General features: G+C 27.1%; 54 protein-coding genes, 1 tRNA gene, 1 pseudogene and 1 other annotated feature (1 of these 57 cut by a window edge). Of the genes and pseudogenes, 1 reads left to right on the forward strand and 55 read right to left on the reverse strand.

Going from position 1 to position 51,777, the window contains the following annotated elements; translation table 11 throughout:
• From IBJ83_RS01435 to dnaJ, 37 genes are all read right to left on the reverse strand, one after another.
• Positions 1-1,702, reverse strand: the 5' portion of a protein-coding gene (locus IBJ83_RS01435; RefSeq protein ID WP_201275056.1) for an ABC transporter ATP-binding protein. It extends 35 nt beyond the left edge of the window; 1,702 of the gene's 1,737 nt are visible here — the first part of the coding sequence; the start codon lies at positions 1,700-1,702; the stop codon falls past the left edge of the window.
• Between the two features lie 307 nt (positions 1,703-2,009).
• Entirely contained in the window at positions 2,010-2,327 is a 318-nt protein-coding gene (locus tag IBJ83_RS01440) for a hypothetical protein (protein WP_201275057.1), read from the reverse strand.
• Positions 2,328-2,362: 35 nt separating this feature from the next.
• Positions 2,363-4,177, reverse strand: coding sequence for a molecular chaperone DnaK (gene dnaK / locus IBJ83_RS01445; protein ID WP_068471868.1), 1,815 nt, complete (start codon positions 4,175-4,177; stop codon positions 2,363-2,365).
• Positions 4,178-4,193: 16 nt separating this feature from the next.
• Positions 4,194-4,721, reverse strand: coding sequence for a nucleotide exchange factor GrpE (gene grpE, locus IBJ83_RS01450; protein WP_201275058.1), 528 nt, complete (start codon positions 4,719-4,721; stop codon positions 4,194-4,196).
• Between the two features lie 15 nt (positions 4,722-4,736).
• Positions 4,737-5,771 carry a heat-inducible transcriptional repressor HrcA gene (gene hrcA / locus IBJ83_RS01455; RefSeq protein ID WP_333473011.1) on the reverse strand — a complete coding sequence of 345 codons (1,035 nt, stop codon included), beginning with the start codon at positions 5,769-5,771 and terminating at the stop codon, positions 4,737-4,739.
• Positions 5,772-5,960: 189 nt separating this feature from the next.
• Entirely contained in the window at positions 5,961-6,389 is a 429-nt protein-coding gene (locus IBJ83_RS01460; protein WP_068471872.1) for a flavodoxin, read from the reverse strand.
• 210 nt (positions 6,390-6,599) lie between these two features.
• Positions 6,600-7,325 (reverse strand): HAD family hydrolase, encoded by a 726-nt coding sequence (locus IBJ83_RS01465; protein WP_201275059.1) that lies wholly within the window; start codon positions 7,323-7,325, stop codon positions 6,600-6,602.
• 8 nt (positions 7,326-7,333) lie between these two features.
• Positions 7,334-7,630, reverse strand: a complete 297-nt coding sequence (locus IBJ83_RS01470) for a hypothetical protein (protein ID WP_068471875.1) — start codon at positions 7,628-7,630, stop codon at positions 7,334-7,336.
• A 1-nt stretch (position 7,631) separates the two neighbouring features.
• Positions 7,632-8,177: a class IV adenylate cyclase gene (locus tag IBJ83_RS01475; RefSeq protein ID WP_201275060.1), complete on the reverse strand. Its 546-nt coding sequence runs from the start codon at positions 8,175-8,177 to the stop codon at positions 7,632-7,634.
• 1 nt (position 8,178) lies between these two features.
• A complete protein-coding gene (locus IBJ83_RS01480) occupies positions 8,179-8,868 on the reverse strand; it encodes a metallophosphoesterase (protein ID WP_068471879.1) in 690 nt (229 codons plus the stop codon).
• 8 nt (positions 8,869-8,876) lie between these two features.
• On the reverse strand, positions 8,877-9,701 hold the full coding sequence (locus IBJ83_RS01485; RefSeq protein ID WP_201275061.1) for a patatin family protein: 825 nt from the start codon (positions 9,699-9,701) through the stop codon (positions 8,877-8,879).
• Between the two features lie 159 nt (positions 9,702-9,860).
• Entirely contained in the window at positions 9,861-12,272 is a 2,412-nt protein-coding gene (gene leuS / locus IBJ83_RS01490; protein WP_201275062.1) for a leucine--tRNA ligase, read from the reverse strand.
• Between the two features lie 40 nt (positions 12,273-12,312).
• Positions 12,313-12,500: a binding site (T-box leader), on the reverse strand.
• Positions 12,501-12,550: 50 nt separating this feature from the next.
• Complete coding sequence (locus IBJ83_RS01495; RefSeq protein ID WP_201275063.1) at positions 12,551-13,903, reverse strand: MATE family efflux transporter; 1,353 nt, start codon at positions 13,901-13,903, stop codon at positions 12,551-12,553.
• A 9-nt stretch (positions 13,904-13,912) separates the two neighbouring features.
• On the reverse strand, positions 13,913-14,797 hold the full coding sequence (locus IBJ83_RS01500) for an Hsp33 family molecular chaperone HslO (protein ID WP_201275064.1): 885 nt from the start codon (positions 14,795-14,797) through the stop codon (positions 13,913-13,915).
• Between the two features lie 215 nt (positions 14,798-15,012).
• The gene (locus tag IBJ83_RS01505; protein ID WP_068471890.1) at positions 15,013-15,213 is read right to left on the reverse strand and encodes a cold-shock protein; all 201 of its coding nucleotides are present in this window, start codon (positions 15,211-15,213) and stop codon (positions 15,013-15,015) included.
• 109 nt (positions 15,214-15,322) lie between these two features.
• Positions 15,323-15,934, reverse strand: coding sequence for a thymidine kinase (locus IBJ83_RS01510; RefSeq protein ID WP_201275065.1), 612 nt, complete (start codon positions 15,932-15,934; stop codon positions 15,323-15,325).
• 2 nt (positions 15,935-15,936) lie between these two features.
• Positions 15,937-16,533, reverse strand: a complete 597-nt coding sequence (locus IBJ83_RS01515; protein WP_201275066.1) for a peptidylprolyl isomerase — start codon at positions 16,531-16,533, stop codon at positions 15,937-15,939.
• 1 nt (position 16,534) lies between these two features.
• The gene (locus IBJ83_RS01520) at positions 16,535-17,050 is read right to left on the reverse strand and encodes a GNAT family N-acetyltransferase (protein ID WP_201275067.1); all 516 of its coding nucleotides are present in this window, start codon (positions 17,048-17,050) and stop codon (positions 16,535-16,537) included.
• Complete coding sequence (locus IBJ83_RS01525; protein ID WP_201275068.1) at positions 17,032-17,964, reverse strand: RluA family pseudouridine synthase; 933 nt, start codon at positions 17,962-17,964, stop codon at positions 17,032-17,034. Before IBJ83_RS01525 ends, IBJ83_RS01520 begins: the two co-directional genes overlap by 19 nt.
• Positions 17,965-17,967: 3 nt before the next feature.
• Positions 17,968-18,636, reverse strand: coding sequence for a uracil-DNA glycosylase (locus tag IBJ83_RS01530; protein WP_201275069.1), 669 nt, complete (start codon positions 18,634-18,636; stop codon positions 17,968-17,970).
• Position 18,637: 1 nt separating this feature from the next.
• Positions 18,638-19,090, reverse strand: coding sequence for a signal peptidase II (gene lspA, locus IBJ83_RS01535; RefSeq protein WP_201275070.1), 453 nt, complete (start codon positions 19,088-19,090; stop codon positions 18,638-18,640).
• Positions 19,087-19,866, reverse strand: coding sequence for a YlmH/Sll1252 family protein (locus IBJ83_RS01540; protein WP_201275071.1), 780 nt, complete (start codon positions 19,864-19,866; stop codon positions 19,087-19,089). Before IBJ83_RS01540 ends, lspA begins: the two co-directional genes overlap by 4 nt.
• Positions 19,867-19,870: 4 nt before the next feature.
• The gene (locus IBJ83_RS01545) at positions 19,871-20,341 is read right to left on the reverse strand and encodes a cell division protein SepF (RefSeq protein ID WP_068471906.1); all 471 of its coding nucleotides are present in this window, start codon (positions 20,339-20,341) and stop codon (positions 19,871-19,873) included.
• 87 nt (positions 20,342-20,428) lie between these two features.
• Positions 20,429-21,121, reverse strand: a complete 693-nt coding sequence (locus IBJ83_RS01550) for a YggS family pyridoxal phosphate-dependent enzyme (protein ID WP_201275072.1) — start codon at positions 21,119-21,121, stop codon at positions 20,429-20,431.
• On the reverse strand, positions 21,121-22,257 hold the full coding sequence (locus IBJ83_RS01555) for an HlyD family efflux transporter periplasmic adaptor subunit (RefSeq protein WP_201275073.1): 1,137 nt from the start codon (positions 22,255-22,257) through the stop codon (positions 21,121-21,123). The genes IBJ83_RS01550 and IBJ83_RS01555 overlap by 1 nt, the downstream gene beginning before the upstream one ends.
• Positions 22,258-22,301: 44 nt before the next feature.
• Positions 22,302-23,579 (reverse strand): adenylosuccinate synthase, encoded by a 1,278-nt coding sequence (locus tag IBJ83_RS01560; protein ID WP_068471912.1) that lies wholly within the window; start codon positions 23,577-23,579, stop codon positions 22,302-22,304.
• A gap of 21 nt (positions 23,580-23,600) precedes the next feature.
• Complete coding sequence (locus tag IBJ83_RS01565) at positions 23,601-24,212, reverse strand: phosphatase PAP2 family protein (protein WP_201275074.1); 612 nt, start codon at positions 24,210-24,212, stop codon at positions 23,601-23,603.
• Positions 24,212-24,847 (reverse strand): phosphatase PAP2 family protein, encoded by a 636-nt coding sequence (locus IBJ83_RS01570; RefSeq protein WP_201275075.1) that lies wholly within the window; start codon positions 24,845-24,847, stop codon positions 24,212-24,214. The genes IBJ83_RS01565 and IBJ83_RS01570 overlap by 1 nt, the downstream gene beginning before the upstream one ends.
• A gap of 219 nt (positions 24,848-25,066) precedes the next feature.
• Positions 25,067-25,297 carry a glutaredoxin family protein gene (locus tag IBJ83_RS01575; protein ID WP_068471918.1) on the reverse strand — a complete coding sequence of 77 codons (231 nt, stop codon included), beginning with the start codon at positions 25,295-25,297 and terminating at the stop codon, positions 25,067-25,069.
• An 83-nt stretch (positions 25,298-25,380) separates the two neighbouring features.
• Complete coding sequence (gene rsmA, locus IBJ83_RS01580) at positions 25,381-26,223, reverse strand: 16S rRNA (adenine(1518)-N(6)/adenine(1519)-N(6))-dimethyltransferase RsmA (protein ID WP_201275076.1); 843 nt, start codon at positions 26,221-26,223, stop codon at positions 25,381-25,383.
• A 1-nt stretch (position 26,224) separates the two neighbouring features.
• Positions 26,225-26,776, reverse strand: coding sequence for a ribonuclease M5 (gene rnmV / locus IBJ83_RS01585; RefSeq protein WP_068471922.1), 552 nt, complete (start codon positions 26,774-26,776; stop codon positions 26,225-26,227).
• A gap of 1 nt (position 26,777) precedes the next feature.
• Positions 26,778-27,548, reverse strand: a complete 771-nt coding sequence (locus tag IBJ83_RS01590; RefSeq protein ID WP_201275077.1) for a TatD family hydrolase — start codon at positions 27,546-27,548, stop codon at positions 26,778-26,780.
• Positions 27,548-29,503 carry a methionine--tRNA ligase gene (gene metG / locus IBJ83_RS01595; RefSeq protein WP_201275099.1) on the reverse strand — a complete coding sequence of 652 codons (1,956 nt, stop codon included), beginning with the start codon at positions 29,501-29,503 and terminating at the stop codon, positions 27,548-27,550. Before metG ends, IBJ83_RS01590 begins: the two co-directional genes overlap by 1 nt.
• Before the next feature lie 7 nt (positions 29,504-29,510).
• Entirely contained in the window at positions 29,511-30,821 is a 1,311-nt protein-coding gene (gene mtaB / locus IBJ83_RS01600) for a tRNA (N(6)-L-threonylcarbamoyladenosine(37)-C(2))-methylthiotransferase MtaB (protein ID WP_201275078.1), read from the reverse strand.
• A gap of 7 nt (positions 30,822-30,828) precedes the next feature.
• The gene (locus IBJ83_RS01605) at positions 30,829-31,557 is read right to left on the reverse strand and encodes an RsmE family RNA methyltransferase (protein ID WP_068471932.1); all 729 of its coding nucleotides are present in this window, start codon (positions 31,555-31,557) and stop codon (positions 30,829-30,831) included.
• Positions 31,550-32,488, reverse strand: coding sequence for a 50S ribosomal protein L11 methyltransferase (prmA, locus tag IBJ83_RS01610; protein WP_201275079.1), 939 nt, complete (start codon positions 32,486-32,488; stop codon positions 31,550-31,552). Before prmA ends, IBJ83_RS01605 begins: the two co-directional genes overlap by 8 nt.
• Positions 32,488-33,618, reverse strand: coding sequence for a molecular chaperone DnaJ (dnaJ, locus tag IBJ83_RS01615; protein WP_201275080.1), 1,131 nt, complete (start codon positions 33,616-33,618; stop codon positions 32,488-32,490). The genes prmA and dnaJ overlap by 1 nt, the downstream gene beginning before the upstream one ends.
• Positions 33,619-33,833: 215 nt before the next feature.
• Between dnaJ and IBJ83_RS08600 the strand changes: the two are divergent.
• Positions 33,834-33,993, forward strand: a pseudogene (locus IBJ83_RS08600) (helix-turn-helix domain-containing protein); the annotation flags it as partial.
• Positions 33,994-34,858: 865 nt separating this feature from the next.
• Here IBJ83_RS08600 and IBJ83_RS01625 read toward each other — a convergent pair.
• The 18 genes from IBJ83_RS01625 to IBJ83_RS01710 form a co-directional block, all read right to left on the reverse strand.
• On the reverse strand, positions 34,859-35,611 hold the full coding sequence (locus IBJ83_RS01625; protein ID WP_201275081.1) for an antibiotic ABC transporter permease: 753 nt from the start codon (positions 35,609-35,611) through the stop codon (positions 34,859-34,861).
• The gene (locus IBJ83_RS01630; protein ID WP_201275082.1) at positions 35,604-36,500 is read right to left on the reverse strand and encodes an ABC transporter ATP-binding protein; all 897 of its coding nucleotides are present in this window, start codon (positions 36,498-36,500) and stop codon (positions 35,604-35,606) included. The genes IBJ83_RS01625 and IBJ83_RS01630 overlap by 8 nt, the downstream gene beginning before the upstream one ends.
• Positions 36,497-36,766, reverse strand: coding sequence for a hypothetical protein (locus IBJ83_RS01635; protein WP_201275083.1), 270 nt, complete (start codon positions 36,764-36,766; stop codon positions 36,497-36,499). The genes IBJ83_RS01630 and IBJ83_RS01635 overlap by 4 nt, the downstream gene beginning before the upstream one ends.
• Complete coding sequence (locus tag IBJ83_RS01640; RefSeq protein ID WP_201275084.1) at positions 36,754-37,845, reverse strand: radical SAM/SPASM domain-containing protein; 1,092 nt, start codon at positions 37,843-37,845, stop codon at positions 36,754-36,756. The genes IBJ83_RS01635 and IBJ83_RS01640 overlap by 13 nt, the downstream gene beginning before the upstream one ends.
• A complete protein-coding gene (locus IBJ83_RS01645; protein WP_201275085.1) occupies positions 37,832-38,917 on the reverse strand; it encodes a radical SAM/SPASM domain-containing protein in 1,086 nt (361 codons plus the stop codon). Before IBJ83_RS01645 ends, IBJ83_RS01640 begins: the two co-directional genes overlap by 14 nt.
• Before the next feature lie 425 nt (positions 38,918-39,342).
• A complete protein-coding gene (locus IBJ83_RS01650) occupies positions 39,343-40,314 on the reverse strand; it encodes a gluconeogenesis factor YvcK family protein (protein ID WP_201275086.1) in 972 nt (323 codons plus the stop codon).
• Positions 40,308-41,159 (reverse strand): RNase adapter RapZ, encoded by an 852-nt coding sequence (rapZ, locus tag IBJ83_RS01655; protein WP_068471941.1) that lies wholly within the window; start codon positions 41,157-41,159, stop codon positions 40,308-40,310. The genes IBJ83_RS01650 and rapZ overlap by 7 nt, the downstream gene beginning before the upstream one ends.
• Positions 41,160-41,162: 3 nt before the next feature.
• A complete protein-coding gene (murB, locus tag IBJ83_RS01660; RefSeq protein WP_068471942.1) occupies positions 41,163-42,050 on the reverse strand; it encodes a UDP-N-acetylmuramate dehydrogenase in 888 nt (295 codons plus the stop codon).
• Positions 42,051-42,060: 10 nt separating this feature from the next.
• Positions 42,061-42,993 carry an HPr(Ser) kinase/phosphatase gene (gene hprK / locus IBJ83_RS01665; RefSeq protein ID WP_201275087.1) on the reverse strand — a complete coding sequence of 311 codons (933 nt, stop codon included), beginning with the start codon at positions 42,991-42,993 and terminating at the stop codon, positions 42,061-42,063.
• A 1-nt stretch (position 42,994) separates the two neighbouring features.
• Positions 42,995-44,857 (reverse strand): excinuclease ABC subunit UvrC, encoded by a 1,863-nt coding sequence (gene uvrC / locus IBJ83_RS01670; RefSeq protein WP_201275088.1) that lies wholly within the window; start codon positions 44,855-44,857, stop codon positions 42,995-42,997.
• Entirely contained in the window at positions 44,842-46,617 is a 1,776-nt protein-coding gene (locus tag IBJ83_RS01675; RefSeq protein ID WP_201275089.1) for an aminopeptidase P family protein, read from the reverse strand. Before IBJ83_RS01675 ends, uvrC begins: the two co-directional genes overlap by 16 nt.
• Before the next feature lie 155 nt (positions 46,618-46,772).
• Positions 46,773-47,087, reverse strand: coding sequence for a YerC/YecD family TrpR-related protein (locus tag IBJ83_RS01680; protein ID WP_201275090.1), 315 nt, complete (start codon positions 47,085-47,087; stop codon positions 46,773-46,775).
• An 89-nt stretch (positions 47,088-47,176) separates the two neighbouring features.
• Positions 47,177-47,273: transfer RNA gene (locus tag IBJ83_RS01685), tRNA-Sec, on the reverse strand.
• 116 nt (positions 47,274-47,389) lie between these two features.
• A complete protein-coding gene (locus IBJ83_RS01690; protein ID WP_201275091.1) occupies positions 47,390-47,875 on the reverse strand; it encodes a threonine/serine exporter family protein in 486 nt (161 codons plus the stop codon).
• 8 nt (positions 47,876-47,883) lie between these two features.
• A complete protein-coding gene (locus tag IBJ83_RS01695; RefSeq protein ID WP_201275100.1) occupies positions 47,884-48,669 on the reverse strand; it encodes a threonine/serine exporter family protein in 786 nt (261 codons plus the stop codon).
• Positions 48,650-49,432, reverse strand: coding sequence for a hypothetical protein (locus tag IBJ83_RS01700; RefSeq protein ID WP_201275092.1), 783 nt, complete (start codon positions 49,430-49,432; stop codon positions 48,650-48,652). The genes IBJ83_RS01695 and IBJ83_RS01700 overlap by 20 nt, the downstream gene beginning before the upstream one ends.
• An 86-nt stretch (positions 49,433-49,518) precedes the next feature.
• Positions 49,519-50,850, reverse strand: coding sequence for an APC family permease (locus tag IBJ83_RS01705; protein WP_201275093.1), 1,332 nt, complete (start codon positions 50,848-50,850; stop codon positions 49,519-49,521).
• Positions 50,851-50,864: 14 nt separating this feature from the next.
• Positions 50,865-51,599, reverse strand: coding sequence for a gamma-glutamyl-gamma-aminobutyrate hydrolase family protein (locus IBJ83_RS01710; protein ID WP_201275094.1), 735 nt, complete (start codon positions 51,597-51,599; stop codon positions 50,865-50,867).
• Positions 51,600-51,777: the final 178 nt, after the last annotated feature.

The raw sequence follows: 51,777 nt of genomic DNA on the forward strand, positions 1-51,777 counted from the left end.
CTTGTAAAAATTTATATCTTCCACCAATTTCCATAAGCTCTTTATCAGTTCCTCTTTCAATGATTTTTCCATTATCTACAACTAAAATCTCATCTACATTTCTTATTGAACTTAATCTATGAGCAATCATAATTACTGTTTTATCCTTCATTAAATTAGAAAAAGCTAATTGTATTTCATGTTCGTTTTCAGGGTCAGATGCAGCCGATGCCTCATCTAAAATTATAATCTTAGCATCTTTTAAAATCGCTCTGGCAATGGCAATTCTTTGAGTTTCCCCACCGGATAAATATACACCTTTTGAGCCTATAACTGTATTTTCACGAGTTTCAAACTTATCTAAAATTTCTTCACATCTGGCAAGCTTTAAAGCATTCATAACCTCTTCGTAACTTGCATTTTCATTTCCAATTTTTACATTTTCAAAAATTGTAGTTTTGAAAAGTTTTGAATTTTGAAAAACAAAAGAAATATTATTCATAATCGCACCTCTTGAATATGAAGAAATATTTTTACCACCTATCAAAATTTCTCCGTCTTCAATATTATAAAAACCGGAAATCAATTTTGCGATAGTTGATTTTCCACCACCTGATGAACCTACAAGCGCATAAGTTTTATTTTCTTCAAGTTTAAAACTTAAATTTTCTAAAATATTTTTTGTGTCATATTTAAAAGTTACATTTTTGAATTCTATATTAAAATTAGAAAATTCTTCTTCGTTCCCATGATTAATATTATTTTTTCCCATTTCCACAAAAATATTTTCCAACTTATCTACTGCTTGAGTCGCCATAAATTGATGCATTCCAACATACATAATTCTCATAAAGCAACCAAATAATGTTCCTACAAAACAAGTAAAGAAAATTAATTTAATCATTATTTCTATATTAGATTGTCCACCGTTTGAGAACATAATCGCAAAAGGAATTACATACGCAGACGCTCCAAGCAAAAGAATTTGAAATATAACATAAGGATTTTTACAAGTTTTACTATAATCATAAGCACATTTAGAATAATCCATAATGGCATCATAAAAAGATTTAAAAGAAAAAATTGACGCTTTAAATATTTTTAAAACTTGCATTCCTCTAACATATTCAACTGCCTCACTATTAACTCTTTCCAATGCCTTATTATACTTATCCATAAATTCAACTTCACCAAACATAAGTTTTGTAAAAATTCCAGCTAAAATTGACAAAATAACAGTAGCAATTCCAAGATATAAATCTACTGCAAACATAATTCCAAATAAAAATATTGGAGTTATAACAGCAATTGTTATATCCGGAATTAAATGCGCAACAATCATATGTGTATCACTCGCATTATTATCTATAATTTTTCTAATTCTCCCTGACTCATTAACATCAAAAAATGCAAATGATGCACTCATCAAATGCTTTATCCCTGCCTTTCTAAGATTTGTTTCCAATCTAAATGCAAATAAATGAGTAAAGCCTAGTGAAACAAAATAAACAAAAGATTGCAAAAGCATAACAACAAAAATGGTAATTGCATAATATTTTGCCTGTGTAAAATCTTTTTTCAACAAAAATTCATTTAAAAACTTATACAAAAACCAATAAGGCAACATTGAAAGTGCAGATGAAATAATACTCGTTATAATAGCAATATAAACAAGATATTTTTTGTCAGGCACATACTTAAATAATTTTTTGTAAATATTCATTTAACCCTCCTAAATTTTTTTATTTGGTATAAAATACCATACAGCAAAAATATTTTTAACTACTCCCATAAAAATATTTTACCTAACGACGTTGTCGTCATTTTAATTTATTATAACACTTTCAATATTGCTTTTCAATATATTTAATATTGATTTTTATTTTTATTTTTAATTTTAAAATATTTTTTAATAATAATGATTTAAAAAAATATAAATAAACAACAAAAAAGACAACCTAATATTTTAAGGTTGCCTTAAAAATTTTAACATATTCTTGGACGCTATTTTACAAAAATTAATTGTCAATTTATTCTTTTATAGAATTTTTTATCTTTTCCCAAAGTTTTAAACGATTAAGAATATTCTCTGATAAGAACTTTTTATTATTTTCATCTAATAAAAATTTATAAATATCTTCTGGAGAAACTTTTTTTATTTTATTTTCACTAACATTTTCTAAATTTTCAAGCTTTCCTTCTGTTGTAAATAAAAACACTTTTCCATCTAAATTTTCATATAGTTTAGCATCAATATCTATATCCCCCTGTTCTACTTGAGTAAAAGCTTTCTCTCCATTTTCATTAATCAAAACATATTCATAAAGCTGAGTTGATTTTAAACACAAAAAAGGTAGCACCTAAGCACTACCTTGATTTTTATCTATTTATTTTCTTCTTCATCTACTACTTCGTAATCAGCGTCAACTACATCATCTTTCTTTTGTTCTGCTCCTTGTGGGTTAGCATTTTGATATAATTTTTCTGAGATTTTGTAGAATTCTTGAGTTAAAGCATCATTTTTAGCTTTAATATCTTCTGTATTATCAGTTGTTAAAGCTGTTTTTAATTCTTCAAGTTTTGAAGTAACTGCTGATTTTTCTTCTTCTGAAATCTTACCTTCTAAGTCTTTTAAAGTCTTTTCAGTTTGATATACTAGAGATTCAGCGTTATTTTTAACTTCTACTGCTTCTTTTTTCTTCTTGTCTTCTTGAGCAAATTGTTCAGCTTCTCTAACCTTTTTGTTGATTTCTTCTTCTGATAATTTTGTTGATGCAGTAATTGTAATCTTTTGTTCATTACCTGAACCTAAGTCTTTTGCATGAACATTTACAATTCCGTTTGCATCTATATCAAAAGTAACTTCGATTTGTGGAACTCCTCTTGGTGCTGCAGGAATACCTGTTAATTGGAATCTTCCTAATGTAGTATTGTCGTGAGCAAATTCTCTTTCACCTTGTAAAACGTGAATATCTACTGCGGTTTGTCCATCAGCTGCTGTTGAAAATATTTGACTCTTCTTAGCTGGAATAGTTGTATTTCTTTCGATTAATCTAGTCATTACTCCACCCATTGTTTCAATACCTAATGACAATGGAGTTACGTCTAATAATAATAAGTCTTTAACTTCTCCAGTTAAAACTCCACCTTGAATCGCTGCACCGATAGCAACACATTCATCTGGGTTAATATCTTTTTGTGGTTCTTTTCCAATTAATTTCTTAACAGCCTCTTGTACTGCAGGAATTCTTGTTGAACCACCTACTAAAAGAACTTTATCAATTTCTGATGCAGTAAGTCCGGCGTCATTTAATGCCTCTCTAACCGGAACTAATGTCTTATCAACTAATGATGAAGTTAATTCTTCAAATTTAGCTCTCTTAATATCCATATTTAAATGAACAGGCGCTCCGTCAACAGCAGTAATGAATGGTAAATTTACATTTGAAGTCATTGTAGTTGAAAGTTCTTTTTTAGCTTTTTCAGCAGCATCTTTTAATCTTTGCATTGCTGTTACATCTTTACTTAAATCTATTCCATTTTCTTTTTTGAATTCTGAAACAAGATAGTTCATTAAAACTTCGTCGAAATCATCTCCACCAAGTCTATTATTTCCTCTAGTAGATAAAACTTCAAAAACTCCATCTCCTATTTCTAATATAGAAACGTCAAATGTACCACCACCAAGGTCAAATACCATTATTTTATGTTGTTCAGTGTCTTTGTCCATTCCATAAGCAAGTGCAGCTGCAGTTGGTTCGTTAATAATTCTCTTAACATTTAAACCTGCAATCTTTCCTGCATCTTTTGTAGCTTGTCTTTGGCTGTCTGTAAAGTAAGCCGGAACTGTAATTACTGCCTCTGAAACAGTTTCTCCTAAATAGCTTTCAACATCTGATTTAATTTTTTGTAAAATCATTGCTGAAATTTCTTCAGGGCTATAATCTTTACCATCAATTTTTACCTTGTAATCTGTTCCCATTTCTCTTTTAATTGAAATGATTGTTCTTCCTGCATTTGTAATAGCTTGTCTTTTTGCAGTTTCCCCTACTAATCTTTCTCCGTTTTTTGTAAAAGCAACTACTGAAGGAGTCGTTCTATTTCCTTCAACATTTGCAATAATTGTTGGTTCTCCACCTTCCATAACAGCTACTGCTGAGTTTGTTGTACCTAAATCAATACCTATAATCTTTGACATAATATTTTCCTCCTAATTATTCACTAACTTTAACCATACTCGGTCTAATTACTTTATCTTTAATTTTATATCCTTTTTCAAAAGTTTCTAATATGACACCACTTTCAACTCCGTCTTTACTTTCAGTCATAACTGCATTATGTAAATTCGGGTCAAAAACAGCACCATCGCTTTCAATTTCTTCCAACATTTCAGTTTTTAAAATTGATTCAAACTGCTCTTTAATCATAATAAAGCCTTTAACTACATCATCATCAACATTAAGATGAATAAATGCTCTATTAAAATTATCTAAAACAGGTAATAACTTCAAAATTAAGCCTTCATTTGCAAGTATAATAGAATTTGACTTTTCTCTTTCAGTTCTATTTCTATAATTTACAAAATCAGCTTGAAGTCTTAAAAGTTGATTTTTTAATTCTTCAATTTCTGAATTTAATTTTTCCTCAACTTCATTAGAAGAATTTTCTTCTAAATTTTCATTAGATACTGTTTCAGTATCTTCTTTAATTTCATCTTCTAAAATTTCTTTATTTTCTTCCAACTATTTCGCCTCCCGTCATTTTAAAATATCATTCATTCTATCATTTAAACTTAACATAGTTGATATTATCTTTTCATAATCCATTCTAGTTGGACCAATAACAGCTATCTTTCCTTTACTACCATTTCCTAAATCATAAGAAGTAGCAACAATGGTATTATCATTTAAAAAGTCTTTATTATTTTCACTTCCGATACTAATATAAATTTCATTTCCATTATAACTTAAAAACAAATCTTCCAATTCATTTTTATCTTCTAAGAAATGAATAAGTTCTTTAGCCTTATTCATATCCCTATACTCCGGAAAATTAAATATATTTGAAATACCTTCAAGCTCAATATCAGACTTTTCAGTTTTTGAAACCTCTTTTTCTATCAAGTCGGAAACTTCTGTAATAAATGGAATTTTTGAAACAAAAGTAAGTTTTAAAAACTCTAATCTTTCATTCAAATCAGATACTTTAACATTTATCAAATATTTCTTTAAATAAAATATCAGTTCTTGTAAAATTTCTTCATTAATACTGTTTTTAACATCAAAAACGGTATTAACAACTTTTCCTGTGTCAAAAACTAAAACCAAAACATAATAATCTCCACTTATATTTATAACATCAATACTCTTTACAGAACAATCCATATAATCTGTAATCATAGTTGCCGTTATACATTCTGTAACCTCAGAAATTATCTTCGCAGATTCTTTAAAAATCTTATTTTTTTCATTAATATGCTTTGCCAGAACGTCAATTCCATACATATTTTTTGAAATTTCGTCAAAATGTGAAGATAATAAATAATTAACATAATGTCTATAAGCCTTATCCGACGGAATCCTACCGGAAGATGAATAGGCCTTGTTTAAAAAACCAAGCTCTTCCAAATCACTCATTTCATTCCTAACAGTAGCTGAACTTATTCCCATATCATATTGTTTGGAAATTGTCCTTGACCCAATAGGCTCAGAAGTACTGATATAACTATCTATTATGGCATATAAAATTTTCAATTTTCTATCATCAAGCATTTTATCACCTCTTTTTAGCACTCAACCTCTTAGACTGCTAACAATATTATATTACTATTATTCCCCTATGTCAAGTTTTAAAACAAATTTATTTAAAATTTATTTAAAATTTATTTAAAATTTATTTAAAATTTATTTAAAATTTATTTAAAATTTATTTTCATGCACAAAAAAAGTAGCCCTAAGGCTACCTTTAAATACCTATTTAACTTATGCTTTAGCGATTTTTTCTCCAAATGCTACACAGTCATCTTCGTCTTCTGGTGTTGGACAATCATATACGCAAAGAGGTTCAGCTACGATTTTAGCTCCAACTCCTTCACATCTAACTTTCCAGTCTTTCATCCATTTTTGTCCTTCGTTCCATTCATAAGAACCGAATAAAGCAATCTTTCTTCCGTTTAATTCTTCTTCAACTTCTTCAAACATTGGTTCGAAACTTGATTCTTCAAGAACTTCATCTCCCATTGCTGGACAACCAAATGCAACTAGGTCGAAATCATTTAACATATCTGCTCCAAAATCATCACAGAAAATTACTTCAACTTCTGAACCTGCGTTTTCAATTCCTTCGGCGATACAATCAGCCATTTTTTCAGTATTACCTGTACCTGACCAATATACAACTGCTACTTTCATTTAAAAGTCCTCCTTAAATTTTAACTAACAAAGTAAAAGTGTATTGTATTTAAAAGTAAAATACAATACAATTAAATTTTCAACAATATTAGTTTTATTGTAAATTTAATTAATAATTTTTACAAGATAATAATAACAATAATCTAAAATTTTGTCAACTATTTTAAAAATTTTTATAATTAAAATAATTTTATTTTAATACTATATAAATTATAAAGTTACTACATCTGCCTTTAGTTTATATATAACGTCTTTTCTCTCAACGATTATATTTACTTTTTTTGAAAGTTCTTCATCATTTTTTATTTTTTTCAATAATCTTTTTGACGGATTAATCGTATAGGCATTTCCAAATCTTCTAAGCATTGATAAATCTCCTGTTGTATCTCCATAAGCAAAAGATTTTTCAATATCTATATCATACTTCTCAATCAGTTCTTTACAAACTCTATCTTTATTTTCACTATCCCACATCGGAAGAATTTCACCATTAAATTTTCCATTTTCATCGTATAGATACTTTGTAGCTCTATATTCTGTAATATCATATTTCTTAGCCATTTCTTCAACTAAAAAGTCCGGACTTCCAGAAACAAAAAATATTAAATGACCATTCTTTTTATGAAATTCTAATTGATTTCTTGAAAAAAGATAAACTCTTTCACACACTTTTTGAACAGATTGTTCAGCTATAAACTTATTATATTCAATGTCAAAGCCTTTTAAATCTGTAATATATTTTTCAGCAAGTGCCTCAATATAAGCATCATAAGCCCCATATCTATTAACATATTCCATATATAATTGCTTTACATCATTGACCCAAATGCTCTCATCTAAAATTTCATATTTTATAAGTCTTTTAAAATGTTCAATCATCAAAGATTCTCTCGCAATAGTTCCGTCAATGTCAAAAAAACTGGCTATATTAGACATACAATCACCTACTTTTTCCTAAAGTTCATAAGTATTAAAGCATAGAAAAGCGAAACCACTCCACTTGTACCTATAATCATTGCATAATACAATGAATTAAGTCCTCTTGGAGTTATAATATTTGTCCAACCATCTGCTAAAAATACTGTTCCTGTTATTATTAAAACAAATGCAGGAATAAACTTTAAAAATCTATATTTTGCTCTGCTAAGCAAATAAGTTACAAGCATTCCAACAAATATCGCAAGCAACACGATAACAACAGACACTCTTTTTTTCAATAAAATTTCAAATAATTCCTTCATACTAAACCCTACTTTCTAATTCTTCTTTAAGTTCCGGTAAAGATTTAAGACATACATTGTCTTTGCTTATTTCCAACAAATCTAAAACTTCACACAAATCATCATAATGAGAAACCTCTATTTCCATATAAGGATATGGATAAACCTCCTTATCCCAAACATCAATATCTATATGTGCTTTTTTAAATGAATATGAAGTTCTAAACTTTTTCTCAATATCTAACTTATCATATCCCAAAAATTTTAAAATCTTTAGCATTTCAGAGCTATTTTCCAAAGGTACATTGTATTCATTAAACTCTTTAAGAATTTTATTTGCCTTATGTTCTTTGTAAGTAAGTTCCGAATTTATTTCTTTTCCATTTTCATCTAAAAATTTTCTAATTCTTAAAAAACTTCCCCTTGGAATACAATCAAACTTCGAAGAAGATAATCTTATATTCTCCTGATTTTCAGTTCGTAAAAACTTTGCGCCTAAATTTTTTAACTTTTCTTTTACTTCTTCAACATCTATATTTAAAATCTTAACTTCTAACTCTTTTTCCATTTTATCTCCTAATAAGTCTTGGAATAAATTTTAAGTAATCGGCAGAAAGACAATGAAACTCTATACCATCAACAACCTCATCAACAACATTATTTAACGAATGTGCGTGTAAATGCCCATATAAAACAATTTTTATATTATGCTCTTTTGCAAACAATCCAAAGTCATTAAGTGTTCTGTCCTTTTCTACCGGTGGATAATGGAAAAGACAAATTATTTCCTTTTCCTTATTTTTAACAGAATTGAAACTAAGCTCTAACCTCATAAGTTCTCTATTATAGATTTTTCTGTCCGTACTTTCAGAAAATTCAGAGGACTTTGGAGAAAGCCAACCTCTTGTTCCGATAAAGACATAATCTTCAGTTTCAATACTATTATTTTGTAAAAAAAACATATTTTTTAAATTTAATTCTTTTATCTTATTTAAACTACTCCACCACAGGTCGTGATTACCTTTTAAAAAAATCTTTTTTCCTGGAAGTTCTTCAATTCTCTTTAAATCATTATAAGCCTCTTCAATCTTCAAAGCCCAAGAAATATCACCCGGAACAATAACATAGTCATCGTCCTTTACAATTTCTTTCCAAGATTTAAACATTCTTTCTTCATAGTTTTCCCAAGCGGAGCCAAAAACCTCCATTGACTTATCTCCAGTATAATCTAAATGCAAATCAGATAAACCGTATATCATTCTATCTCCTAAACAAATTTTTTAACATTTTCAATACTTTGACTTGCAACCATATATCCCTCTTTATACAAATCGACAACATCTTGCATATTAGTTGTAAACGACTTAAATTTTAAAGGATTAATAGGTGCAAAAACAATAGCTTTTTCATCTTTTTCTAAGCTATCAATTAAATCCATAGTCTTATTATATCTATCTTTTTCATTTTCCATTGATTCTATAAATTTCGGATAATCTTTATAACCAAATCTTACGATATCACTAATATCAGAATTTGTTCTTCTGTATCCTCTATTTTTGGCAAGTAAAATCACAAATTTTTCATAACCTTTTTCAATCGCCCTTTCAAGTGGATTCGTATTATACATTCCACCGTCAAAATATGGAATTCCATCAATCACAACACATTTTGCCATATCAGGAAGAGCAGAAGATGCTATTATCTTATCAACCATATCTAAAGTATTTTTAGCATCTTTTGATGAAAAGAATTTATAACTACCATCAATCAAAGAAGTAACACCTGCCTCAAATTCAGTTTCAATATTTTTATCAAATTCAGGAAAATCAAAAACTCCATTAACCATAGCTTTTAAATCTATCGGCTCTGATGAATTTTTTAAAATTTCCATATTATTTGCAAATTCTAAAAATAATTTATTAACATCAAAAGCAATACCACTAACAAATTCAAAACCTGTAATTGCTCCGGCAGATACGCCGACAACATAAGGAAATTTAATTTCATTTTCTTTAAAACAATCCAAAACACCTTTCAAAAAGGCACCTCTCATTGCTCCACCTTCGATTACTAATGCAACTTTATTTTCCATAAAAAACTCCTTATTTTTTAAAATAATTATATTTTATATTGTACCATAAAACAAAAAAATATACAAAAAAAGTAAGCCTATTAAACTTACTTTTTTGTAGTTTGAAAACAAATTTATTAATTAATATAAATTAAAATCATATCCATTATTTTTAGATTTTTATTTAACAACTATGTTACAAATTTTTCCAGGAACAAAAATTTCTTTTACTACTGTTTTTCCTTCGATGAATTTTTTAACACTTTCGTTGTTGTAAAGTTCTTCTTTAAAATCTTCAAATTTTGCATCCTTTGCAATCATTAAAGTAGCCCTAACTTTTCCGTTTATTTGAATTGGCATTTCTACTTCTGTATCAATAGTTTTTGATTCATCATACTTTGGCCAAGTTTGTTCGAAGATATATCCTCCAAAATTCATTTCTTGCCATATTTCTTCTGTAATATGTGGAGAAACAGGATTTAATAAAATTAAAAATATTCTTAAATCTTCTCTTGAAATTTCTTTTGTAGAATAAAATTCGTTTATCAAGCTCATAAGTGATGCTATTGCAGTATTAAATTTAAGATTTTCAAAATCTTCTGAAACTTTTTTAATTGTCTTATGGATTGACTTTTCTAAAGATTTTGTCATTTCTTCACTAGAATTAGTTATTTCTTGTAATTTCCAAACTCTATCTAAGAATTTTCTACAACCGTTAATTCCACCGTCAGACCAAGACGCACTTCTTTCAAAATCTCCTAAGAACATTTCATAGCATCTTAAAGCATCTGCTCCATATTTGTCAATCATTTCGTCAGGATTTACTACATTTCCTCTTGATTTAGACATTTTTTCTCCATTTTCTCCAAGAATCATTCCATGAGAAGTTCTTTTGAAATATGGTTCTTTTGTATTTACAACTCCTATATCATAAAGGAATTTATGCCAAAATCTTGAGTATAATAAGTGCAATGTTGTATGTTCCATTCCACCATTGTACCAATCAACTTGACCAAAATAATCTAATGCCTCTTTCCCAACAAGACTTTCTTTATTATGTGGGTCCATATATCTTAAATAATACCAAGAGGAACCAGCCCATTGTGGCATTGTATCTGTTTCTCTTTTTGCCTTCCCACCACATTTTGGACAAGTACAATTTACAAAATCATCAATTTTTGAAAGTGGAGATTCTCCAGTTTCAGTTGGTTCAAATGAATCAAGCTCAGGCAATCTTAATGGTAATTCTTCTTCAGGAATAGCAACCCAACCACATTTTTCACAATTTACTAGAGGAATCGGTTCTCCCCAATATCTTTGTCTTGAGAAAACCCAATCACGAAGTTTGAAATTAGTCTTTTTATTTCCTATTCCAAGTTCTGATAAATATTCAAAAATCTTTTCTTTTGCATCTTTAACTGAAAGTCCGTTTAAAAATCCTGAATTAACCATAATTCCTGTATTAGTGTCTGTATATGCTTTTTCATTAACATTTTCTCCACCACTTACTACTTCAACAATTTCCAAGCCGAATTTTTTAGCAAAGTCAAAATCTCTGGTGTCATGAGCAGGTACAGCCATAATCGCTCCACTTCCGTAAGTCATCAAAACATAATCTGAAATAAATACTGGAATTTCTTTTTGTGTGCAAGGATTGATTGCAGTAATTCCGTCAATCTTAACTCCTGTTTTATCTTTATTCATTTCTGTTCTTTCAAATTCAGATTTCTTTTGAACTTCTAAAACATATTTTTCAATTTCTTCTTTATTTTTTATTTTGCCAGCATATTTTTTTAGTAATGGATGCTCACAAGAAACAACCATATAAGTTGCTCCAAAAATTGTGTCAGGTCTAGTAGTATAAACTAAAATATCATCATCAATATCTTTCATTTTAAATTTAACTTCCATACCATAACTTCTGCCAATCCAGTTGATTTGTTGAGTTTTAACTCTATCAATAAAATCAACTTCTTCAAGGTCGTCTATAAGTCTATCTGCATATTCAGTTATCTTCAACATCCATTGATTTTTAACTTTATGTATAACTTCTCCACCACATCTTTCACAACAACCACCTACAACTTCTTCGTTAGACAAACCAACTTTACAAGACGTACAGAAATTTATAGGCATTTCCATTTTATATGCAAGACCTTTTTCAAACATCTTCATAAAAATCCATTGAGTCCATTTGTAATAATCAGGGTCTGTTGTATTTATTTCTCTGTCCCAATCAAAAGAAAAACCAATGCTCTTTAATTGTTTTTTGAAATTCTTAATATTATTTTTTGTTACAATTTCAGGATGAATTTTGTTTTTCATCGCATAGTTTTCAGTTGGAAGACCAAAAGCATCCCAACCCATAGTGAATAAAACATTTTGTCCTTCAAGTCTTCTCTTTCTACTTACAACGTCTAATGCAGTATATGGTCTTGGGTGTCCAACATGAAGTCCTTGTCCTGACGGATAAGGAAATTCTATCAATGCATAAAATTTTTCTTTATCATTTATTTCGCATTTAAAGGGTTTTTTTTCGTCCCAAATATCTTGCCATTTTTTTTCAATATTCTTTGGCTCATAATTTTTCATAACATTCCTCCATTCATAATATAAAAAAACTTCCGTCTCGAAAAGAGACGAAAGTTGAAATTTCCGTGGTACCACTCTAATTAGTAATTAACTCACTCTAAGATTATAACGTAATCAACGGCTTTCGCATTTCATGAGTAAATTCAATATACTAAAATATCATTTCACACCAAACAATGACTCTCTTAAAAATTAAATATATTTACTACTTTCAATCAAAAATTTTCTAAATTTACAATACAAATATTTTATCATATCTTTTATTTTTTTTCAATACATCAAAGTTCAAAATCAAAGTTTTTCTTGATGAATCGTTTAAAGAAAATATAATTTAATATTCCCTTTAAAAAAGTACAAAAAGAAATTACAACCCACATATAGCTTATATCCAATTTTGAATAAAAAACTAGATACGCAAGTGGAATTCTCAACGCATTTGAAAATGTACTTATTATCGTAGGCGTTTTTGTATTTTTAAGTCCGTTAAACATTCCTGAAATTCCTATTTCAAGAGCTAAAAATATTTCAGAAAAAGCTAAAATTTTTAAATAACTAACACCCATTCTAATGGTATTAACATCATTTTTTATAAATAGTCTGATTATGTAGTCTGATGAAAAATATAAAAAGAATGAACAAAAAATTCCAATTCCTAAAATTATCTTAAGACCTTTTTTATATCCCAAAACTATATTATCATAATTTTTAGCTCCATAATTTTGACCAATCAATGCACAAAGTGCAATAGAAAAGCCTTCAACAGTCATCCAGTTTATGGCCTCTATCTGTACTGCAACATTCTCTGCTGCAACGGCACTTTCTCCCCAACTTGCAATTATTCTAAGTAAAATAGTTGAGATAAAAGCAAATATACAAGATTTAAAAGCAGTTGGAACTCCAAGTCTTAAAACCTCATAAAAAGTTGGCTTACTGAAATTTTTAATTAAATTAAAGCCTTTTAAAATTTTACCATCTTTAATTGAAAAAATCACAAAAATGCTTGTAACAACTATTTGAGATAGAGTTGTAGCAACAGCTGCCCCTCTAACTCCAAGCTCAGGTAAACCAAAATAACCATAGATTAAAATCGGGTCTAAAACTATATTTATAATAAGCCCTAATGAATTTGCAATAAATGGAACTTTACTATTTGCTGAGCCATTAAAAACTCCTGAAAATAGTGGATTTAAAAAAGTAAAAGGAACTCCTAATATAACAACTTTCAAATAACTATTTGCAAGTGAAATTACTAACTCACTCTTTATGTTAAAAAACTTAATTACATCTAATCTAAAAATATATAATAATATCGCAAAAGTAATAGACATAAATAAATTTATAACAACAGAAGTGTCAATATATTTTCTAAATTGCTTATCATCTTTGGAGCCTACACTATATGCAACACCTATTTCTATCCCTGTTTTTGAAACCAAAACAAGAGAATTAGCAAACCACATTATAAATGCTACTATTCCAACACCTGCTATCGCCTCTGTTCCCAGCTTTCCTACCCAAAATGTATCCATTAAAGTGTAAGACATCTGTATAAAAGAAGTCGTCATTATTGGAAGAGATAACATAAATAAATTTCTATATATTCTATTATCTAATAAATTTATTTTTTTCATAAACAATTCCTAAAGTTCATTTAATAAATCTTTTATATCTTCAACACTTTTCTTGTACTTCTTATCACAGAAATTACAAGCAATTTCTATCTCTTTTCCCTCTTTCACTATATCATTAAGCTCTTTTTTACCTAAACTTAACAGCATATTATCTATCTTTTCATCACTACAATTACATTTATAATGAATAATCTTTTCTTCTATGATTCTAATGTTAAAAATCTTTAAAATAGAACAAATATAATCATAAAAACTCATATCATCAGACTTGGAGTTAATATAATTTTCCAACTCGGTTTTAAACATATCTGAGTAAATTGTAAATTGTGATAAATCTTTTTCTGTATAATTCGGCAAAAGCTCCATCATAAAACCAAAAGAAATATAATCGTCAAGAACCTTTTTTACTTCCAAATTAACTGACGTTACAGTTTGATTGGATGCACTAAAATAATTAGTAAAATTTTCACTAATATTTGAAGAAATTATACTTGTCTGTCCAATATATGGAGATTTTAAACCTAAATCTTTTATCAAAACAAGTATTCCATTATCTCCAATAAAATCTTTCGAAATTTTTCCCTTTTCATAGATTTTATCGTATTTACTTAAATTTTTATTTTCTAAATATCCGGTTATAAATGAATTGTTATATAACTTGGAAATAATAAGACCACAATCCCCATTTGTCTTTAATTTTAAATCTATACTATCAGTGTCGTTTTTTAAATCGGAATATAACAACGCATTCATCGTTAAAATTTTTCCCATTTCAATATTTGCACTAACAGAACTTTTTTGTAATTTTTCAAAATCTTTTACAATATCATCAGTAAAAGCGAAAAAAAATCGCATTGAATTATGCTCATCAATACATCTTAATATCTTTGCCATAAATACTCCTTAATATCAATTTCATATAAAATTATATACTAAAACTTTAAAGAAATCAATTGATAAAATAATATCTTTTTTTATTTTTAGTATATTTTTGACAATTTAAAAAATCTCCTATAATTAAAAAAATCCCCTAAAACTAGGAGATTTTACTTCTTGCTTAAAATTATATTATACCAATTTTAACTAATAATTAAGTTATTTAATTTTTATTATAATTTAACAACACCAGAAGCTTGAGGACCTTTAGCACCATCTACTACTTCAAATTCAACAGCTTGTCCTTCTTCTAAAGTTCTAAATTCACCAGTTTCTTCTAATGCTGAATAATGTACAAATACATCTTCTCCATTTTCAGTAGAAATAAATCCAAATCCTTTAGTTGCATTGAACCATTTTACAGTTCCCTTCATATCCTTTTATCCTCCAATACTATAGGAAATATGTAATATTTTAATATTACCTTATTACTATAACATAATTGGAAGAATAAAGCAATAGTTATCATTCTAAAAGTAAAATTTATTTATCATCAAGCATACTTAATTGGTTTTCCATTTGCTTTCTTAATTTTTCTTTTTCATAGTAGCATTTTCTACAAAGAGGCTCATAACTTTCTGATGCACCAAGTTTTATTCTTTCGTCATCTTGTGTTTTTCTGTAACTAACCCAAGCGTCAACTCCACAATTTGCACAAACGGCATGGTGCTTATAAAGATAATCAGCTCTTGGCATAAGTTCCTTTACAAGTTCAAAAGGTTCAGCCTTAAAGTCCATATCAAGTCCTGCAAGTACGATTGTAAATCCATTTTCTAAAAATAAATTTAAAGTTTCAACTATTTTACATATATCTCCTTTAATGAATTGTACTTCATCAATACCGATGACGCTTGCCTTACTTGTTTTCATAAATTCAATAATATCATCAATATTCTCAACCGGAATTGCCTTCATTTTATTATTGTCATGAGTAACAATTTCTTTGTCAGCATATCTATTATCAAATTTCGGTTTAAAAACTATCGTTTCATATTTTGCGATTTCAAATCTATTTAAATCTTTCCACAAACTTGAAGTTTTACCGGAGAACATACTTCCGGTATGTAAAATTAATTTTCCTTTATATTGATGCATAACTAACCCTCAAAAACAACTTCTTCCACAGATAAAATTACAATATCTTCCAAAGGTTTGTCATTTGAACAATAAGTATTTGCTATTTCATCAACAACTTCCATTCCTTTAAAAACTTGACCGAAAACAGTATGTTTAAAGTCTAACCAAAAAGCTCCACCATTTTTTTCATAATTTTCAACAACTTCATCAGGATATATTTTCTTATCAGAATTTTTCAAATAATTTATATAATCATCAGAAATCTTGCTATTTTGAACAATGAAAAATTGACTTCCATTTGTATTTGGTCCGGCATTTGCCATTGACAATGCTCCTCTATAATTTCTAAAATTAATGTCAAATTCATCTTCAAAAGCCTCTCCCCAGATGCTTTCACCACCCATTCCTGTGCCTGTTGGGTCGCCACCTTGAATCATAAAATCTCTAATAACTCTATGGAAAATAACTCCGTTATAATATCCTTTTTTAGCTAATGTAATAAAATTTTCACAAGCCTTAGGAGCAATTTCGTTAAATAATCTAAAAGAGATTTCTCCTACATTTGTTTTCATAACATAAATTTTTTCGCCAATTTTTGGCATTTCCAATTGTGACATACTACTCTCCTTTATAATTTCTTCTTAAAATTCCTCTATATACTAAAGTTATGTATCTTCCCTTTAAAAATTCAGCATCTTCAAATTCGCCTTCGATTTTAAGTCCACATTTTTCCATAACTCTTCCGGAGGCAACATTTTCTTTTATATGAAGTCCACAAACTTTATTAACTTTTAATGTATTAAATGCATAATCAAGCATAAAGTTTAAAGTTTCGCTCATATACCCTTTATTCCAATATTTTTTATTCAAAACATATCCAAAAGTCAAAGAATTATTTTTTATATCTGCTCTAAAATCAAAACTTCCAATACATTTATTAGAAATTTTTTCAACTATGGCAAAACAATATTCATTTTTCATAAAAATATCTTCAACAACTTTTTTAGTTTCTATAAGATTTTTATGTTTATCCCAAGTAACAAATTCACAAGTTTCATCATCACTTCCAAATTCGTAAACATCATCTATATCATCTAAATTAAATTTTCTAAAAATCAATCTTTCACTTTGCATAATAAATCCTCACTAAATTCTAAACCTGTTTTATTTAAAATACTAAAAAAGTATTCATCAGGTAAAACTGTAAAATTCATATTTTCATTTGTAATTGGGTGTAAAAATTCCAAATTATACGCATGTAGCATTTGTCCATTCGCCTTTATCTTTTCGTTTTTATTCCCATAAGTTTCATCTCCTACAATAGGGTGATTTAAGCTACTAAAATGAACTCTTATCTGATGAGTACGTCCTGTGTGAAGAGTAACGCGAACTAAAGAATATTTTAAATTTGAGCTTAAAATACTATATTCTGTAAGTGCATCTTTACCTGATTTACTTTTTACACTCATTTTTTTTCTATCTTTCTCATCACGACCGATAGGTTTATCAATGAAACCATGTTCTTTTGAAAAACTTCCATTACAAATTGCCAAATATTTTTTCTTTATAGCTCTATTTGAAAACATTTCAACTAATTGTAAATGTGTTTCATCATCTTTCGCACAAATTATAAGCCCTGTTGTATCTTTATCCAATCTATGAACAATACCCGGCCTTTCAGTATTTACCATTGATAATTTGCAATGATTTAAAAGCGCATTAACCAAAGTATGTTCTTCATTTCCAACAGCAGGGTGAACAACCATATTCCTTGGTTTATTTAGAATTATTATATAATCGTCCTCATATACAATATCTAATTTTATATCTTCAGCTATTAACTTTGTTTCTTTTTTTTCTGGAATTGAAACAAAAATTTCATCTCCAATTTTCAATATAACATTCGGTTTTACATTCTTACCATTTACCAAAACCAAATTTTTCTTTATTAACTTTTGAATTGAAGTTCTTGATAAATCAGAAATTTTAAGAGATAAAAACGCATCACATCTAATCTCTTTATCACAAATATATTTTAATTCAGTCAAAAATTACACTCTCCAATCTATCGGTTTAACTCCCTTGCTTATCAAAAAGTCATTCGCCTTAGAGAACGGTTTACTTCCAAAAAATCCTCTATGTGCAGAAAAAGGAGATGGGTGCATACTTGTAATTATAAAATTATTTTCATCTTTTTTAATTAAATTACTCTTTGAAATTGCAAAATTTCCCCAAAGCACAAAAACTTTAGGATAATCAAAATTTGAAATTATTTCAATGACTCTGTCTGTGAAAATTTGCCAACCTATATCCTTATGTGAATTGGGTTTTGCTTTTTCAACAGTAAGAGTTGCATTTAGTAAAAATACTCCCTGTTCAACCCAAGAAGTTAAATCTCCATGAGTTGGTGGTTTAATTCCTAAATCAGAATATAATTCAAGATAAATATTCCTAAGTGAAGGAGGAATTTTTTCTCCCTTGTTCACTGAAAAGCTCATTCCATTAGCTTGATTTTCTCCATGATATGGGTCTTGACCCAGTATTACAACCTTAATATCTTTAGGATTTATTTTATTAAAAATATTAAAAACAAATTCATTAGGTGGAAATATTGTCTTATGTTTATATTCCTCATTTAAAAAATTTTTCATTTTAATAAAATATTCTTTTTGAAATTCATCTTTTAAATATTCATTCCAAGCTACATAGTTTGAACTCATCTTAATTCTCCTTTTTAGAAAATGAAATAACTATAAGTAAAAAACAAGCTACACAAATATAAATATCTGCAAAATTAAAAACCGGAAAATCGTACAAGCCACCAAATCTTGTATGAATAAAGTCAACTACAAAAGAAAATCTGATTCTATCAATACAATTTCCCAATGCTCCACAAGCTATTAAAGCATATAAAACTTGCTCTATCTTAGAAATTTTTTCTTTATTTTTATTTATATAAAACAAAATTGCCAAAAAAGCAACTAAAGAAATAAAAATAAAGAAATATTTATATCCACTAAAACTTCCAAAAGCCACTCCAGTATTTTCAACATAAGTAAATTCTAACCAATCTTTAATGATAACAACTGAATCTACTCCTTTAAGTTTGGTTAAAGTAATGTATTTAGTTATTTGGTCTAAAAATAGCCCAATAATTAAAATTACATATATCATATAGAATACCTCTTAACATTAACAACATATTTATTCTTTTTAGTAAAACCACCTAAGCAATCTACCTTAAACTTTCCCTCTCCCCTTATTGAGATAATATCATTTTCGTTTATCTTCTTGTCAAAATCTTTACACTCTTCATAATTTAACTTAACATTTCCATTTTTTATAAACTTTTGAGAAAGCTCTCTTGAAGTTCTTGCAAGTTCTTTTACAAAACAATCCAATCTCAAACTTGAAACAATTATTTTTTCATCTTCATACTTTTTAAAACTTGTAGGAATAAAATTTTCATTTAAAATTTCTAATTTTAAGTCTTGCCTTGAAAATTCAAGACCATTTGAAAATATAAAAGTTCCAATCGGCTTTAAACAATAAACATACCAGTAACCGTCAATTTTTATAATCTCTCCAATTTTTTCACGACTTATCCCTAAATGCAAAATACTTCCTAAAATATTTCTATGCTCTATTCCGGAAATATCTTTAAATCTTAAAGTTTCTAAATAGTCATCTAAAATATAATCTTCTCTGTAAAAAATTATAAATTTTCTTTCAAAATCTTCGTCAGAAAAAATAATATCATAATTCAAGTCAAAGTTTTTTAAAACTCTTTTTACATACTCAAATTCCAAAGGAGTAAAAAAGTTAGAAACAAATATGTCCTTATAACTTTTTTCCATAGAAACAAGACCATCTAAAAATTTATTGATGGTCTTTTTTACTTCTATATTATTAATATTATCTAAAATCTTAAACTTATCAAATGATTTCATTTAATTATAATTGATAAAATCCGTTATTTTCGATTTGGTCTTTAACTTTTCCATCAATATCAATTCCCTTAGGAGCTAATATAAAAATGTCTTTTGTAACTTTTTGGATTTTTCCACTTAAAGAATAAATACCACCACTTACAAAGTCAAAGATTTGTCTTTTCTTATCAACTTCTAACATTTCTAAATTTAATACAACAACTTTTCCCTTTAAAACATCATCTAAAACTTGAGTTCCATCATCAAAAGTTATCGGTTCTCTAATAGAAATTAAAAATCTGCTAATATTTGGCATTGTAACCACATTAGATTTTTCTTTTTCTAAAGCTAATTTACTACTAGCGTTTTTAGCATAAGTTTCTCCAACTGATTTAGGTTGTTTTTCTACAACCACTTCTTCTTCATAATCATCGTATTCATCTTCTAAATCATCATTTCCAACAAATTTCTTTATTTTGTCCATAAAGCCTGCCATAACGTTCCTCCTCATATTTTTATTTTTTATAACAAGCGAAAATTTAAAATTTTCTAATTGTAATCTAAACATTATTCAACTAACAAATTAACATTTGATATAGTTTCTTTTACCAAATATTGAAGTTCCAATCCTTATAAGATTAGCGCCTTCCTCTATGGCAATTGTAAAATCATTACTCATTCCCATAGATAATATTTTCATATCCACATTTTTTAAATTTAATTTTGAAATTTCATCAAAAAGACTTTTCATCTTTCTAAAATAAACTCTTGTATCCTCAATATTTTCACAATATGGAGCCACAGTCATAAGTCCATTTACAAAAACATTATCTCTTTTTGAAATTTCTTTTATAAAATCAAATACATTCTCCTCAAAAATACCAGATTTACTTTCTTCTTTTCCGATATTTACTTCAACTAAACACTTTACAATAATTCCCTTGTTTTTTGCCTCCAAGTCCAATTTATCTAAAAGTGAAATTCTATCCAAAGAATGTATCAATTCAACCTTATCAATTATAGACTTAACCTTATTCGTTTGAAGATGCCCAATCATATGAAATTTAACTTTTTCCTCAAAATATTCATACTTTTTTAAAATTTCTTGAACTTTATTTTCTCCAAAAGTGTTAAAGCCTAAATCTATCGCCTCCTGAATCTTATCAACATCAACAGTCTTTGAAACAGGTAATAAAAATATTTCTTTTTCATCTCTATTTACATTTTTACAAGCTAGAGATATTTTTTCTCGTATATTATTTATATTTGATTTCATTATTTTAAAATTGCTCCTTCTTTAATCTTACTAGCATCTTTTAAAATATTAGAAAAAATTCCAACCGAGCTATTAACAGAATCAATATAAACCTTAGAATTTATCTTGTCGATAAATTTAATCACAACCTTTGACCTCTTAATATTATTAAAAGAATCAACAGTTAAAACATAATTTTCTCCATCTTTAGAAGTCAATGCACTAGAGGGTAACTCAAAAGCACCGGTAACAGATTTTACTACATTTAAATCTATAAATCTCTTATCTGCAACTTCGTTAAAAGCTGATGAGAATTGAGCAACTATTAAATCATATTCTGAACCACTCTTTATATTTTTTATAACTCCAGTAGCAACAGAATCTCCAATATTTACCTTTATGCTATTATTTACAGCTATATTATCCAACGCTCCAGTTTTTAATCTAATACATAAATAGTATTTTAAATTATCTACTATTTTTATGCCTTCGATATTTGATATATTATCACTACTATCAAAATTAAAATCTTTTTCGTCAATAGAATCAATAACAGAAAAATCATATACATTTTCAAGACCATCAATTTTTTTAAGGACAATTCCTGAATTTTTTGAAACAATTTTTCCAGAATTAATTGTATCATTTAACAAAGAATATCTAAAAAGTTTATCTGAACTGTATTTTTTCCCAAAAGCAATTTTATTTTGCTCACTTGAAAGTATATCAAAAGTTTTTGAAAAATTCTTATCTCTAATAAATTTCAAAATATTTTCCAAATCAATTTTTTCAGTATTTGTTTCCTTACTTTCAGATTGTTTCTTTAAAGTTTCAACCTTTTCAGCCAAATAATCTTTAAAGTTCGAATCAATTTTGGAAACATCAACCTCTCCAATTTCTTTATCAACATTTACTTTTGAACTATCTACTTCAATATCACTTTTTCCTAAATAATATAAGTATTCATCTTTTATAACTAATGCTTTAGAAGAAAGTTTTAAGTCATAAGTTTTAGGTTTTTCTAAAACAATTATTTCATCACTATAATTTTTATTAAAAAACACATTTTTAACTAAAAACAAAATACCAAATAAAATAAAAATAATTAAAACCCAATGTCCTCTAGCATTAGACAAAACATTATTACGTTTTTTCATATAATACCCAATTATGCAATTTACAAAAATAAAACAATATTTAATTATCTATTTTTATAAATTATATCTTCTCTCTTTGGACCATTAGAAATCATCTTAACAGGAACTTCCAATTCTTTTTCTATAAACTCAATGTATTCTCTACATTCAACTGGCAATTCTTCATAATTTCTAATTCCTCTAATATCTCTATTCCAACCTTTTAATACTTTCCAAACAGGTTTAGCTTTTTCTATCAAAGTTGTAGTTGGAAAATCTCTAGTAACTTTACCATCAATTTCATATCCAATACAAACTGGAATTTCTTCTAAATATCCTAAAGCATCAATAACAGTTAATACAGCCTCTGTACTTCCTTGAACTCTACAACCATATCTTGAGGCAACAGCATCAAAATAACCAACACGTCTTGGTCTGCCTGTTGTAGCACCATATTCACCCTTATCTCCACCACGTTTTCTTAATTCTTCAGCCTCTTCTCCAAAAATTTCACTAACAAAAGCTCCTGCACCTACAGCGCTGGAATATGCCTTAACAACTGTAACAATATCAGTAATTGTATAAGGTGGAATACCTGCACCAATAGCTCCAAAACCTGCTAAAGTTGATGAAGAAGTTACCATTGGATAAATTCCATGGTCTGTATCTTTTAAAGAACCTAATTGACCTTCAAGTAAAATCTTTTTACCATCTTTAATTGCATCATTTAAAAATTTTGACACATCACAAACATAAGGTTTGATTGCATCTCTCCAAACAAGCATAAGCTCATATAATTCTTTTGCATCAATTTTTTCTTTTTTATATAAATTTTCTAAAATTATATTCTTATATTCAACAACTCTTTCAACTTTTTCAAATAAATTATCATCAAATAATTCACTAACTTGGAAACCAATCTTAGCATACTTATCTGAATAACAAGGAGCTATTCCTGATTTTGTAGAACCAAAAGAATTTTTTCCAAGTCTTTCTTCTTCATAAGCATCAAAATCAATATGATAAGGCATAACAAGTTGTGCTCTATCTGAAACTAAAATATTAATATCAGGAACATTTTTTTCCTTTAAATATTCAATTTCTTTAAGTAAATAAGGAATATTAAGTGCTACTCCATTTCCAATTACAGATGTTGTATGTTTATAGAAAACACCTGAAGGTAGTAAATGTAAAGCAAATCTTCCATACTCATTTATTATAGTATGACCTGCATTAGAACCTCCTTGAAATCTAACGATAATATCAGCATTTTCTGCTAACATATCCGTTATTTTTCCCTTTCCTTCATCGCCCCAATTTGCTCCTACTACTGCTTTAACCATAGTTAAAAATCCTCCTAAATATTAAAATAAAAATTTATAATAAAATCCAATATTATATAAATATATTGTCCAACTAAAAAATACAAGTCCTATCAAAGAACCAAAAACAACATCTGAAAACCAATGTACTCCAACAACAATTCTACTTATTGCAATACTAAGTCCAAATAAAAGTCCAATAGTCATCCAAATTGGAAATGAACTATGTCCACTAAATAAAACATACATTACAGTAGGATAAAAACTAAGTCCTATGCAAGAATGTCCACTTGGAAAACTATATCCCCAATATTTTATATCAGAATGTGAAACAGGACGTTCTCTTCTAAATAAAAATTTAAATGAATTTAAAAATATCATATTAAAAATTGAAGAATTTAATATTGCACTTGCCAATACATAATTCTTCTCTGAAACAGAATAAAAGAAAATTGGAAATATAATAATCAATGAAGTTACTACATCCCCCATTGAAGTTATATGTTTCATAGAAGATTTCAAAAATCTTAAATTATTATTTTGAAAAAAATTCTTCAATTTTAAATCTATTAAAAAATTCTGTTTTTTTAATTTATTTCCAACTATCGAAGTCAAAATAAAGACTACAATAGAAAATATAATCAAATATATCATTAACTCCTCCAAAAACTAAAATACAATCTTTTAGCCAAATTATAACAAAAATAACCCAATATAAAGCCAATAACAACATCAATCGGCCAATGAACTCCTAAAATCACTCTACTAATAGCAACTAAAAAAATCAAAATATAAACAATCACATCAATTATCTTGCTATTTAATTTTTCTCTTAGTAAAAACCTAAAAGTTAAATAAAAGGAAGAGAAATTCATTGAATGACCACTTGGATAACTAAAACCATTCATATTTATTACAAAAAATTCAATCGGTCTTTGTCTTGATACAATCAACTTAATTAACTCATTAAGAGCAAAAGTAAAAATTAAAACAATAAACAAAAAGACAAACTCTTTCTTTAAATTATTATAATAAAAATAAATTCCAAAAGGAATAAATAAAAACAAATAAGTTCTACTATTTCCAAGAGTTGTTATAAATTTAATAAAATTTAGAAGAATACTACTTTTAGTAAAAATATTATTACTTTGAATAAAAAACATAATTTTATAGTCGATACTGTCCTTTAAATTAATATTTTTTAAATAAAAACCTAAAAAAATACTACAAACTAAAACAGTAAAAAACAAAATTATGAAATTTTGAAGATTTAATTTTACTTTTTTCATTTTATCCTCCTAAATCACAATAATTATAACATAAATTAAGCTATTAATCAAAATTTTTATAATTAACTTATAAAAAAACTACTATAAAATTATGTATATTGTAAAATTACAAAAATTTAATAGTAGTTTATTTCAAACAAATTAATCTCTTAAAAATAATTTTTAATATTATACAAAAAAGGTTCAGTAATACTACTGAACCAAAATTTTTTATTTATATTATAATCCTAATGCTTTTGTTAATTCAGCTTTATCGAAACCAACCATTTCTACATCGTCAACACAGATTACAGGAACGCCCATATGTCCTTTTGCCATTAATTCTTTTCTAGCTTCTAAATCTGTTGAAACATTTTTTTCAATGTATTCTACATTGTTTGCTTTTAAAAATTCTTTTGCTTGTTTACAATAAGTACAAGATTCACTTGAATATACTACTACTTTTGCCATTTTAATTTCCTCCTAATTTATCAATCAAAGTTTTTTGATTTTTTATTAATTTTTTTATACCCTAGAAATTTATCACTAAACAATTAAATTTCTTCATATTCTTTTGCAATTTTTTGAAATTCTATAAGTGATAATTTTTCAGCTCTTGTTCGTGGGTCTATATTTAATTTTTCTAAAACTTTAATAATTTTTTCCTTTTCAATTCCGGATTTACAAAATGAATTTAAAATTGTCTTTCTTCTATTTTCAAAACCGTTTTTTATTAGTTTGAACATAGTTTTTTCATACTCAAACCTTTCTTTTTTCAATTTCATATTGACAACTGCACTATCAACATTAGGCGCCGGAACAAAAACATTTCTTGAAACATTAAAAGCTATACTTGCATCTGCATAATATTTTACAAAAAGACTTATGCTTGAATTGTCTTTGCTGTTCTCATCAGCTACAAGTCTTTGAGCAACTTCTTTTTGTACCATTATTGTTACAGACTCCAAGTCTAAATCACTTTCCAAAATTTTTGTTATAATCGGTGTTGTTACATAATATGGTAAGTTTGCAACTACAACTATTTTCTTTTGAGTAAATTTTTCTTCAATAAGTTTTTTAAAATCAATCTTTAAAGCATCTGACTGAACAAATTCAAAATTGTCATATTCACTCAATGTGTAATCCAAAACTTCTTTTAATCTTGTATCAATTTCTATGGAAACAACTTTTCCTGCCTTTTCCAGCAAAAATTTTGTAAGAACACCAAAACCCGGTCCAATTTCTATTACTCCATAATCTTTGTCAACTTCTGAAACTTCAACTATTTTTTCTAAGATATTTCTATCTGTTAAGAAATTTTGTCCAAAATTTTTAGAAAAAGAAAATCCAAACTTATCACAAATTTCTTTTATTACAGATAATTTATATAAATCCATTTTAAACTTCCTCTCCTAAAATTTTTTCGGTAGCTAAAAGCAATTCTTCTTTAGTTATTCCAAAACTGTTTAATCTGTTTACAAATTGTTTTGAATTACAGTAGCCAATTTTAAAATATTCACAAAGTTTTTCTCGATACATTTTGCTATTTCCTGTTCCACTTATTCCAAGTGAAATTAAATCACTCAAATCAATTTCATCTTTTCTTTCCAAAACTGTTACTTTTGCATTTTCAATCGCCTCAATTACATCTTCAACCTTTGCATTCTCAACGCCTACATTATCGCCTTTTAATGCAAGATTTCTACTTAAAAAAGCATTTTTACAATTTGGAACAACTCTATTTATATTTTTTCTAATCTTTTCTCCTGCATAGTCGGGGTCGGTAAATACAATTATCCCACATTTTTCATTTGCCTCTTTTAATCTTTTTAACAAATTTTTAGAAAAATGTGTCCCGTTAGTTGCGATAACATCACAATCAAAGGCTGATTTTACTTTTGAAATATCATCTTTCCCCTCAACTACTATTATTTCCTTAATTTTTTTCATATTAATCCTCTATTGAAAAAAGATTTCTAACATTACTATTTGTATTATAAATTAAATCATTTATTTCAATTTCTTTAAGTTCTGCAACTTTTTTGGCAGTGAATCTTACATACTTTGGCTCATTTCTCTTTCCGCGATTCGGCTCAGGAGTTAAGTACGGACTATCCGTTTCCACAAGCAAATTATCAAGTGGAATAGTCTTTACCATTTCTCTAACATTAACTGCATTTTTAAAAGTTACTGCTCCGGAAATTGAAATATAATATCCAAGCTCCATAAATCTTTTTGCCATTTCACTTGAACCGGTATAACAATGCATTACTCCGAAAACTTCTCCTTTAAATTCAGATAAAATATCGTAAGTATCTCCCATTGCATCTCTTGTATGAATTATAACTGGAAGATTTCTTTTTTTAGCTATTTCCAGTTGTTTTCTAAAAATTTCTTTTTGTTTTTCTCTTGGAGAATTGTCGTAATAATAGTCAAGTCCAATCTCTCCAATGGCAACTATCTTTTCGCTAAAAGACATTTCATAAATTTTTTCCAAATCTTCATCAGTTATTCCTTCAACTTCATGTGGATGAATACCGACAGCTCCATAAACTCTATCGTATTTTTTTACAATTTCTATAATCTTTTCACTTGATGCAATATCACAAGCAGGGTCAACGATAAAGTCAATCTCGTCATTTTCAAAATTTGAAATTATCGCATCTCTATCTTGGTCGAATTTTTCATCATCAATGTGGCAATGACTATCTACTATCTTCATTATGATACCTTTGTTCCTTCTTTCATATCACTTAAAACAGTCAACACACTCAAATCTTTATCGTCAGAGGCAGCAAGAATCATTCCATTACTTTCAACGCCTCTTAGATTAACCGGTTTTAAGTTTGTAACAACGATGACTTTTTTACCTATCAAGTCTGTTTCTGAATAGAATTTTCTTATTCCTGAAACGATAGTTCTAACTTCATTTCCTAAATCAATTTTGAAAACTAAAAGTCTATCAGCTTTTGGGTGTGGCTCACATTCTAAAATCTTTCCAACTTTTAATTCAACTTTTGCAAAGTCATCTATTGTTATAGTTTCTCTTTCTTCTACAACTTCTTCTTTTTCTTTCTCTCCTGAATTTTTCTTCTTTCTAAATTCTATAAGCTCAGCATTTTTTTGAACAATTATCTCTAATTCTTTTTCAACATCAAGTCTGTCAAATAAGTTTTTACCTTTACAAACTTTTGTGCCTTCTTTAATAAGACCGAATTTAGTTAAATCTTCATAAGAAAATTCACAATAACCGATTTGTTCATTTATTTTTGATGAAGTTTCACTCATAAACGGCTTGATTAAACCTGAAATAATTCTAATGCTTTCAAGTAAATTGTAAATTACAGTCTTTAATCTATCGACTTTTTGCTCTTTAATCAAAGCCCAAGGAGTTGTTTCATCTATATATTTATTTGTTCTTCTAACAAATTTCCAAATTTCTTCAAGTGCCATTGAGAAGTTAAGTTTATCAATTAAGTCAGAAACTCTATCTCTTGTACTTGTTGCCATTTCAATTAAATCGTTGTCAAGTTCTGTTAATTCTGTTTGAGCAGGAACTAAACCTTCAAAATATTTTTCACACATTGCAACACTTCTTGAAACTAAATTTCCCAAATCATTTACAAGGTCTGAGTTAATTCTATTTAACATTTTTGAATAAGTGAAGTTTCCATCTTGTCCAAAAGTAAATTCTCTAAGCATAAAATATCTTAAAGCGTCCATTCCATATCTTTCGATGATTGGTTCTGCGTAAACAATATTTCCTTTACTTTTACTCATTTTATCTTCATCGAATAAAATCCAACCATGTCCGAAAATTTTCTTTGGAAGTGGTAAATCTAAAGCCATTAAGATTGCAGGCCAAATAATTGCATGGAAACGCATAATTTCTTTACCAACTAAATGAACATCACAAGGCCAGAATTTATTGAATTTTTCTTCATCTGTTCCATATCCTATACCTGTTAAATAACAACTTAAAGCATCTATCCAAACATATACAACATGCTTTTCATCAAAAGGAACTTTAACACCCCAATCAAAACTTGAACGTGTAACAGAAAGGTCTGTTAAACCCTCTTTAATGAAACTAATCATTTCATTTTTTCTTGATTCAGGTTGAATGAAATCCGGATTTTCTTCATATAATTTTAGAAGTCTATCTTGATATTTAGAAAGTCTAAAGAAATATGTTTCTTCTTCACTAGGAACAACTTCTCGGCCACAATCAGGACATTTATTTCCCTCTACAAGTTGACTTTCAGTCCAAAAAGCCTCACAAGGAACACAATACATTCCCTTGTAACTTCCCTTATAGATTTCACCTTTTTCATAAAGTTTTGTAAAAATTTCCATAACATTTTTTTCGTGAGTTTTATCTGTACTTCTAACAAAGGCATCAAAATCTATATCTAAAGTTTTCCAAAGTTCTTTTGCACTTTCAACTATAGGGTCAATATATTCTAACGGTTTTTTACCGGCTTTAATTGCAGAATCTTGTAACTTTTGACCATGTTCATCAGTACCCGTTGTAAAAAATACATTAAAACCTTGAGTTTCTTTATATTTTTTCAAAACATCTGCAACTATTGTTGTGTAAGTATGTCCCAAATGTAAATTACTATTTGGATAATAAATCGGTGTTGTTAAATAAAAATTTTTCTTTTCCAAAATAATCCTCCTATCAAATCTTTATTTTACTTGCAAATCCAAAAATTTCTTCTCCCTCAACTGAAAGACCATTACAATAAACTACTTTATTTTTCATATTTTCATTGTATGGAGCAGAGAATCTGATATAATTTCTCGTATAACCCACAAGTCTATTTCCATTAACATTTTCTTCAAATAGCACTTCATGTCTATCTGAAATTTCTTTTTTCAAAAATTCCGTTGTCATATCTTTTGCCAACAAAATTAATTCATTACTTCTAAGTTTCTTTATATTACCGTCAACTTGTTCTTTAAAATTATAAGCCGGAGTTCCTTTTCTTGGAGAATATTTAAAGACATGAATTTTAGAAAATCCAATTTCTTTTACAAATTCTAAAGTTTCCTTAAAGTCTTCGTCATTTTCTCCCGGAAAACCAACGATTATATCTGTTGTAAGAGCAACATTTGGAAAAATTTCTTTGATCATTAAAACTTTTTTTCTATACATATCCGTTGTGTATCTTCTATTCATAAGTTTTAAAATCTTATCGCAACCACTTTGTAACGACAAGTGGAAATGCTCACAAACTTTCTTGCAATTTTTAAGTCTTTCTAAGAAATCTCTCGATATAATTCCTGCCTCAATTGAACTAAGTCTAATTCTATCAATATTTTCTATCGTAGATAATTTTTCTATAACATCAATAAGTCTAATATCATTTCCAAGGTCAAGTCCATAAGAGCCAACGTGAATTCCTGTTATAATTATCTCCTTATATCCGTTGTTTCCAAGTTTTACAGCCTCATCATATATATTATCAATCGGTCTTGATTTAATTGGACCTCTCGCATAAGGAATTATACAGTATGTACAAAACATATTACAGCCCTCTTGAATTTTTATATATGCCCTTGTTTTGCTCTCTTGATTGTCGATTGACAACACATCGAAACCACAATCTTTTGTAAGCTCTGAAACAATATTAAATTTTATATTTGATTTTTTAGATTCTTCACATAATTCAACTATCCTAGCTCTATTTTTCGTACCGATGATTACATCAACATCATCAATCGCAGAAATCTCGTCCGGTGCAACCTGTGAATAGCAACCTACAACGGCTAAAATAGCATCTTTATTTAATTTTTTTGCTCTGGAAATAAATTGTCTTGATTTCCTATCGCTCAAATTAGTAACGGTACAAGTATTTATAACATATACATCGCATATATCATTTTCGTTACAAATCTCATATCCTCGCTTTTTAAATAACTCCTGCATGGCCTCAGTTTCATACTGATTGACCTTGCAACCCAGAGTTAAAAAACTAACTTTATTCATAAACCTCCTACATAAATTCATATTGTAAAATTGAAAGTAAATTTATGCCTGCAGTTTCTGTCCTTAAAATTCTAGCACCAAGTCCAATGCTATAAGCACCTTTTTGAGTTAGAGATTCAACCTCTTCTCTCTCAAATCCACCCTCTGAACCTATCAATATATAAATATCTTTATGGACATTTTCTTCCTTTATCTTGGCAATTATATTTTTTAGAGAAATATTTTTATCCTCCTCATAAGCGACAAGCAAAATATTATCTCCAACAAAATCCATAATTTCATTAAACTGTATCAATTCATTAACTTTAGGAACAATCAATCTCTTTGACTGCTTTGATGCCTCATAAGAAATTTTTTGCAATCTTTCAATTTTTTTATGCTCTTTTTTTTCATCAAATTTTACAACACATCTTTTAGAATTTACCAAAGTTATATCAAAAACTCCAAGCTCAACAGCCTTTTGCACTATCAAATCCATCTTTTCGCCCTTTGCTAAACATTGGAGCAAATGAATTTTTACATTTGATTCAGTATTTTCTAAAGATTTTTCTAAATTATATACAGAAATGTATTTATCACAAATCTGTATATTTCCAATATAAAGTGCTCCCGAAACTACAACTTCGATTTTCTCGTCCTCTGCAATTCTAAGAACTTTTTTTATGTGATTATAATCATCACCATAAATTTTAACTTCTCCGTCTATAATAGACTCATCTGTAAAAAATCTATGCATTTTTTCTCCTTGCAATAACACAAACCCAGTCTTTATTTTTGTTTACTTCCAGAATTTCAAAATTACTTTCAATCAAAGCATCTTCAACGTCTTTGTACTTTGAATCAATAATTCCTGAGCCGACAAAAATTCCATCATCTTTTATAAATTTACTTATATCTCCAAGTAATTTTACCAAGATATGTGCTAATATATTTGCAACAATAACATCAGCTTTTGAATTTAATTTTTCACATAAATCTCCATGATGAACTATAATTCTATCTTCAACTTTATTAAGTTTTGCATTGTCTAAAGTAGCCTCCACACCTAGAATATCAATATCTACTGCCTCAACCTTTTTGGCCCCAAGTTTTAAAGCTCCAACAGATAAAATTCCACTACCTGAGCCTATATCGAAAACTAATTTATCTTTTAACTCTAATTTTTCAAGAGCCTCTAAACATAAAGCTGTTGTTTCGTGAGTTCCTGTTCCAAAAGCCATTCCGGGGTCTAATTCAATCATAACTTCATTTTCGGATAAGTCATATTCTTCCCAAGTTGGTTTTATGATGAAATTTTTACCGACCTTTGTTGGTTTGTAATATTTCTTCCATTCATTAGCCCAGTCCTCAGTCTTTATCTTAGAATCTATCTTTAAAATGACTTTTTCATTATATTCCTTTTCAAATTCTGAAATTCTTTCATTTAAAAGTTTTAAATTTTCTTCAAGCTCATCATCATTTTTTAGATAAGTTTTAGCAGTAATAAATTCACTCTTAACAAAATCTTCCTCATCTAAAACTACCCAATAAGGCTTTTCTTTCGCAAACTCTTCATAATCTCTTGAATCTGATATATTTATACCATCAATATCAAATAAATAAAGTATTCCTACAATATTATTTTCATATTTATTCTTTACTACAACTTCAATTTCGGTCCAATCCATTATTCAAATAGCTCCTTTACTTTTTCAAAAAAGTTCTTCTTATGCTCTGTTAAATGTTCTTCTCTTTCATTAGAAAATTCTTTCAAAAGCTCTTTTTGTTTATCAGTTAAATTCTTTGGAGTAATAATTTTAACCTTAAAACTTAAATTACCCTTCCCATATCCATTAACATCAGAAATTCCTTTATCCTTTAAAGTAAATACAGTTCCTGTATCCGTTCCTTCAGGAATTGTATAAGTTTCTTTTCCTTCAAGAGTCGGAATTTCCACTTCTGCACCCAAAGTTGCCTCTGTAAAAGAAATTGGCAATTCATAAGAAACGTCGTTTCCGTTTCTTACAAAAAGTTCATGAGATTTTACTTTAAAAATTACATAAACATCTCCATTAGGTCCACCATTTTCTCCACAATTTCCTTGAGCCTTTAAAGTCATAATATTATTTGTATTTACACCCTTAGGAACTTTAATAGTGAATTTTTTTCTAACTAAAACATATTTTTTACCCTTACATTTTTCGCATTTTTCTTCTACAATTTCTCCTGTACCGTTACATTCGCTACATAATTCCTCAGATACAACTGTTCCAAAAAAACTTTGTCTTTGAATTCTAACACTACCACGTCCATTACATTTTTTACAAGTTACCTTTTTTGTTCCGGGCTTTGCCCCTGTTCCTGAACAAGTATTACATACAGTTTTTACATTTACAAAAATTTCTTTTTCTACACCATTAACTGCCTCAAAAAAATCTAAATCTAAATAAACTTCAGTATCTTGACCTTTTCTTGGACGATTTGAATTCCTTGAACTTGAACCAAATCCACTAAAGCCTCCAAATCCACCAAAGAAACTTTCAAAAATATCTCCCATATCTGAAAATCCACCAAAGCCTGAGCCACCTGATGCGTTTGAATTAAAACTTGCCTCTCCGTATGTATCGTACTTTTGCCTTCTATCATCATCGCTTAAAATTTCATAAGCAAAGTTTACTTCTTTAAAATTTTCTTCTGCCTCTTTATCATCAGGATTAACATCAGGATGATATTTCTTTGCAAGCTTTCTATAAGCAGATTTTAATTCTGCTCTATTACAATTTTTATCCACCCCTAAAATTTCATATAAATCTCTCATAATCTCTCCTAACATAAATAAATCATAATTTCTCAATATATTATTTTACCATAAAATGAACTTTCTTTCCACTATTTTTATCTGTTTTATGGCTTGTGTTATTAAAAATAATAACTCGTATATTGTAAAATTAAGTTAGCCACATATAGAAAAAAACATCTCAAAGAGGTAAAATAATATTTAAGCTAAAAACTAAATAAAGGAACCCCAATGAGATGTATAATAATTGTAACACAAAACATAAGCATTTAACAATAGATTTAAGAAAATTAATAGAAAAATGGAAAAAAGAAGGAAAAAGTAATAGAGAAATAGCAAGATTACTATGTAAAAATCATCAAACAATAAATAACAAAATAAAAAGAAGCACAGTAATTCAAAGAACAACTTATGAGAAACTAAAAAAAGTATATAAAGTAGAGTTTACTCAAATAATTTATTATAAAAACAAAAGAAATTATGGAAGAAAATCAAAAGTTGATTATATAATTAGAAATAAAGTAACACACTATTTAAAATATAAACACACAGGAGAATTTTTAATACACAAAATATTTTACAGTCTCGTAATTATACTAAAAAACTATTTAATTATAAAACACCTTCGTTGTGAATTTTTTTATATGCTATATTCATAAAAATTAAATTTATAATTAATAATAATATAATATTTAACATTATTATATATATGTTATATGATTTTCCCATTAAAATATTAAAAACTTGTTTAAATAATATAATTCTATTTGCAAATATCAAAATTAAAGAATTGAAAAAAGATACAAATGTTGATATTCTTTCAAAAATTACACATAGATATAAAAATAAATAATAAAAAACATAAAATATAACAATTGCTAATAATACATAAATAATAATATTTTTTATAGAAATTTTATAAAAAAAAATATCATTATAAAAAAATAGCATCGAAATAAAAAAAACACAGCTAGAATTTACAAAAGAAACTATACTTCTTTTAAATATTATTAAAAGGATACTAGTTTTTGATAAAATTAAGTTTAATAAAATTTGAGTCCTTATATCTATTTCTACTTCATAAATCATATCTAATATAACTGATTGAAAAATATACCATGTTCCAATTAAGAATATATTATAAATTGTTAGATTACCACTGTTTTTAAATACAAAAAACAACCCTAATATAAATATAAATTCATTAATTACATTTGCAATAAAATTAGCTTTATAAGATTTGAATTCTATATATTTTCTCCTAAATTCCATATAAATCTCCATTCTTAATACTTTTATTTAAACATTTTGAAAAAAACAAAAATGAAATTAAACTAAAAACCACTAACTGAATTAATAGAATAAAGATTCCAATATAAAAATCAGAATTTTTTGCTAAATTTTCAAATATAATTCTTGCATTAATATATGGAAATAAAAATTTATTTATATAAAAAATATAACCATCATCTATAGTCCTAAATATTCCTCCAAAAAACAATATATAGTAATAAGTTAAAGATATAAAACCACTAAATCTTTTGAAAAATAAAACAAAAGTTGAAAAGAAAATACCTAAAATATAACTATCAATAATCGCCAAAAAAATAACCATTAATTTAATGTGTAGATTATATACTATACTATTATTGAAATTTGCAAAAAAATACAAAAAAGTGAAAATTGGAATAGCTTTAATTATATCAACTAGTAAAGTATTTAAACATCTTAAAATCATTACTTTTAAAATTCCAGTTTTAGATTGAACTATATTTAAAATAGTTCTATCAAAAATTTCTTCTTCAAGTATATATGTTGGATTACTAAGTCCATGTGTAGAAAAATACCAAACTATCAACATGAAAAAAACAACTTCTTTATCATCAGCAAAAAAATATTTTGTAAATATATATGATATAATAAAAATTTGTAAATTTGCAAATATTATGTTAAATTTGTACTTTTTCATTTCTGCTATATTTCTACAAAATTCACTTAAGAATTCCTTAATCATTTGTTATCACCTTAAAAAATATATCCTCAGTATCTAATGGCTCTTTTTTAAAAGAATATATAGAAACATTAGATAAAAGATAATCTAAATCTTTCTTATCATACACAGATATTAAAATTTTTTCTTCATAAAATTCATACTTTACAGTATCTAAATTTTTTAAGATATCAATATATTTTATGTCAATTTCTAGTACTGTCTTTTCCAAATTATTTATTAAAAATAATTCATCTGATTTTCTATCTAAACTTACTTTTCCATTATCTATTAATAATACTCTTGAATTTAGGCTCCTTAAAAAAGATAAATCATGGCTTGTAAAAATTATTGTTTTTTGTTTTTCTTTTGAAATTTTATATAAAAATCTCATAAATAAATTTATTGAAGAAATATCCAATCCGTTAGTAGGCTCATCTAAACAAATAATATCAGGATCTGTCATAAGTGTTATTATTAAAGATAATTTTTGCCTATTTCCTTGCGAAAGTTCACTAACTTTTTTATTTAAATTATCCTTAAACGAAAAATAATCAATATAAAAATCTAATACCTTACTATTATCAGTATTTAATTTTACTCTATTTAGTGACAAAAAATATAAAATATTTTCATTTGAAGTTAAATAATCATAATACCCCTTTCCACTTTCCAAAACAAACTTTGATATTTGTTTAATATATTTATTACGATTATCTATTCCATCAATCATACATGTCCCACTATTTTGAAATAGAATACCACTTATTATTTTTAATAAAGTACTTTTCCCTGAGCCGTTTTTCCCTACTATTGCAACTATCTCACCTTTATCTATATTCAAATTTTGTATATCTAAAACTAAATTTTCATTAAAAATTTTTTTTAAATTCTTTATTTCTATATAATTCATAATAAAACTAAAACTCCTATTTCAAATAGTTTATTCTCTATCAATGAAATATATTTTTTTACTTCGTGAACAGATAAATCATTATATTCTGATAAAAACAGTTCCTCAATATTTTTATAACTATTTTCTAAACCTGTTAAATATATGTAATATGGTTTTGTTAATTCATAAATTTTATTTGTATCTTTAAAAAATACTATAAGAGTTCCATTATCAATATTTGGTTCGAATCTATAAAATATATCATTATTGATTATAATACGCATAAATTACACCTTTCATCATATTCACTGTTATTTATATAGGAATAAGCACAACATCCACCGCCACACTTATTATATATAATACATTTTTTGCATTTTTCATTTTGACTCCATTCTAATCTAGTTAGTCTATTATTAATCTTCCAAATACTTTCAAAATCATCAATAAATATATTTCCGAATTTAAAATCGTCATTATACAAAAATGGACAAGCATATACATTTCCATTAATATCTATTTCGCATTCTGTTTTCCCTGCTGGACAATAAAATCTTTCGACATTTTTCAAATCTTTTGTATATATATAATTTAATGACATTGCATGACAAAACGGTTCAGAACATAACCTAACATTTTTATTTGAAATATATTTTAATATTTTAAAATAAAAATCCAAATTTAAAATATCATTTGAAGAATTATTTTTCGAAATAATTGGAGAAATATTCAATTTTTTTATACCATATTTATCACAAAAATTTATAACATCAAATATATCATATTTGTTTTCTTCTCTTAAAACAAAATTAACTTTTAAATCTATTTTATTTTTTAATATCCCTATAAATTTTATTATTTCACGTAAAGGATCTTTATATTTACTCAATCGTATTTTATCAAAATTATTTATACTATCTATACTTATTTGCATAGAATTTATTTTCTTGTAATTTTCAACTATCTTGTAAAGAATATTTTTTTCAACAACTCCTGTTGTATGAATGTTTAATTTTATATTATTTAAATATAAAAAATCTATCATTTTAAAAATATCTCCATTAAGAAAAGGGTCTCCACCTGTAAGATATACATAAAAAGGTTTTTGTGGTAATTTTTCAAATATTTTTAAGAATTTGTCAAAATTTAATTCATTCAAACCTTTACTTACAAAACAATCTTTACAATTAAAATTACATTTGTTAGTTATCCGAATGCCTAAATTTATTGGAGAGACTGACATTTCAAAGCCACAATCTATAAGCCTATTATATATGTAATAAGCTATATCTATATCATTTTCTTTAGAAGTATTGTAATAATTATACTCTTTTATAAATTTATATTTATCAATTAGCTTCAATTAAACACCTCTTATCTTTAATATTTATGAATGGATATGAATTTATAAAGTCCCCACCTCTACATATATGTAATAACGGGCATCTTGAACAACTTTCATTATATAAATTTCTAAACAAAATTTTTTTCTGAATTATTCTATTATTTTTAATTATCGAATCCAAATCATTTTTATAAATATTTCCTATTTTTAAATCACTACCTTTAACATAATCCATAAAATTAAATATGTTTCCATCAGCATCTATAGTCCAATGTAATATATCAAAGTTTAAAATTTTTTTTGAATAAATATCTTTTTTATCATTTAAAACTAACCCTTCACTTTGAATTTCTAAAGGCAAAAAATAATAAAATTCTAAATCTTTGTTAACATTTAGATTTTCTATAGTTAATATATTACTGTAGTATTTTTTCATAACTTCTAAATTATTTTTTGTATTAAAAAATTTTTCACCTTTCCTTAGAGGATATACATAATTTATAGAAAATTTTCTCACTCCAATTTCTAAAACTTTATTGTAAACGTTTAGCATATCATCGACATTTATTGGAGTAACTGTCATGTGAACTCTTGTATTTATATCATTTTTTATCAACAGTTTTAAATTTTCTATTGCTATATCATATTGAATACAACCTCTTTGCTTATTATATATACTACCGATTCCATCTAAACTAAAATGAACTAAATCAGTATTTCTAATAGTATTTTTTAAGTTTAAAATCTTTTGTAAATCTAATAATACACCATTAGTAAGTATTTCAATTTTAGAAAATTCATTAGCAGAATATTCAATTATAGAAAAAATATCTTTTCTTATAAATGGCTCTCCTCCAGAAATAGCAAACATATATGGTTTTAAACAAGATATCTTTTTAATAGCTTTTATAATTTCTTTATATTCAAAAAATTTTTTTGACTTTCCAGCCCAACAATGATTACATTTTTGATTACAAGCTTCTGTAACTTTGAATCCGATGTATATTGGATTAACATAAAAATTTTGATTATCTATAAATTTAAAATCATAATAATTTTGAAATACATTCATCCAATCAATATTTTTCATAAATACTCCTCAAAGATAAAAACGCTATCAGCGTTTTTATCTCAATTACTAATGACCATGTGCTTTTGAACCTGTTCCACTATTGCCACCATGATTCCACTCTTGAATATTAACTTCTTTTACAGTAAGATCCATGTTAAGTAACCTCCTTATTATAGTTTTAAAATATAAAAAATTTATATTTACACGATTATTATATCAAAATATATTAATTAAGTCAATTAAATATATTGATTTTTAGCAATATATTATTTATATAAAAAAAGATAATACTTCAACTTTTTTAACCAAAATATTGAAATAAATGCAATTTCGTATTTTTCACACAAAAAATATTACTAAAATAATTCAAAAGCATCTTAAAGAATTCCTTTCTTCTTTTAAAATTCAACATTCCATTGAATCATAAAATATATATTGTAAAATTAAAAATTTTCTAAAATCAATCTTGCAAGTTTATCTTCATTATGTCTTGAGTAACCAGAAGTTTTACTTACTAACTTTTCTTCTAAGACTCTTATTTTTAATTTTTTTAAATATTCTCTTTCTTCATCAGTTAGTAACAACTGACTTGCACTTTTTCTTTTGTATTTTATATTTATTTCATCAGAAATTTTTTCGTTATTTACAATTATGGTGTCAATCTTAATTCCCTCACAATGCTTATAAATTGCATTTAAATGGTCAATGACTTTGTAATTGAATGTTTCTGTTGATTGATTAACAACATTTAAAACAAAGCATATTTTTGCCTTTGTATTAACTAACGCATCACCTATTTCAGAAATTAATAAATTAGGAATTACAGAGGTGTATAAACTTCCTGGACCTATTAAAATTACATCTGAATTATAAATTTCATATACAACTTCATTAAGTGGTTTTGCAAATTTTGGAGAAATAAAAACTCTATCAATTCTACTGCTGTTTTCATCTTTTAAACTCAAAGCAGTAATATTACTTTCACCCTCAATGACTTCTCCATTTTCAAGCTCTGCAAATAATTTAATATTATCCAAAGTAACCGGTAAAACTTTCCCCGTTATTGCTAAAATATTTGAAGTTTCTTCTATTCCCAAGACAAAATCTTTGTATATATCAGCCATTGCAACTAAAAATAAATTTCCAAAATTTTGTCCTTTTAAATTTCCCTCTTTAAATCTATAATTCATCAATCTTTCCATAGATTTTTCTGTATTTGCAAGAGAAATTAAACAAGCTCTAATATCTCCGGGAGGAATAACACCTAAATCTTCTCTTAACATTCCTGAGCTTCCTCCATCATCAGCAACAGTTACAATCGCAGTAATATCTTTAAAATATTTTTTTAACCCTTTTAGTATAGTCGAACTTCCTGTCCCACCACCAATTGTTGTTATTTTAATATCTTCTACCATAGTCTTTCGTCCCTATGAGAAATATTTACATTTGAATGAGATTTTTTTAATTCTATAAATAATTTTTCAGCTAAGCAAACAGAACGATGCTTTCCACCAGTACAACCAACTCCAATAGTAAGCATACTCTTTCCCTCTGCCTTATATTTTGGAATTAAAAATTCTAACAAATCTACAATTTTATTTAAAAAAGCATTTGAATCTTCAAAACTCATAACATAATTTTGTATTTCTTCATTTTTTCCGTTAAGCACTTTTAATTCTTCAATATAATACGGATTAGGCAAAAATCTAACGTCAAAAACTAAATCTGCCTCTACTAAAATTCCGTTTTTAAAACCGAAAGATTCAATATTTATAACTAAATCTCTCTTATTTCCATTAAAGAAAAATGAATTCAATCTATTTTTAAAACCCGTTGGAGAAAGTCTTGTCGTATCTATAATAATGTCCGACTTATCTTTTATATCATTAAGCATTTCTCTTTCCAATTCTATTGAATCAGATAAAGAGCCATTCGGATTTATCGGGTGTGGACGTCTTAACTCCTTATATCTATTTATAAGAGTTCTATTACTTGAATCTAAAAACAAAACTTTAAGTTCACAATCCATCTTTTTTAAATTTTGAATTGTTTCTGATAAATCTTCAAAAAATCTCGCTCTAACATCTATAACTATCGCAAGTTTTTCAATTGTTTTTGTGGAATTATTTATAAGTTCAACAAAGTCAACAATAAATTTTGGTGGCAAATTTTCCATACAATAATATCCCATATCTTCAAAATGATTAAGGGCTAATGTCTTTCCTGCACCACTCATTCCTGTAATTATAACTGCTTCCATAATCTAATCCTTTAAAATTTTTACTTCCATTTCCAACTTAACGCCAAATTTTTCAAAAACTATATTTTTTACATGGTCGATAAGTTCTAAAATTTCTTTACAACTTGCATTTCCTTTATTAACTACAAAACCGGAATGTTTTTCGGAAACCCAAGCGTCATTTATATGATAACCTTTAAGCCCTGAATCTTCTATTAACTTTGATGCAAAATGTCCTTCAGGTCTTTTAAATGTACTACCGGCTGAGCCGAAATTCAAAGGTTGTTTTGAATTTCTTTTTTCTCTTAAATCCTCATAAATTGTTTTTATTTCTTCTTTATTTCCTTTTTGCAATTTTAATTTTATTGCCAATACTATATAATTTTTATTTTGAATTATACTATTTCTATAAGAAAATTCAAGTTCTTCATTTTTTAATTCTTTGACTTCGAAAGTATCCATATCCAAAACTTCAACAGTTTCAACTATGTCTTTCATCTCTCCACCATAAGCACCGGCATTCATATAAATAGCTCCACCTATGGTTCCTGGAATTCCTGAGGCAAATTCAAATCCAGCTAAAGAATTTTCTAATATTACATCAAAAACCTCTGAAAGCTTTGCGCCGGATTTTGCTATTACATACTCCCCTTCAACTTTGATTGTTGAAAATTCTTTCTTTAATTTTATTATAACTCCATTGTATCCTTCATCTGAAACCAGTAAATTTGACCCATTACCTATTACAAAAAATTTAATATTATTTTCTCTACAAATTTTTATAGCCTCAATTATATCTTCAACTTCTCTTGGCTCTATCAAAGCAATACAACTTCCACCAATTCCAAATGTCGTGTGATTTTTTAAAGGCTCATCGTATCTTACAATACAATTTAATTTATCAAATATCATATCTACCTACCTACTTTGTTTTATTTTTTATTTCTTCCATTATTCTCTTGCTAAGTTCCTCAGCTGCATTATAACCATACATTTTTTGACGCATATTTCTAGCTGCAACTTCAACAATCAAAGCAATATTTCTACCAGGTTTTACCGGAATTACAATATAAGGAAGTTCCATTCCCAATATAGTTTTATATTTATCATCAAGACCTAGTCTATCATATTCTTTATCATCTTTCCAATTTTCAAGCTCGATTATAAAATCTATTTCAGTAGATTTCTTTATTGCACCGACACCATATAGTCTTTGAATATCCAATATTCCAAGACCTCTTATCTCTAAAAAATGTCGAATATTTTCAGGAGATTCTCCATAAAGTTTATTATCTATCTTTCTAATATCAACGGCATCATCGGCAACAAGTCTATGTCCACGACCAATAAGTTCTAAAGCCGTTTCACTCTTTCCTATACTACTTTTTCCAAGTATCAAAATACCCATACCGAAAACTTCAAGTAATCCACCATGTATTCTAATCTCTTCGCTAAGTTCATATTCTAAAATAGCATTCATTTTAGAAATTAATTTTGTAGTACCATAGTCAACTCTCAAAATCGTCCTATTATGTTTTTTAGCCAGAGAATAAACTTCATAAGGAACAGATATTCCATAGCTATAAATTAAAGCGGGAATTTCATAAGTAAAAATTTTATCAAAAATATTTCTTCTCTCATCAAAAGGCAAATATTTATTATAGTATTCATGTTCCGGTTGACCAATTATTTGAATTCTCTTATACGGAAAATTATCAAAAAAACCACAAAGTTGAAGTCCCGGTCTATTTACTTCATTAAAATCAATTTCTATATTTTCATAATTTTCACTTTTATAAACAATCTCAAGTCCAAGTTTTTCAACTAAGTCTTTTAGCAGAACACTTTTTTTCATATTATCCCTCACTATTAAAAAAATCAAAAATATTTTTAGCCGTCTTTTTATCCATTTTATCAACCATAGCAAGTTCATCTAAACTAGCTTTTTTTATCGCTGAAATACTTCCAAAATGTGATAATAATTTAATTTTCTTTATTTCTCCAACACCTTTTATCTCATCAAGTATAGAATTTTGTAATTTTTTATTTTGCAAACTTCTATGATAATTTATAGCAAATCTATGTACCTCTTCTTGAATGTCAAAAAGAAATCTATATATATTTGTATTTATATCCAATTCAATGTAATTATCTTCAAAAATTATACCCTTAGTCCTATGCTTATCGTTTTTCACAAGTCCAATAACCGGAATGTTCAAGTTTTTCTCCAAAAGAACCTCTTTTGCAACATTAACATGACCTTTCCCGCCGTCCATAAGAATTAAGTCCGGAGTTTCTGAAAAACTGCTACCTGTTGAATTAATTTTTTCATCTAAAAGCCTATTAAATCTTCTTGTAAGCATTTCTCTATGACTTGAATAATCATCTTGCCCTACAACAGTTTTTATCTTAAATTTTCTATAATCTTTTGAGCTTTTAAAACCATTTTTATAGACAACCATACTTCCAACATTAAAATCTCCGGAAATATTTGAAATATCATAACATTCAATCCTGTTTAAAATTTCAATATCTAAAATATTTTTAAGATAATTTATTGCTTGTAAATATTTAACATTAATGCTCTTATTATCAAAAATATGTTTTGTTAAAATTTCGCTTGCATTCTTTTTCAAAATTTTCATTTGGTCAAATTTTACACCTTTTTTAGGATTTTTAACCAAAACAGAATTTTTAGAAAATACATTTGATAAGAATGATGAAATTTCATCTAAAAATCTCTCTTCTGCATAGTCTATATAAACCTCTTTAACATTACTATGATGATTTATATAGAATTGTCTTATTACATTTGAAAATAATTCTTCAAAATCCAAGTCCAAAATGTTTTCTACAATAAAATGTTTTCTATCAACAACAAGACCATCATTTACAACAAAAATAGCAACTGTTAAAATATTCTCAGCATAAGCATAAGAAATCAAATGATATTCTTTAAATTTTTTTATATTAAAAATTTGTTTTGTAAACAAGTCATCTAATTCATTCAAAAAATCTCTATATTTCATAGCAAGTTCATATTCTTGCTTTGCAGATGCTTGTTTCATTCTATTAAATAAAACTTCTTTAACTTCAGTTGTATCCCCTGAAAGAAATTTTATTAATTTTTTTATATCTTTATTATAATTTTCTCTATCTATATTTTGAGTACAAGGTGCAGAACATCTCTCCAAGTAATAACTCATACATGGTCTTTGTAAAAATCTTCCCTTGTCAAAATTCAATTTACAATCTCTAACATTATAAATTAATATAGATAATTCCACTAATTTTTCCAAGTCTGAAATTGTAGGAAAAGGCCCAAAATATTGAGCCTTATCATTTTTTACATCCCTAACTTTTAAAATTTTAGGAAATTTTTCATTTGTAATTTTTATATAAGGATATTGCTTATCGTCCTTTAAATTTATATTGTACTTAGGTCTATTCTTCTTAATTAAGTTAGCCTCTAAAACCAAACTTTCAGTTTCATTATTAACGATAATATATTCAAATCTATGAATATGCTCTACCATAGCTTGAACTTTTTTATGTTTATGATTCGTATTGAAATATGACCTAACCCTATTCTTTAAAGAAACAGATTTGCCAACATAGATAATCTTATCTTCCTTATCATACATTATATAAACTCCCGGAGAGTCCGGTAGCTTTTTCAATTCATAATTTATATCAAATTTTCTTAAATTTCCTTGCATTGTTCTCTTAAATATTCTAAATCATGTCCACTTAAATATGGAGATAATTTTTCGTAACACATCTTATTATAGTCATTCAACCAAACAATTTCTTCTTTAGTTAATAATGACTTATCAACCGGTCTTGTGTCAATAGGTACAACTGTAAGATTATCAAATTTTAAGAATTGACCGAATTCAGTCATTTCATCTTTAACACAAACCATAATATTTTCAATTCTAATTCCATGACTACCACTAATATAGATTCCAGGTTCATCAGAAGTTACCATTCCAACTTCCATTGGATAATCATTTCCACCTGTAGCTATTCTTTGTGGACCTTCATGAACATTTAAAACATGACCAACCCCATGTCCTGTTCCATGGTTAAAGTTAATTCTGTTTTTCCATAGATTATATCTAGTGAAAGCATCTAAGTAACCGCCATTTGTTCCTTCTAAGAACTTAGCGTCCATTAAAGCAATATGCGCCTTTAAAACTAATGTATAGTGGTAAATTTCTTCTTCTTTTAATTCTCCAAGAGCAATAGTTCTGGTGATATCAGTCGTTCCATCTAAATAATGTCCACCACTATCAATTAAGTATAAACCTCTTGGCTCAACTTTTACAGGATTTTCATGGCTTGGTTTATAATGTGGCATTGATGCATTTGCCCCATAAGCTGAAATTGATTCAAAACTGTCTTCTATGAATAAGTCTTGTTGCTTTCTGAATTCTAATAATTTTTCAGAAGCAATCATTTCAGTTATAGTTCCTGTAGGAACCCCAGTTTCTAACCAATTGAAATATTTAACTAAAGCAACACCATCTTTGATGAAAGCATTTTTAGTATTTTTTATTTCAATTTCATTTTTGTGAGATTTCATTATTGAAGTAAGATTTAGACCCTTAACAACATTTATGCCTCTAGGGATTGATGAATAAACAGCAACATTTGTTTTTCTAGCTTCTAAATATAAAGTTTTCTTTGATTCTATATTTGAAATATCTCTACTGATAAGTTCATAATCTCTAATTGTAATTTGATTTTCTTCCAAATATTTTATAACATCTTCTGATAATTTTGCTTTATCAATATATAAATTACAATTATTTTCAGAAACTAATAAATAAGAAATGACAACAGGATTGCATTGAACATCGTTTGCTCTAATATTTAAAACATAAGCAATATCGTCTAAAGAACCAATAAAATGATAATCTATTCCTTTATCTTTCATCATTCCTCTAAGTCTTGCAATTCTATCAGAAGTTGATTCTCCAGAATATTTTTCATCAAAAATATAAACTTTACTATCTGGACTTGCTGGACGACCTTCTTCATTCCAAAGTTCTCCAACATAATCAACATCAGTTATAAATTCAAAATTAGGTAACTTTTTCATCAAATTTTCATATTCTGCAACAGAAGTATTATTACCATCAAAAGCAACCTTTGCCCTATTAGGAAATTCTTGTAATAAAAATTCTTCAATAGTAATTGAATCTGCAAGCCCCATTTTATAAAGTTCAACTTCACTTCCTGCTAATTCTTTTCCTGCTTGAATAAAATATCTACCATCAGTCCATAAGCCAGATTTTTTTGTAGTAATAACAGCAGTACCTGCTGAACCACTAAAACCAGTAATGAATTGTCTAGTTTTGTAATAATCTGCTAAATATTCAGATTGGTGTGGGTCTGAACTAGGAACAATATACGCATCTATATTTTTCTTGTCCATCAACTTTCTCAATTTTCTTATTCTTTCATTAATCATAACAATACCCCCTTAAAAATTTAATTTTAACAATTATATTATAGCATTGTAAATTTAATATTTCAATAAATTTTCAAACAATAATAAAAATCTTTTCCTAAGCAAAAAAATAGATACCATTTCAAAAGAAATGGTATCTATTTTTTCAAATTTAATTATTTCTTATTTTTTAAATCTTTAGATATTAAAGCATCAAGAACTAATTCATAGCCTTCTGCTCCAAATTGTAATGATCTATTTACTCTACTAATTGTAGCAGTTGATGCTCCTGTTTCAAGTTCAATTTCATTGTAAGTTTTTCTAATTTTTAAAAGTTTAGCTACTTCTAATCTTTGAGAAATAGAATTTAACTCACGTAAAGTACAAACATCTTCAAAGAAAGCATAACAATCATCTTTAGTCTTTAACATTAAAATTGCTTCAAAAAACTCATCTAATTGTCTTGATTGTAATTTTTTTAAATTTGACATAACATACCTCCATTTATTTAATAATATTTTAACATTATTATACTTCATTATAAAACAATAGTCAAGTATTAAACTATTTTATAAAAGATTGGCGGGAATATGTGGGAATCGAACCCACCTAAGAAGCTACAAACTCCTTACGCTGGTTTTGAAGACCAGAGAGCACACCAGAACTCATCTACTCCCATAAAACAACATTATGTATTATACATTATTTTTTGAAAAAAATCAACATTTTTATGAAAATTTTTAATAAATAAGTTCTAGCCACCAATCAAATGTGCTTAAATTAAGTAATTTACCTATTTTTCACCTAATTCTCCAATTATTTCTGTTATTTCATTAATTTTATTAACCCTATCAAACTTAACTCGCTTAATTGACTTAGAAAACACAGAAGAAATTAAAACACCGATTGCTATTGAACATGCATGAACCACTGTATTAATTCCACTGTCTAAAGCAAATAAATATTCATTTTTAGCAAAATACTCCATCGTTTTATACATTCCATATCCAGGAACCAACATTACAATTCCTATGTATAAAAATACCGTAGAAGGCATTTTTAATTTTACAGAAAAATATTCAGCAAAAAGCCCAACAACAACTGATGCAATTAAGTTACTAACTGCATTTCCAAAATATTTACTAGATAGATAATAAACTATCCAACTAATTGTTCCAATAACTGTACAATAAGGAATTGACTTTTTAGGAACAATAAAAAATACAGAAAATGCAACACTGGATACAACCGCACATAATACATTTAAAAACAAATCCATAAAATCACCTATCCAAAAATTCTAAGCATCAAAACTACACCTATCGCAATAGAAACTGCTGTAAATATTGCAGACATTATTCCTATTACACCTGACAAAATATCCCCTGATAAAATATCCCTCATAGAATTAGTTATCTGTATTCCGGGAAACAGTGGAATAATTCCTGCAATTATAATACTTGATACATTTTGTATATGAATAATCCTAGACATAGTCATTGTAAAAAGTGTAACTGTACTTGCAGATAAAAAAATTGTCAAAAAAGATGGTAATTTTAATTTTTCAACATAAGTCAAAAATGACATTTCAACTAACATTGCTAATGATGCAGGAATAAAATCACCTAAAGTTCCACCAAATATAAATGCCAAAAATGGTGCTGATATTGTAACTAATAAAATTATAGTTAAATTATTATAGGAATTTTTATTTTTTATATTTTTTAATTCTTTAAATGCTCCATCAATATCAACATTTCCTGAAACTATATTTCTTGATAATTCATTTAGCAATGCTATCTTTTCTAAATTTTTCCCCGAATCATTTACTCTTCTCATAGTTGTATAATTAGTACCATTATACACAAATGAAATTATCACCATATTACTTAAAGCAAAAGTATTAACTGCCTTTATGTTTTCAAAAGACTTACAAATTCTATTTATACTATCCTCTACCCTATAAACTTCAGCTCCATTGTAAAGCAAAGAATATGAAAATTTAATACTAAAATTTAATAATTTTTTTGCCTCAATATCACTGCTTATAGAATTATTCTTCATCATATTCATCTTCAATACGTTCTTCCATTTCTTTTAAATATTTTTTTCTTGAACGAACAACATAAAATATTGATAAAAACAAAATTCCCGGAACAATTAAAAGTACTGGATTTTTAAATAAATTAGCTATAACTTCCATTCTCTCTTTATAATCTTTTTCAGATTTTTCATTAAATGCCTCTAATCTATTTTTCTTTTCTTCTTCAGTTAATTCATCATAATTTTTCTTAAAATCATCTTTAGGCTTTGCAGTCTTATTAGCCTCTAAACGCTTATTTTTTTCCATTTCAGTAAGATTAGGGACATACTCTCCCTTATTTATCATATTTTGAAATAATTTAACTTCAGAATTTTCCGGGTCTTTATCATTTGCAAGATACAAAGTTTCATAATTTCCTGAAGTTGCCTTAAAAATCCAAGTTAAATCTAAAGTATTATCTTTTTTTAGAATTCCTACAAAATAATCTCCCTTTACAGGTGTTAAAACACTATAACTATATTCTTTAAATTTAGGAACTTCTATTTCTTTTAAATTTTCTCCTAAAAATATTGTAGTAATCTTTACTTTAAATTTATCATTAGAATCATCAACAATATTACCTATAAAAAATGTTCTATAATTCATATCGTAAATTCTATTGGCTCTATCAAAATTATCATCTGCAAAAGAAATTTTAGAAGTAAAAGAAAAACTAAAAATAAAAATAATAGATAAAACAAAAACTTTTTTTAATTTACTTATATTAAAAATATTAAAAAATTTATTATTCATAAAATCACCTCTAAGTATATTTTACCATAAACTTCTAATAAAAAATAGAGAAGAAATAATTTCTTCTCTATAAATTTTAATTTTCACTAATTAGCATTTTCTTTATTTACTAATTTCATTAAGAAATAAACAACTACTCCAATCGCTAATCCACCAAGACCTATAATAATCTTTTGCATATCTGATTTATATAATAACCAGAAACTTACAACAACTGCAAAAATTGGAATTATTGGACCAAATGGAACTCTAAATGATGGTTGTAAGTCAGGACGTTTCTTTCTTAAAACAATTACTGATAAACAAGTTGGTACATATTGTGCAAATCTTGAAACTACACTGATAGCTGCTAAGATTGCAAATGAACCAATTAATGAACCATATAATCCTAATGCTAAAGTAATAACCCCTGTAATTATGATAGCAAGGTATGGAACATCTTTTGAATTTTTCTTAGCAATAACTCTTGGAATTAATCCGTCATTTGCTAAAGCAGCACCACTTCTTGGAGTTCCTATTGATGCAGCAATATTAATACCACCAATTGATACTAAAGTACCTGCTCCAACTAAGAATTTACCTGCATTACCAATTATTTTTTGGAAAGCATCTTGAACAGGAGCTTTAGAAACAGCTAAATCAGTTCCCAATATACCAATAGCTATACCAATAATTGCGATATAGAATATTGAACATAATAAAATTACTAATAGAATTGATTTAGGAACATCTCTTTCAGGATTTTCCATATCTTCAGCAGCAACAGCAATATTTTCAAAACCGGTAAATGCATAGAAAATTGTAAGCGCTGCAGCACCGATAGCCGCTCCAGATGACATAACTGAACCATCTTTTAATTTACCAGGAGTAAAGAATGGAGTAAAGTTTGAACCATTTATAAAGAACAAACCAACGGCGATAAAAATAATAAGTGGTAATAACTTTCCAGTTGTTACAATATTATTTACAATTTTTGTAGCTTTAATACCTGATAGATTAAGTACAGTAAGTAAAACAACTATAATTGTTACAATTATTGCTTTAACTAAATTTGGATTTGAAAAAGTATCTTTTGGTAATAATCCCATTAACGCTTCAGCAAAACCAACTGTCATTGTTGCCCAAGCAATAATAGCGATAGCCCACTTCATAAATCCTACTTCAAAGCCTATAAATTCTCCGAATGCTTCCTTAGCGTAAACATAAGGTCCTCCATTTTTCTTGAACATCCCACCAGCTTCGGCAAAACACATTGCTATACTAATAACCAAAATTGCATCAAAAACTGTTACCAAAAGTGCGGAAGGACCAACTAATGCCATTACTTTGTTAGGTAATAAAAATATACCTGAACCAATAATAGAGTTAAATCCTAATAGAATTATACTTAATAATCCCATCTTATTTTTATTTGTCATAAAAATTACACCTCCTATTTTTTACATTCTATAACTTTTTTTACAAATGCATTGAAAATTGCTTGAGATTTTTCGTTGCTTGCAGACAACATTTCAGGGTGCCATTGAACACCTATTACAAAACTATCTTCTGTAATTTTTTCAATAGATTCTATAACCCCATCAGAACTCTTTGCAACGACTTTAAATCCAGGAGCAACATCTTTTAATATTTGATGATGAAAACTATTTACCTTATATTTTTCACCTAGAATATTTTTTAAGAAAGTTCCCTCTTCAAGCTCTACAAAATGAGTAGCTTGTGTAGGATTATCTACTTGATCATGTTTAATCTTAACAAAATCAGCATAAGATAAATCTTGATATAAAGTTCCTCCGTTAATCACATTAATTATTTGATATCCTCTACAAATACCAAAAATCGGTTTCTTTAACTCAATAGCAGTCTTATAAAGTTCCATATCAAAAACATCTCTTTCCGGAAAAAGTTCTCCAATTTTTAACATAGGGTCTTCTCCGTAGTAATAAGGGTTTACATCATGTCCTCCAGACAAAATAATCCCATCAACTTTTTCTACCATTTCTCTTGTAGCCTCTAAATCTTCATTGAATGGTATAATAAAAGGAATAGCACCAGCTCTTAATACAGCTTCAACATAGTCTTGATTAACATAAGACCTTCTATATCCAGAAAAGGCATTACCTTTATTAATTAAAATACTCCCTGAAATTCCAATAACTGGTTTCATAAAATACCTCCTAAAATAGTGTCTTGACAATTATATCATCAAAAACAAAAAAAATCAATATAAAAATAACTTTAATTCATAAATTAATGTATTAAATTTTCTTACTAAATTGCAAGAATAAATTAGCCACATAAAAATAATTCTCTAGGCGTTTTGTAATTGAATATTTTTTTAGGAT

The organism is Parvimonas parva (genome assembly GCF_016552165.1).
GTDB lineage: Bacteria > Bacillota > Clostridia > Tissierellales > Peptoniphilaceae > Parvimonas > Parvimonas parva.

Coding starts and splice junctions, on each gene's coding strand:
- IBJ83_RS01560 (WP_068471912.1), bottom strand. CDS start 23,579: ATGGTTAAAGCAGTAGTAGGAGCAAATTGGGGCGATGAAGGAAAGGGA.
- IBJ83_RS01505 (WP_068471890.1), bottom strand. CDS start 15,213: ATGAAGGGAACTGTAAAATGGTTCAATGCAACTAAAGGATTTGGATTT.
- IBJ83_RS01520 (WP_201275067.1), bottom strand. CDS start 17,050: ATGCAAAGTGAAAGATTGATTTTTAGAAAATTTAATTTAGATGATATA.
- IBJ83_RS01705 (WP_201275093.1), bottom strand. CDS start 50,850: ATGACAAATAAAAATAAGATGGGATTATTAAGTATAATTCTATTAGGA.
- IBJ83_RS01515 (WP_201275066.1), bottom strand. CDS start 16,533: ATGTCACAATTGGAAATGCCAAAAATTGGCGAAAAAATTTATGTTATG.
- IBJ83_RS01465 (WP_201275059.1), bottom strand. CDS start 7,325: ATGTCTAATATAGCCAGTTTTTTTGACATTGACGGAACTATTGCGAGA.
- IBJ83_RS01545 (WP_068471906.1), bottom strand. CDS start 20,341: ATGGCAGGCTTTATGGACAAAATAAAGAAATTTGTTGGAAATGATGAT.
- IBJ83_RS01485 (WP_201275061.1), bottom strand. CDS start 9,701: ATGGAAAATAAAGTTGCATTAGTAATCGAAGGTGGAGCAATGAGAGGT.
- IBJ83_RS01695 (WP_201275100.1), bottom strand. CDS start 48,669: ATGAATATGATGAAGAATAATTCTATAAGCAGTGATATTGAGGCAAAA.
- IBJ83_RS01700 (WP_201275092.1), bottom strand. CDS start 49,432: ATGAATAATAAATTTTTTAATATTTTTAATATAAGTAAATTAAAAAAA.
- IBJ83_RS01475 (WP_201275060.1), bottom strand. CDS start 8,177: ATGGAAAAAGAGTTAGAAGTTAAGATTTTAAATATAGATGTTGAAGAA.
- IBJ83_RS01460 (WP_068471872.1), bottom strand. CDS start 6,389: ATGAAAGTAGCAGTTGTATATTGGTCAGGTACAGGTAATACTGAAAAA.
- IBJ83_RS01650 (WP_201275086.1), bottom strand. CDS start 40,314: ATGGTAGAAGATATTAAAATAACAACAATTGGTGGTGGGACAGGAAGT.
- IBJ83_RS01690 (WP_201275091.1), bottom strand. CDS start 47,875: ATGGATTTGTTTTTAAATGTATTATGTGCGGTTGTATCCAGTGTTGCA.
- IBJ83_RS01565 (WP_201275074.1), bottom strand. CDS start 24,212: ATGATATATTTGATTATATTTTCTATTGTAGTCTTTATTTTGACTTCG.
- rapZ (WP_068471941.1), bottom strand. CDS start 41,159: ATGGAAGCAGTTATAATTACAGGAATGAGTGGTGCAGGAAAGACATTA.
- lspA (WP_201275070.1), bottom strand. CDS start 19,090: ATGATATATGTAATTTTAATTATTGGGCTATTTTTAGACCAAATAACT.
- uvrC (WP_201275088.1), bottom strand. CDS start 44,857: ATGCAAGGAAATTTAAGAAAATTTGATATAAATTATGAATTGAAAAAG.
- IBJ83_RS01630 (WP_201275082.1), bottom strand. CDS start 36,500: ATGAATTATATAGAAATAAAGAATTTAAAAAAAATTTTTAATGAAAAT.
- prmA (WP_201275079.1), bottom strand. CDS start 32,488: ATGGATTGGACCGAAATTGAAGTTGTAGTAAAGAATAAATATGAAAAT.
- IBJ83_RS01510 (WP_201275065.1), bottom strand. CDS start 15,934: ATGCATCAATATAAAGGAAAATTAATTTTACATACCGGAAGTATGTTC.
- rsmA (WP_201275076.1), bottom strand. CDS start 26,223: ATGGATTTATATAAATTATCTGTAATAAAAGAAATTTGTGATAAGTTT.
- IBJ83_RS01550 (WP_201275072.1), bottom strand. CDS start 21,121: ATGAAATCAAATATAAATAATATACGAGAAAAAATATCTCTAGCTTGT.
- IBJ83_RS01625 (WP_201275081.1), bottom strand. CDS start 35,611: ATGATTAAGGAATTCTTAAGTGAATTTTGTAGAAATATAGCAGAAATG.
- dnaJ (WP_201275080.1), bottom strand. CDS start 33,618: ATGAGAGATTTATATGAAATTTTAGGGGTGGATAAAAATTGTAATAGA.
- IBJ83_RS01570 (WP_201275075.1), bottom strand. CDS start 24,847: ATGAAAAAAGTAAAATTAAATCTTCAAAATTTCATAATTTTGTTTTTT.
- rnmV (WP_068471922.1), bottom strand. CDS start 26,776: ATGAAAAAAATTAAGGAAATAATAGTAGTTGAGGGGAAAGATGATATT.
- IBJ83_RS01680 (WP_201275090.1), bottom strand. CDS start 47,087: ATGTCAAATTTAAAAAAATTACAATCAAGACAATTAGATGAGTTTTTT.
- mtaB (WP_201275078.1), bottom strand. CDS start 30,821: ATGAATAAAGTTAGTTTTTTAACTCTGGGTTGCAAGGTCAATCAGTAT.
- IBJ83_RS01675 (WP_201275089.1), bottom strand. CDS start 46,617: ATGATTAATGAAAGAATAAGAAAATTGAGAAAGTTGATGGACAAGAAA.
- IBJ83_RS01710 (WP_201275094.1), bottom strand. CDS start 51,599: ATGAAACCAGTTATTGGAATTTCAGGGAGTATTTTAATTAATAAAGGT.
- IBJ83_RS01480 (WP_068471879.1), bottom strand. CDS start 8,868: ATGATATACGGTTTATCTGATTTGCATTTAGATTATACTGGAGATAAG.
- murB (WP_068471942.1), bottom strand. CDS start 42,050: ATGATATTTGATAAATTAAATTGTATTGTAAGATACGATGAGCCTTTA.
- dnaK (WP_068471868.1), bottom strand. CDS start 4,177: ATGTCAAAGATTATAGGTATTGATTTAGGTACAACAAACTCAGCAGTA.
- IBJ83_RS01645 (WP_201275085.1), bottom strand. CDS start 38,917: ATGAAAAATATTGATTGGATGAATGTATTTCAAAATTATTATGATTTT.
- IBJ83_RS01500 (WP_201275064.1), bottom strand. CDS start 14,797: ATGGCAAAGATATTAAGATGTATTGATGAGCATAATTCAATGCGATTT.
- IBJ83_RS01635 (WP_201275083.1), bottom strand. CDS start 36,766: ATGCGTATTATAATCAATAATGATATATTTTATAGATTCGAACCAAAT.
- IBJ83_RS01590 (WP_201275077.1), bottom strand. CDS start 27,548: ATGAAGATAGTAGATAGTCATTGCCACATTGATGATGAAAAATTCGAC.
- IBJ83_RS01495 (WP_201275063.1), bottom strand. CDS start 13,903: ATGAAAAAAATAAATTTATTAGATAATAGAATATATAGAAATTTATTT.
- IBJ83_RS01575 (WP_068471918.1), bottom strand. CDS start 25,297: ATGGCAAAAGTAGTAGTATATTCAAGTGAATCTTGTACTTATTGTAAA.
- IBJ83_RS01555 (WP_201275073.1), bottom strand. CDS start 22,257: ATGAAAAAACGTAATAATGTTTTGTCTAATGCTAGAGGACATTGGGTT.
- leuS (WP_201275062.1), bottom strand. CDS start 12,272: ATGAAAAATTATGAGCCAAAGAATATTGAAAAAAAATGGCAAGATATT.
- IBJ83_RS01530 (WP_201275069.1), bottom strand. CDS start 18,636: ATGAGTTCAAACTATGTAGCTTGGAATGAATATTTAAAAGATGAATTT.
- IBJ83_RS01470 (WP_068471875.1), bottom strand. CDS start 7,630: ATGAAGGAATTATTTGAAATTTTATTGAAAAAAAGAGTGTCTGTTGTT.
- IBJ83_RS01540 (WP_201275071.1), bottom strand. CDS start 19,866: ATGAAATCATTTGATAAGTTTAAGATTTTAGATAATATTAATAATATA.
- hprK (WP_201275087.1), bottom strand. CDS start 42,993: ATGAAAAAAAGTGTTCTGCTAAAAGACTTAGTTGAAAAACTTGGACTT.
- IBJ83_RS01605 (WP_068471932.1), bottom strand. CDS start 31,557: ATGCATAGATTTTTTACAGATGAGTCTATTATAGACGGAGAAGTTAAA.